Raw genomic sequence first — 57,671 nt, 5'->3', positions numbered from 1 at the left:
GAGCAGGAATATCAAGATTCGCAAAGAGAGTTTGGTTCTTGTTGTAATACTCCTTTATAATTTAATGAATAAATTTTTTTTGAGATTTAATTATGGATTCACAAACTACGAAAATGATTTCAAATGCATATCAGGCTCTTGCCCATTCATACTCACCGTACTCTAAATTTAGTGTTGCCTGCTGTATTTGTACGGATAAGGACAATTTATACACGGGAGTCAATGTGGAAAATAGTTCATATGGCTTGGCCGTATGTGCAGAGACCTCAGCGATTTCAGCAATGGTTTCTGCAGGGGAACAGCGTATTAAAAGTATGGTAGTCCTTGCTGGCACAAATTCATTGTGTTCACCATGTGGTGCTTGCAGGCAAAGAATATATGAATTTTCTACACCTGATACCCTGATTCATTTATGTAATAAAGATTCGATATTGCGTAGTTTAACAATTAATGAACTTCTGCCTCTGGCTTTTAAATTTGATTTTAACTCTTAGTATAATAGGAAGATTTGTATGACAGATACTGCACCAAAGCAGAACTATGCTCACTTAGCAGCAAACCATATTAAAAAACTTTACCCTTCATTTAAACCCACTGTTGGTATAGTTCTGGGTTCAGGGTTAGGAAAATTCGCTGAAGAATTGCAAGATTCAATATCCATTAGTTATCAAGATTTGCCCGGTTTTCCCAAAATTACCGTGCAAGGGCATGGTGGAAATCTGATTCTTGGATATTGGAACAAGGTAGGCGTTGTCTGTTTACAAGGAAGAGCTCATACATACGAAGGATTAGAAAACTATGAAACTGTCAAAACCTATATTCGTACCCTAAAACTTTTGGGTTGCAATTATTTTATCGCTACCAATGCTTCGGGCTCTTTAAGAGAAGATATTGGACCTGGAGAATTAATGCTCATTTCGGATCACATTAATTTGCAACCTAGCAATCCTTTAATGGGTCCTAACGATGATGAGTTTGGACCGCGATTTTATCCTTTAGACAATGCTTATGATAAGCAAATGCGTTCAGATTTATTATCAATTGCTGCTAATAACTCGATAAAACTGAGTGAGGGAGTCTATATTTCTGTACTAGGACCCCACTATGAAACCGCTGCAGAGATCAGAGCCTTTAAAATCTGGGGAGCAGATGCTGTTGGCATGTCAACAGTTCCTGAAGTCTTGGTTGCAAACCACTGTGGAATGCATGTGGCAGTGATTGCCATGATTACCAATTATGCAACCGGCCTTTCAAAAACGGCCCATAGTCATGAATCCGTAGTGGCAATGGCAGAAAGTGCCGCCGAAAAATTGAATCTCCTTCTGAAACACTACATCGCGAGCTTAAAGTGAGTTTGGAAATTCATTTTAATCAAGTCATGCAAGTCTTGCTTGGCAGCTATGCTCACCGAGACATTTCTGCCCAGCAACTCATTCATACCCTTGATCTCACCTTGTTGGATGAGCATGCAACAACGGAATCGTTATCCCGATTAAAAAACAAAGCAAATCAAAATGAGGTTGCCGCTCTATGCATTTACTTAAACCATTTGGATCAGTTCTCCTGCCATAATTCAATTCCTTTAGCAACTGTAGTCAATTTTCCTCAAGGTGCTGAGGACCTGGACTCCTCCCTTGGATCTATAAAAAAAGCGATGCAAATGGGTGTTGCAGAAATTGATTATGTGTTTCCTTATCAACAGTATCTTCAAGGAGAAAAACAAAAAGCATTAGGTCAATGTGGTGTGATTTCAAAGCTGTGCAGGCAAAACCATCTTACTTTAAAAATTATTCTTGAGACTGGCGCTTTTCCTGATATGAAATCCGTGTACACCGCAAGTCATGAACTGATTGAATTAGGTTGTGATTTTATAAAAACATCTACAGGTAAACTACCTACAGGTGCTTCGTTATCTGCAGCTTTTGCTATTTTAAGCGCAATTAAAGAAAGCAAAGCAGATTGTGGAATAAAAGTTTCTGGGGGTATAAAATCTGCTCATGAAGCGTATTCTTATGCCATACTTTCAGAATTATTATTGAATAAACACATTAACAAAAGCTGGTTTCGAATTGGCGCTAGCAGCTTGTTAGATGAGTTGTTAAAAATCATTTAATTCTCAGTTATACTCATGCAGCCGTAAAATTTAATTGATGATGTGGTTCGAATGATATCCCTAACCTTTAGGAAATAGCGTGGGTTGTTATTCAAGGCACATTCCTAACTGGAGTTTAAGCATTATGAATCGAAAAACGCTACTTAAGTCTTTTTTAATACTAGTCTTCGGTTTGATACTATCTGGTTGTAATAATACTTTACCTCCAGGTGAGTATGATTCAAGCGAAGTGGGAAAAATTAAAAAAGTAATTCCTGGTACAATTATTTCAAAACGTCCTGTGAACTTACACCGCAATTCGACTAATATGACTAATAGTACAACCACCAACAGTTTTGTAGATAATGGCTACAGTCAAACACGTGGTGTTGAGTACGTTATTAAATTAAGTTCCGGGGGAATTATTTCCGTAGTACAGTCTGAAGATCTCAAACTGAAAACAAAACAAAAGATTCTTGTTATCTATGGAAAACATACTCGGGTTGTAGCAGACAATGGCAGTGAGACTTTTTAAATGACAGGAGCGTTTGTAAGCTCCTGTTTAATAATCTTTGAAAAACTACTTTTTTCCAAGTCCCCTTAATTCAATGAATGGAAAAAAGTAGTTAACGGTTTATTTTATATTTTTAATAGAATCCGACAATTAATCCAATTTAAATTGTTTATTCTCATCAAGATTTATATCAACCAGTTTGAAGTTTGCGATTTCTTTTTTAAATTTAGAGACAAAGTCCTCCCCATTTAGAAACGGATTTATTGTATCTGAATTTACTGACATCTTACTTTCTCTAGTTAATAGATCTGAGGCGTCCATATTTTCTGGTGGGGTCATATAATATGAATTATCTTCAGGTTGATATTGATAAAATTTATGCAATCCTCCAAACACAAGAAATACTTCAAAATTTTCGGATTCTCTAGCTGCCGCCAAACAAGAAGCAATTGCCGATTGTTCCCTTTCAGGACGAAAATCTGATTCAATTTTTTTAAGCTCACCCAAAAGATTTCCTCTGCTGGTTGCCTCATCGATTGCCGTATACAGCTTTTTTGCCAGCTCAGGTGTAGTTGAAGGATAAACAACTGGAATTTTATTAAGGCATAGTAAGACAACCGGTGCCGTATTAACCCTTAGTAAATCTTTTTGTACATCAGAGAGTTTATTAAAGCATTCTGGAATTCCGTTTGGAAAATTTGCTCTTATATCATCCGTTGTTTCTTTACTTACTATGTCCTGTTCATCCGAAGTAATCTTATGATCCAGTCCTTCCAAGACAATGACTTTTTGGGGATTTTTCAAAATGAGCTGAGCGACTTTAAATTGAGAATAAGCAACTTCTTCTTTTAATTTAAGATTGATTATGTTTTTATCTTCAGAGGCTTCCCAAATAGAATAAAAATCTTCACTAATCGCATCATGTACCATTTGTACATGTGTAATCACAACAGGTTTCTTACCAAGAACAGAATCATTTTGAATTTTTTCACTTATCTGTAAGTGTAATCTTCGGTCAAGAATTGCATTAGAGTCCAGTTGTCCCGATTCAGCTAACTCTCGATATAGTTGAGAGTGTTTTTTAATCAACGCCCCTAACTCTTCTCCAGTAACCTGTTTCGCTAAACCAGTAGTGAATATAATCCTGGCCAGTCCTTCGTGCCGCAAAGCCATTCTGTGTAATGATAATTGTCTTTTTTCCAACCAATAATCAACTGAATTTTGCAGTATAGGATCAGCTGCGTTTGCAATTATTATTGCGGAAATTACATCCCAGCCTATTGGTCGGTGATACTGTTGCAAAACATGGATTGCTTTTTCGGCCTTCCCTTGCATGGCTTCTTCAAAATCCTTACCCCACAGTATATCTTTACCCTGAGATAACCGTGTAAACTCTAAACTATTCTCTCCTGGCATAAGGATGCAAACGGAAGAACTATATTTTTTCAGATTTACTTCCTCATGCTTACTCAAGATTTCAAGAATTTCATCACGCTCTTTTTCATCTTGACACAGTATTCGATAAATTATCTTGCGGGATTGTTGTTCTGAAAATTGGTTATTTTGCAGTAGAGATTCCAAGTTTGTGAACGATTGTCCTTTAACTTGGGAATTTATATAAGGAGAATCTGTCAGAATATATAGGGGATAAGCCATAAAAACATCCTTTTACAGAAAGCCTAATTATAAAATATATTATGTGCGTTTTATATAAGATATTAGAAGTATCGCCGGGTGGATTTAAAATGATTGGTAGTTCTGCGCGTAGTTTTATTTTAGAAGCTTTTTATTTTTCTGCAATCCTCATACAGCAACAGCCAACCACATCCATGCTCCATAGTATCCACTTACAATAAACGCTTTAAAACAATCTTTAGGTTCTCTTTTCCTAATCAGTTTTTGTTGGTAAATCAAAACTGTACCCGCGATAAACCAAAAAATGTAAAACCATAAATTTACGTGGTTTATCAAGGCCCAATATATCCATAAACTATGGAATATCCCTTGTAAAACCCCAATAATTAACCGATCATAATCAGCAAAGAAAATAGCAGTAGATTTGACACCAATTCGTAAATCATCGGCTTTATCAGCCATAGCATACATCGTGTCATAGACAAGTATCCATGAAAAATTTATTACAAATAATAAAAAACATTCACTCGATAACGCTAAACCGGAAGCCACGTAAGCCATAGGTATTCCCATAGAAAACGCCAACCCCAAAACCAATTGAGGTGCATCAAGAAAGCGTTTACAAAATGGGTAGAGGAAAGAAATGAATAAAGAAATTAATCCAAGATAAAAACAGTTCCGTGGCAATTGAAGCAATATGAATAAGGCTGCTAAAAGCAGCCCTATTAATAAAAGAAACGCTTCTGGCAAACTCACTTCCCCGGCAGTTAAAGGCCTCAGCTTCGTGCGGGCAACATGCTTGTCAATATTTCGATCAGCAATGTCATTGATTACACACCCGGCCGCCCGCATAAGTACTGTACCCAACAAAAAAAGAGTAAACAGCCTGATCGAGGGTACTCCCCTATTTGCCAGCCATAAAGCCCATGCTGTTGGAAACCAGAGTAATAAAATTCCCACAGGCTTGTCGAAGCGCATTAGTCGCCAGTAGGCATTCCATTTCATGGGGTAATAGTCTCGAGTTCAGGTAACATAATTTCAACCAAATAAAATGACTCCTTGTGCTGAAATGAAAATTCCGCTAGTCGAAGCCAAAGGACACCAGTAACATCCAGGTTTTTTTTCACCCAATAATATTCTAGACATCGTTGATCGACAGGGTAATTGATGCACTGTAAACGGCTTACTTTTTCTCTATCGAAGATTAAGTTTTTTATGGATTCGTTTTGTAAGCGCCCAAAAAAAACGGGATCCAGCTCATAACATTTTTTAGGAATAATACTTCGAGCATACCAATACGGAATCCCATGACTTTTCATAATGATTTCTCGCTGAAAAACCTTTTCATCTGGAATTTGCAGGAGATATCTATCCCACCAGTCAGTATATGTCCAAGATTGTGAAAGAAGCTGGATTCGTGCATCACCTTTTATTTGGTACAATTTATCGGTTAAAGAATTTGGGTGATTAAGCCACTCTGTAAGAGGTTCAGAACTTGATACATTAATTTTAAAAATAGATTTAATATTAATAGGCATGGATAGTAACTACTTATGAGAAAATATATTTCAACGTGATCTTACAAAATTAACGCAGCAGCGACAAGTTATTGCTGATTCTTATTCGTCCTAAACGATTTAATATAAGTTTTGTTTGCGTATGGTAAATTTTATTCACTAGAATAAAATGCCCATTACTTATTGCTTGGCCAGGAAAATTTGAAAAAGTGAGCTTGTTTCTCGAGCCGGTTCCTTCCCAGCTCAAGCTCAAACGAAGATGATGCCATTGCCATTGATAAATACGCTCCAACTGATTTGTCCGTTTATTAAGATGACACAAAACGATACCTTTTGACCAGTCTGAAGCTCCCTCTAAAGGCATGAGGGAAACAGGTTTACCCATAATGACTGCCTGGATTTTAGCATACTGAATAGCAATTCGTAGTTCATCAATTAGTGTTTGTTGCTCATTTTTATTAATAAAGTAAGTATATGAAGCAATTCCTATTGTTGATAAACCTATAAATAAGGTCATTGTTATAAGTAATTCCAGAAAAGTAAAGCCTTTTATTTTCATATATATGAACAATAATCCATGTTAAGTAACGTGCGAGTTGGGCCGGTAAATTATCATGTAATCCCATAATATTACAACTTAAAAGCACAATTCGCAGAAGATTCGGAATCGCTATATTCCAGATCTTCAAGATAAACACCGGACACTACTGTTTGCATGGGTTCATTTCTTCTACTTAAGGAGCGAAGCAAGCGAGGATTAATTTTACCGTCTTTATTCAATATACGGAGCATTCGAAAGCATTGGTGACAAGATAAATCCCAGCGGGCAAAATACTCTTCTTTATCAAGGATAGTGCCATCATTAAGTAAATCAAACACTTGATTAAATGACTCATATATCTCTTTACTATTGTGATTTTTTCGAAGCTCTTTCAATAAATTAATTACAATATGAAAAATCAGATGTGTATCATTGCGAATTTTGGCAAAATGCTCCAGGCAGGCAAAAGGATCTCTTAGTAAAAAGGAATGACGCGCATAATCAAAGATTTTTTTATCCGTGTTGTCCTTTAGTAAAGACTGAGATAACTTTAAAAAAACTGGATATACAGCTAATAAAATTTTATAGTTTTCTCTTTTGTTCGATGGGTTAGACTGAAGTACCTCATTTCCAAAAAAAGTCAGGGAGTTGTCATCTTGTGGGTAGTTTTTGGGTGAATGAGACCCCGAATTGAAATAAAGTGCCCTAAGTTCCTGAGCCTGTTGCATTAATTCCTTTCGATTAGGAGCAGTTGATTTTTCAATAAGTTGATATACTCTTTCAAACCATTGCTTATCCCCTCGATAACAACAGTATGAAAGTAATTCACCTAAAGAGCTGAACGTCTCATACATAAACTCTTCATTTTCATATTCCTCAGATTCATTTTTGTGATAGCGCATATCCAGGTAATTTTTGGTCTCTTCATAACCTGAATCAATCATTTTTTTTCTGGTTTCCTCACCTACTGTAAATGAGGAACTAGAAACGTTATCAACGTTGATTACAACAGACTGGCAGGCATATTTTCTTAATTTCAAACGATCTTTTTCCCAACCACTGGCAGGGTCACTCACTCCAGTTAACAGTCTATAAATCCAATTTAATACGAGATTTTCCCTGTAAACCCTATCCATTACACGATCTATTGCCTTACGTTCAGGTCCATCATCGAACTTTACCGCTAATACTCGTAAATTATTACCATACTCTGATTCGAGTAAGGTGCTATGATCATCAGAGAACGCCTCTGTAGGGAAATTGTTTAATACACCGCCATCATTATGTTCCTCTCCATCGATAATCGTTGATCTATAGACTATAGGGAAACTTGCTGATGTTTTAACTGCTTCACTTACCTCAAAATCCGGGGAATGTAACAAGGAAAAATATCTTGTTCTAGCCTGGCGTTTATTTGTAGCTGTAACCACTAACTCTCTTCCAATTCCACATTCAGGGCATTTTTTCCTTATCTCTTCCAGGGTCGCAAAGGTAATTTTTCCTTCCGGATAAGGGATTTTATATTGGGAAACAATTTTATTTAATTTATATGCGATCGCGTAATCCAGCGCAGTTTTTAAGGAATGAGCCTCTGAAATTCCATTAATATTAATATCAAAATGCACCAGATGTTCATGTTTAAAATGTTTGAATAACTCCTCAATTTCACTCGCAGAAAAACCTAGATAACACATTAAAGCCATGATGGCGCCTGCAGAACTCCCAGCAAACTTTTGAGGATATATTTTTGCTTCATTGAGCGCTTTCCAAACACCAATATGGGCAAAAATTTTTGCACCGCCACCACAAAAAACTATATTTTCAATATCAGGTTTTCTTTCTCGGACCAAAATTTCATGGGATTTTAAAAAACGAAATATTTCTACTTTTTTTGTTTCATATAATGAAACAACTTGTTTTTCCTTAATGGATTTACTTTTAATTCTTTGCTCATTCCACCATGGAAATAGCCAGTTCCAAATTCGCACATACCAAGGCGGCGCAGAGTTAAACCGTTGCATTGATCTATAATCATGCATTTTATCAAGGCGCTCTTGAGGGTCAGTTACTTCTATAGATTGGGGATGTGGACTTTTACAAACTGATTCAAATTTGATGTTTTTTATATTAAGAGAAGTAAGCTGCTCGACCAATTTATCTGTGATAAAAACCCGTTTAGTATTTCCCAGGGGTTCTTGTTGGGGATCATTCGTATCTTTGTACTTTGTTCCTGTTCCAGGAACAAGGAATTGATTGAAACCAATCAATACTCCATGGTTTCCATGACACATTTCAATACCAGTCAATTGATAATTGGATATTTTTTTCAGTGATAAATCCAAATCACTGATTTTCCAATACTCTAAATATTGCCCGTGAAACCAACTCAATATCCTTCCCCACCAAGTCAAGGGGACTTCAGCTGTAAAACCACGATATTCATTTACGGTAACCCCTCTTAAAAAAGCTTTAGTCTTGTTTTCTTGATGGGGTTCCAAAAACCATTGCATAAATAACGCTCTTTTTTCTTCACTGAGACGGGTAAAATCGAACATCATTTGCTCGTTATCAAATAAATAATTACCCAAAGCAATTTTATTATCTGGTGGCAGACCATTGATCTGCAGCCTCCCTAAAAAGGCGGTAATAATAATTTTTTTTAATAAATCCAGATTTTGAGTGTATTGGGCTGAGTCAGAGTCAAGCAACTGACTTATTACGTGTTGAGGTGTCATTACTTATCCTTAAGTTATGATATTCCATTAACTCATTCAGCAATTTTGTTTTACGTCTATTCCCAATATTGCCTCCTATTCTGCTGAAATCTTGTTTTATTTACCTCGATTTTTTTCCATCACCATTACAGGTTAACGACCGGATGCATATTTTTGTTTCCATTACAAATATAAGTAACATATATTGATATGAAATTAAATAGAGCTAATGAGAATCTAAAACTACTGATTGATTGAAATTGAATCTGAAGTATATGAATTTTGTCGCTTTATGGGACTTAGGAAAGCCTGGTTTTTCACTTTGGAGTACCAGGCTTTAAAGAGTTATAATCCTTGAATATCCTTTAGAATTTCTGCAACAACTAATTGCGGATTTGGTGATTGGGTGATTGGACGTCCAACTACCAAATAATCACTTCCTTCGTTGAGAGCCTGTTTTGGGGTCATCACCCGGGATTGATCATCTTTTGAATCACTTGTAAGTCTTATACCAGGGGTGACAGTAATAAATTGACTGCCGCAGGCGGCTTTAATTGTTTTCACTTCCTGGGCAGAACTGACGACTCCATCTAAACCAGATTCTTTGGCTAATACTGCCAATTTATTAACATGTTCAATAATGGGGGTATTGATGCCAATAGACATTAATTCATTTTGATTGAAACTGGTTAAAACAGTTACCGCTATGAGTATCGGACGGTCGGTTCCATAAGGCTCGATTGCTTTTTTTGCTGCCTCCATCATTTTCATTCCACCAGCAGCATGAACATTCATCATCCATACACCCAATTCAGCACCTGCTTTACAAGCTTTTGCAACCGTATTGGGGATATCATGAAACTTTAAATCCAAAAAAACTTTAAATTGCTTTTTAACCAATTGCTCTACAAAATGGGTACCAAGTCGTGTAAAAAGTTCACTCCCTACTTTTAAGGCACAACTTTCCGGATTAAGCTTATCGATTAACTTTAAAGCCTCAAGTTCGCTCTCAAAATCAAGAGCTACAATCAATTTCGTAGTCATATCTAGACAAGCGCCTCTTCTTCATGCATTTGTAAAGCCTTTTTAACCGCTCCAACAATTTTCTGTTGTTCCGCCTCTTGCAAGTAGGGGTGCATGGGTAAACTTATAACGCGACTGCTTGCAAATTCTGCATGGGGAAAATCACCCAATTTATAACCTAAATAAGCCATAGCAGTTTGTTGATGCAATGGGACTGGATAATGGACTGCGGTTGGAATTCCGGACTCGTTCATTGACTGTTGGAATGCATCTCGATTCTTTACTTCAATAGTATATTGAGCATACACGCTGGTGTTATAGCTATGGATAAAGGGTGTTTTTACAAATGGGGATAGCATTTCATCGTAATTTGCCGCAACCCTTTGTCGCATGATGATTTCATCAGGAAAAAGTTTTAATTTCTCAATTAAAACTGCTGCCTGGATGGTATCCATTCGACCATTAATCCCTATACGGTTATGGCAATAGCGTGCATTTTGGCCATGAATTCTTATCTCGATAAGTTTTTTGGCCAAATCATCATCATCAGTAAAGCATGCACCGGAATCGCCATATCCGCCTAAAGGCTTCGAGGGAAAAAAGCTGGTACAACCAATAGTTGATAAAGCACAAGAATATTTTCCTTTATAAGTTGCTCCAAAACTTTGTGCTGCATCTTCAATTACAGGAATACCAAAACGATCCGCAATGGCATTTATTTCATCATGATCAGCACATTGGCCATATAAACCAACGGGCATTATCGCTTTGGTCTTGCTGGTAATTGCAGTTTCTAGTTTGGCAGGATCCATATTGTAAGTGCGAGGATCAATATCCACAAAAACGGGTTTTGCCTGGCAAAGACTGATTACTTCCGTGGTCGCAAAAAAACTGAAAGGCGTGGTAATTACTTCATCACCTGGCTTGATATCCAAAGCCATTAAGGCCATTAACAAGGCATCAGTTCCGCTTGAGTTAACAATGACATGTTTCACACCAATAAACTCAGCTAATTGCTTCTCAAGTTGGGCAATTTCAGGCCCCATAATATATTGGCCATGATTCAAAACGTTTTTAATACTCGCTAAGATTTCGTTTTCTATTATTGAATACTGTTTTTTTAAATCGATAAATTGCATCATAAATCTCTTAAAATTAATTAATATCCTTCCAATCCATGGACAGGTTTCATTCTTCCCCAATTTTTACAACTGGGACAATGCCAATGCAGATGTTTTCCACCAAAACCACAGTGAATACATCGATAAACTGGTTTATTATCTAAAAATTTACTGGTTATATCATAAAGCATTTGTAATTTGTCACGAACTTTTCCGTGAGCAGATTCAAGATGCCAGTAGATTAACTGATTTAAACCCCTTATTGATGGATGTTTGCTTAAGTTATCGGCTACGAAGTCTATAGCGGCATCCATATTCTTTTGTTGCCTTAAATAATCAGCAATAACAAAAATTACAGAAGCTCGGGGATGATCTTCTAAAGTCTGTTCCAGATAATGGATGCACTCATCCATAGTATTTAATTCTTTGTGACAGACTACTAAAGGCTCAATAATTTCGGTCAAAAAATCGGCGTCTTGTTGCGGAACGCGTTTTAGTGAGCGGATTGCTTGTTTATACCGGCCTTCTTTCATTTCAAGGTTGGCATTCATTAAACTGGCCCGGACCGATTCATTGTCAACACTTATCGCCTGTTTTATACAATAAACTGCTTTATCAATCGCATTCGTTTTTAATGCCTGCGTAGCCATTTCACAATAATAATGAGCTGCTTGTATATGAAAACTTGTACCAGTGGAAATTTCCAATTTTTTAATTATATCCAAAGCCTTTTCCCATGCTTTTTCTTGCTGGTAAATCGCTAACAAGCCGTGTAAGCTGCTTGTCTCTTTGGATCCGCCTAATTCTACTACTTCTAAAAAAATTCGTTCTGCCCTATCAAATAAACCAGCACTCATATAGTCTTGGCCCAGAGCCATTAAAGATTCTTTTCTTTGTAAAATACTTAACTGAGGCCTAGCAATCAAATTCTGATGGATGCGGATGGCTCTATCCACCTCGCCACGGCGTCTGAATAGACTTCCTAATGCAAGATGAGTCTCTACGGTATCACTGTCCACTTCAAGCAGTTTAATAAACACATCAACCGCCTTATCAGGCTGTTCATTCAAGAGGTAGTTAAGTCCGACAACATACTCACGGGATAAACGATTGTAAAAGGTTGGATCTTCTTTGGGCTTACTACGATTTGCCATCCACCAACCTGACCAAGCAGCAGCAGGCAATAGTAATGGCCATAAATCAATCATTATTACCCTCCTCTGTGCATGTTATGTTTTTTATAATAACAAAAAAACTAATGTTGATCTTGCAATGGAATTGATCTTAAGTTTTTAATTTCTTTTTCAGTTAATTTCAATTGATTTTTAATCTTGTGACATTCTGCTTTGAGACGCCAATATTTTCCGATAAAAATTATAAAACCCACTAAAATACCAATACCTAGCATAATAGTCATAAGAACTGAGATAGGCATGGAGATTGTTTTAAAATATAAATTAACATCTACTGAACTAGCATTTAGGGCAGCAAAACTAACGCCAATAATAATGAGAAGTATATAAATAACCAGCATTAATATGCGCATAAATTGTTCCTTTTATGTTGCCAGTAAAGCGAAGCGAACTCTGGATAATCTACCAGAATATCAATAACCGGAATTACTCCGCTACGTTCAGGTTATTCAAATTTAATATACAAACAAAAAAGCGTAGAAAAATCTACGCTTTTTTTAACTATTTGACAATAAAGAAATTAATCACTTTCTTTACTTGCCATTTTTTCTTTCAACAAATCACCTAAGGTTGTTGTTGACGAACCTTCAGTTCTAGAGTACTTCTTGATAGCATCTGCTTCATCTTGAGCATCTTTCGCTTTTACTGACAGTGTAATTGAACGGTTTTTTCGATCAACATTGATGATTTTTGCTTCAATCTCGTCGCCTTCTTTTACAACGGTAGTAGCATCGTCAACACGCTCATCGGACAATTCACTTGCACGGATAGTACCAGTAATATCATCTGCTAAAGCTACAGTAACTGTTTTAGCATCAACAGCAACTACTGTTCCTTTAACAATGGCGCCTTTAGTGTACTCATCAACAAAACTAGTGAAGTTATCCCCTTCAAGTTGTTTAATGCCTAAAGAAATTCGCTCACGCTCAGGATCAATAGCCAGAATTACTGCTTCTAATTCTTGTCCTTTCTTAAACTGTTTTACTGCCTCTTCGCCAGGAACAGTCCATGAAATATCAGACAAATGAACTAAGCCATCGATATCCCCATCCAGACCAATGAAAATTCCAAAATCAGTGATTGAACGAATCTTGCCACTAACTTTTTGACCTTTGCTATGAGTGGCAGCGAATTGTTGCCATGGGTTACCAACACATTGCTTCATTCCTAAAGAAATACGGCGGCGTTCTTCATCAATTTCAAGAACCATAACATCAACAACATCACCCAAAGAAACTACTTTACTTGGATGAACGTTTTTGTTGGTCCAATCCATTTCGGACATGTGAACTAAACCTTCAACGCCTTCTTCGATTTCAACAAAACAACCGTAATCGGTAATATTGGTTACTTTACCTTGCAATTTCTTGCCTATAGGATAACGTTCTACAAGATCAACCCAAGGATCGTTACCTAATTGCTTCATACCTAAAGAAACACGGTTTCTTTCGCTGTCAAAGCTTAATACTTTTACTTTTACGTCTTGGCCAACTGATAATACTTCACTTGGATGTTTGACACGTTTCCAGGAAATATCAGTAATATGGAGCAAGCCATCTATGCCGCCCAAGTCGATAAACGCACCGTAATCGGTAAGATTTTTAACAATACCATGAAGCTCTTGGCCTTCATGCAATGACTCAAGCAACGCTTGTCTGTCAGCACTGCTTTCTTCTTCAACAACTGCACGACGTGATACAACAATATTGTTGCGCTTTAAATCCATTTTAATAACTTTGAATTCAAGCTCTTTTCCTTCCAGATAAGAAGGATCTCTTACAGGTCTGACGTCCACTAATGAACCAGGTAAGAAGGCGCGAATAGTACCAATTTCAACAGTAAATCCACCTTTGACTTTTCCGGAGATAAGACCAGTGACTGTTTCATTGTTCTCGTGTGATTTAGATAATTTTCGCCAAGCTTCCTGACGTTTTGCTTTTTCTCTTGAAAGGATTGTTTCGCCGTAGCCATCTTCGACGGAATCTAGGGCTACTTCTACAGTATCACCCAGGCTAACTTCCAGCGCACCATCTTTATCATAAAATTCTTGTTTAGGAACGATACCTTCAGATTTTAGACCGGCATTTAAAATGACATAGTCATTATCGATACCGATAACTTTGGCATTAATAATGGCACCAGGATAAAATTGAGCACCGGCAATACTTTGCTCAAACAATTCTTTGAAACTTTCAGACATGTTAATAAACTCTTTAGTAAAAAAATGAAAGAATGAGTTCCACTCATCTTTCCCCTAGTAAACCTTAAGCATTGTGCAAATGTTCATTAATTAATTCTAAACGCTCGTTAATTAATTTTAATACAATATTAAACACTTGTACAATGGATAAGCTGGTTGTATCAATTTGCACTGCATCCTCTGCAGGCTTTAATGGCGCATGCGAACGACCAGTATCCCTTACATCGCGTTTAGCCAATTCTTCTACAACGTGCGCGAGGCTAACATTAATTCCTTTTTCTTTCAACTGTAAATATCGTCTATTTGCTCTTTCTTCTTCATTTGCATATAAAAAAACTTTTAACATAGCCTTTGGAAACACTACTGTGCCCATATCTCGGCCATCTGTAACCAAACCGGGAGCCTGGGCAAAATTACGTTGACGCTCCAGCAAGGCCTGTCGTACTTCCTGAATAGCAGCAATTTGTGATGCATCTTGACCGCATTGCTCGCTTCGAATTTCTGAGCTGATGTCCTCATTATCCAGAATAACTCGTGTCCCCTCTTCACTTGAGGCTCCAAAGCGTAAATTTAAAGCGCGTGCTAAAGCAGTTAATTGTTGCACATCCTGAAAATCTATATTTTTTTTTCTTGCCGCATAAGCGAGGACGCGATAAATTGCGCCGCTATCAAGCATATTCCATTGCAGATGTTTTGCAAGTAATTGGCATATCGTTCCCTTACCAGTCCCACTTGGTCCATCTATAGTTACTACGGGTACAGCGTCATTGTACATTTTCAACAGTTTCCTCTATTTGAAGTTGAAGTTCCCTTGCTGTTTCTTTAAACAAGGGAAAAGAGGTAGCTACATTGACACAATTTTTGATAGTAACCGGTTCATTAGCTACAGCTCCAGCAATTGCAAAAGACATGGCAATGCGGTGATCTCCCTTACTTTCAACAGTACCTCCCTGGATAACCCCACCTTCAATCATTGCTCCATCCTCTAATGCTTCCGCATATATACCCAATCTATTCAGACCATCCACCATAGTAGCAATACGATCGCTTTCTTTAAAACGTAATTCACTTGCCCCATGAAGTGTGGTTCGTCCCTGGGCACAGGCAGCGGCTATAAAAATAGCAGGAAATTCATCAATTGCAAGGGGAACCATCTTCGCTCCAATATCAATTCCCTTCAATGGAGCATATTTGACGCATAAATCAGCCACCCACTCCTCTCCTAACTGTCGCTGATTGAGCAGAGTAATATTGGCTCCCATTTCCAGTAAAATATGAATTATTCCTGTACGCGTTGGATTAATTCCTACATTACGAATAATTACATCAGAACCAGGGACAATTGTGGCAGCAACAATAAAAAAAGCTGCCGATGAAATATCTCCTGGAACAAAAATCTCCGTGCCTTGACATTCGCTTGCTGAATTAATGATTAGGGTATTATCCTTTTTTTGTATAGGATAGGAGAAATATTTAAGCATCAACTCTGTATGATCGCGACTTATGCCTGTTTCGGTAATTAACGTCTCCCCTTCAGCATAAAGTCCCGCCAATAAAAGACAGGATTTTACCTGAGCACTTGCCTCGGGCATGACATAATGTATTCCCTTAAGCTTTTTTCCTCCTCTAATAGTAATAGGAGGTTTACCATCCAGAGTAGTAATATCAGCACCCATCTGTGTCAAGGGCTTGCTAACCCGTAACATGGGTCTCTTCAACAAACTTTCGTCACCTGTTAATTGACTATCAAAAGTTTGGGCAGCCAACAATCCAGCGAGTAAACGCATGCTGGTTCCAGAATTTCCACAATCAATCACTTTTTCAGGTTTCTTCAATCCATGCTTTCCAACACCATAAATTACCACTTGCTGCTCATCTGGTCCTTCTATGGTAACTCCCATGGATTGAAATGCTTTCAATGTGGCCATGCAATCTTCACCATCAAGAAATCCATTAATAATGGTTGTTCCCTTGGCTATAGAACCGAAGATAATTGAACGGTGGGAAATGGATTTATCACCAGGTACAGTGATTTCACCTTTTAGTGATTGAACTGGTTTACTTATAAAATTATGAATTCTCACCGGCTATTTTCCTTCGCAAATTCGGACATGAACTCGATGAGTGAATCCACCCCAGCCATTGGCATTGCATTATAAAGGCTGGCACGAATTCCCCCCACAAGTCGATGTCCCTTTAAAGCATATAAACCCCTTAGTTGGGCTAACCGAAGAAATTCATTCTCTAAGTTTTTATTTTTAAGCGAGAAACAAATATTAACAATTGAGCGTACTTCAGGATCTATATCTGTTGTATAAAAATCGGTACTATCCAGATATTGATATAACTTAGCTGCTTTTTGGCAATTAATACGATAAAGCTCTTCAACACCGCCCTGTTTCTTTATCCAGTCAAACATTTTATCAGCCAAATAACAATTGAAAACTGGCAGCGTTGCGTACAGCGAATGATGTTCAGCCTGAATCTTGTAGCTTAACATTGTTGGCACATGAGGGATTGGCATTCTTTCCAACAGATCATCCCTGATAATTACAATGGTTAGACCGGCATTCGCAATATTTTTCTGGGCACCTGCAAAAATTAATCCGAACTGTTTGATATCTATAGGTTCGGTAAGTAAAGCAGATGTCATGTCTGCAATTAATGGAATTCCATTCGTTTTAGGGACATAAGGGAAGCGAATGCCATTTACGGTTTCATTGGGTGTGTAATAAACATAGGAGGTATTTTCTTTTATTATCCACTTTTTAGGATTTGGAATTGTCTTATACCCATTTTGTTCATCACTGGTGATACAGTATGCTTTTTTTAAGTGTTGTGCCTCACAAAGAGCCATATGCGACCATATTCCGGTCACTAAGTATCCCGCCTGCTCGTCTGGATGCAAAAAATTCATTGGGATCATTGCAAATTGGGTTCGGGCTACGCCTCCCAGAAACAATACGTGGTAATTTTGCGGTATAAAGAGTAATTCTCTTAACGTCTGCTCTGCATGATTGATGAGAGCAAGAAATTCCGGAGTACGATGTCCCACTTCGAGTACCGATACCCCTAAATTTTGCCAATCCAGAAATTCCTCTTGGGCTTCCTTCAGGATTGCTTCAGGAAGCATGGAAGGACCAGCACCAAAATTATAAACTCGAGTTGTCATCGTCGTTTTCTTCGATTTCATTTAAGTTTTCAGACTCACTAGAATCATCACCCAAATCTTCAATTTTTTGCATGCCGACTACTTTTTCACCCGGACTGACATTGATCAAGCGCACTCCCTGGGTATTTCGGCCAATCACAGACAACTCATTGATTCTGAAGCGTACCAATGTTCCCTTGTCTGTTATAAGCATCGCTTCATCTGCATCTGTAACTTGGACGGAGCGAACCACTTTACCATTACGTTCGGTTACCTGAATGGAGATAACTCCTTGTCCTCCTCGTCCAGAAACCCGGTATTCTTCAATTGAAGTACGCTTACCGTACCCATTTTCTGTAGCGGTCAATATGGTACCCTCTGGATGAGCTACTACTAGAGAAATAACTGCCTGACCTTCTTCTATGCGAATACCGCGTACACCGCGGGCAGTACGTCCCATTGGACGCACTTTATTTTCATCAAAACGCACTACTTTGCCTGCATCGGTAAATAACATGATGTCCTTGCTGCCATCGGTGATATCTACTCCTACCAAACTGTCATCTTCATCGAGATCGACAGCAATAATTCCATTTGATCTGGGTCTGCTGAAGGCATCTAAAGGTACTTTCTTAACCGTTCCTTTCTTGGTAGCCATAAACACATAATAACCATCCAGGTATTCCCTGACTGGCAACATGGCATTAATTTCTTCCCCTTCTGCAAGCGGCAAGATATTTATAATTGGACGGCCCCGGGATATACGGCTGGCCAAAGGGAGCTGATAAGCTTTCAGCCAATAGAGTTTTCCATGGTTAGAAAAGCAAAGTAATGTATCGTGTGTACTTGCGATAACCAGGCGAGAAACAAAGTCTTCGTCTTTAACGTTAGTTGCAGATTTACCTTTCCCACCGCGACGCTGCGCCTGATATGCAGTAAGAGGTTGATATTTTACATAACCTTGATGGGATAAAGTAACTACTACATTTTCTTCAGTAATTAAATCCTCAATCGTTAAATCTTCTTGTGATGCGGTAATTTCAGTACGGCGTTCGTCACCAAATTGTGCTTTAATCTCTAGAAACTCATCTCGTATTACCTGCATAAGACGCTCAGGAGATGCTAATATTTCCAATAATTCACGAATCAACTGCAATAATTCCTCGAACTCACCTAGAATCTTGTCCTGTTCCAGTGCGGTTAAACGATGAAGTCTTAATTCCAGGATAGCTTGAGCCTGGGTTTCTGATAATTTATATCCATTAGCAGCCAAACCAAACTCTGCTGCCAAATCATCAGGGCGTGATGCATCGGATCCAGCTCGCTCCAGCATTGATTTAACCATTCCTGGTTCCCATAATTTAGCAAGTAACGCTTCTTTAGCATCTTGAGGAGTTGGTGATTGTTTTATCAATGCAATCATCTCATCGATATTGGCTAATGCAATACCCAAACCTTCTAGTATATGGGCACGACTTCGTGCTTTTTTAAGATCAAACAAGGTTCTACGAGTCACTACTTCACGACGGTGCTTGATAAAATACTCAAGAATTTGTTTCAAATTCAATGTGCGGGGCTGGCCATCTACCAAAGCCACCATATTAATTCCAAACACATTTTGCATTTGAGTGTGGGCATAAAGGTTATTTAAAATGACATCAGCTACTTCGTTTCGTTTCAACTCAATAACTACGCGCATACCTTGTTTATCTGATTCATCTCTAAGGCCCGAGATTCCCTCGATTTTTTTATCACGGACCAATTCGGCAATACGCTCCACCAATCGGGCTTTATTCACCTGATAAGGAAGTTCGGTAATAATTATTGCCTGACGACCTGAGTCTTCATCTGTTTCAATCTCGGTGCGCGCACGGATAATAGCTCGACCTTTACCTGTCCGATAGCCTTGAATAATTCCGGCCCTGCCGTTAATAATGGCTGCTGTCGGAAAATCAGGCCCAGGAATAATCTCCATAATTTCGTCGAGACTCAATTCAGGATTATCAACCAAGGCAATACATGCATTAATCACTTCTGTAAGGTTATGTGGTGGAATATTGGTCGCCATACCCACAGCAATACCTGAAGATCCATTCACTAATAAATTGGGGACGCGCGATGGTAAAACTACAGGGGCAAATTCAGTTTCGTCATAGTTAGGACTAAAATCAACGGTTTCCTTTTCAAGATCAGCCAGTAATGCATGGGCAACTTTAGACATTCGCACTTCAGTATATCGCATAGCTGCGGGCGCATCGCCATCTACGGAACCAAAGTTACCCTGGCCATCAACCAAGAGATACCGCATTGAAAAAGGCTGTGCCATCCTAACGATAGTATCATAAACTGCTGTGTCACCATGTGGATGGTATTTACCGATTACATCCCCCACCACACGTGCAGATTTTTTATAAGGTTTATTCCAGTCATTGCCTAATTCACTCATTGCATAAAGCACGCGCCGATGTACTGGCTTAAGCCCATCACGAACATCAGGTAAAGCCCTGCCCACAATAACACTCATCGCATAATCGAGATAAGATTGTTTTAATTCATCTTCAATATTAACTGGCAAGACTTCTTTAGCTAGATAAACCATAGTTTGGAGGTATCCCTTGACAATAATTTTATTAATAAAGAATATCACATAGACTGATTTAATTAAATCATCTACACTAAATTGTAGCCTTAGAGAAACACTGAATTCCCCTATTTTTCTAGGGATTAACTTTTAAATATTGATATCCTGGCCCCTTTCTTTGGACGGGCAAATTTTTATTTTTTACTGTCAATCTTGAAAATTCTAAACCATAATAAAATTGACTGTAAGTGCTCATTTTGTATATAGTGCCACGCACAAACAATAAGAATCCTTTATCAGGAGAAGCAATGACCAATAAAACAGCTAAACTTAGCCTTGAAGGCCAAGAGCCGCTCGAATTACCAGTATATACTCCTACCTTGGGGAATGATGTTATTGATATAACCCAACTGGGTGCACGTGGCGTCTTTACCTTTGATCAAGGTTTTTTATCGACTGCTTCCTGTGAATCTAAAATCACATATATAGATGGCGATAAAGGTATATTGCTCTATCGCGGTTACCCTATCGAGCAATTGGCTGAGAAAAAAGATTTTCTTGACGTAAGCTATCTTCTGCTCAACGGTGAATTACCTAATGCCGAAGAAAAGAAGAAATTTGTCAGCTTGATTAACAACCACACGATGGTACATCAACAAATGTACCAATTCCTGAACGGTTTCCGTCGTGATGCGCACCCCATGGCAATTATGGTGGGAATGGTTGGTGCATTATCTGCTTTTTATCATGATACTATGGATTTAAACAATGCCGAGGACCGCTTTATTTCTGCGATACGTATGGTTGCTAAAATGCCTACCTTTGCAGCAATGAGTTATAAATACTCTATAGGATTACCTTATATATATCCTCAAAATAAAATGTCTTATGCTGAAAACTTCCTGCATATGATGTTTAGCGTTCCTACAGAAGAATCCACACCCGATCCTGTTCTGGTCCGCGCTATGGATACTATTTTTATTTTACATGCAGACCATGAACAAAATGCTTCTACGTCAACAGTTCGCCTCGCCGGCTCAACAGGCGCGAATCCTTTTGCCTGTATTTCAGCTGGAATCGGTGCATTATGGGGACCCGCACATGGAGGGGCAAATGAAGCATGCCTTAACATGCTCAAGGAAATTGGAAGTGTTGACCGCATTCAACATTACATTAAACGAGCAAAAGATAAAGATGATCCATTCCGATTAATGGGCTTTGGCCATCGCGTTTACAAGAGCTATGATCCCAGGGCGAAGGTAATGCGTCAAACTTGCTATGATGTATTGGAAGCGGTGGGTGCGAAAGATGCTCCACTCTTCAAGCTGGCTATGGAACTCGAACGCATTGCTCTTGAAGATGATTATTTCATTAAGAAGAAGCTTTATCCTAACGTTGATTTCTATTCGGGTCTTACTTTAAGTGCTATAGGAATCCCAACTAATATGTTTACCGTAGTTTTCGCCTTAGCTCGTACTGTTGGTTGGATGAGCCATTGGATGGAAATGGTTGCTACCAAATCAAGAATTGGTAGACCACGCCAGCTGTACACTGGTGAAAAAACCAGAAATGTACCCTAATACAACAACCTGGGTGGAAGCTTTTGCGAAACCCAGGATACTTCCCGGTTAACAGAGGTTCTTAATCGGGATTTATTTTATATCACCATAAAGTTTATTTTTTTGCCTTTTGTAAAGCCTTCACCCAACCACGATAATCCAATTCTACTTGTTCGAGGGCTCTTTGTGGATTAAATGTTTGTTCTATGTCCCAGTTTTCATGCAGATCACTTAAAGAATTAAAAATACCAGATCCTAAAGCTGCCAATATCGCTGCGCCCTTGGCAGTAGTCTCAATATCTCTAGGCTTTTGAACCTGCAATTGACATTGATCTGCCAAAAACTGCAAGAACCAGCTGTTGACAGCCATTCCCCCGTCAACACGTAATAATGAAATATCCAACTGGCTGTCCTCGCGCATGCAATGACACACTTCACGCGTTTGATAACAAACTCCTTCTAATGCAGCCCGGGCAAAATGGGCTTTGTTGGTGGATAAACTTAATCCTACCATTGTTGCCCCGGGTACAGATAACCAATGAGGTGCGCCTAAACCTGTAAAAGCCGACACTAAATAAACCCCTTCATTTCCTTGCAAGGAATTGGCTAATGTCTCAGTTTCCTCCGCATGGGTAATAAGCTTCATTGAGTCGCGTAACCACCTTACAGTAGTACCAGCATGATAAATGCTACCCTCCAGTCCATAAACTGTTTGTCCCTGAATTTTATAGGCAACTGTTGTTAAAAGTTTGTGTTGTGATAAAACAGGCTTAGCTCCTGTATTAAGTAATAAAAAAGCACCTGTTCCAAAAGTTGCTTTAACCATTCCAATGTTGAAGCATCCCTGGCCAATTAATGCAGCTTGCTGATCGCCTGCGACCCCCGTAATGGGAAGTTCCTTGCCTAACCACTGTTTATCAATAATTCCAAAATTGCTATCACTTGCACACACTTTAGGTAAAACCGACTCGGGAATTTTAAAAAAATCAAGTAAATCTAAATCCCATCGTTCCTCTTTTATATTAAAAAGCATAGTCCTTGAGGCGTTGGTGATATCAGTTAAATGCAAGTGTTCACTAGTTAAGCGCCAGATAAGGAAACTATCAATAGTACCAAAAGCCAAATTTCCTTTTTCTGCCAAATCCTTTGCTTCCGGGATATTGTCCAAATACCATTTTAATTTAGTGGCAGAAAAATAAGGATCAGGAATCAGGCCTGTTTTCTCCTGGACCATTGATTCAAAAGACGAAAGCGTCTTACAGTATTCAGCGGTTCTACGATCTTGCCAGACAATAGCAGGAGCAAGACATTCCCCTGTTTTTTTATTCCAGATTACCGTAGTTTCTCTTTGATTTGTCAGGCCGCACGCGATGGTTTGGTCTACCGAAACTTGCGATACCACATCGCGCATGGCTGCTAAAGTTTTTTGCCAAATTTCCTCTGGATTATGCTCGACCCAGCCTGCTTGCGGATAATGTTGGGTAAGTGGATATTGGCTGGAGGTCACTAATTTTCCATGAACAGTGTATATCATGGCGCGTGTACTGCTCGTTCCCTGATCTATTGCAAGTAAATAATTCATTGTGGCAGAGTTCCTTGTCCCAACTATTATGTGTATATTGGTAAGTGTATACTTTTTTTGGGGAGACCAAAATATGAATTCGGTTTTTGATGTTGCAATTATTGGTGGCGGCATCAATGGCTGTGGTTGTGCGGCAGATGCGGCACTAAGAGGTCTATCTGTAGTCCTCGTGGAGCAAGATGACCTGGCTTCCAAGACCTCATCAAGCAGCACAAAATTAATCCATGGCGGCTTGAGATACTTGGAAAATTATGAATTCGGAATGGTTAAAAAAGCAATCACCGAGAGACAACGTCTTTTAGATTTGGCACCGCATTTGGTACATCCTCAAGCATTGGTTCTTCCTTACGAAAAACATATGCGGCCTGCCTGGTTTTTACGTTTGGGGCTTTTTATTTACGATCATTTAACCAAAGCAAATCGCTTACCCAAATGCAAAACAATTTATAAAAAAATTAATATGAACTACTTTGTTCCCATAATTAATAAACTGAATAAGGGTTTTTTATATTATGATGCTGTCACTGACGATGCTCGTTTAACCATTGTTAATGCTCTACAAGCAAAAAAACATGGAGCAAGCATAAGAACTCACTCGACAGTAATTCATATCGAAGCGATTAATGGTTTGTGGCAATTAACCATACAACCTAAAGCAGGTGCGAGTTATACGCTCTATGCGAAATCACTGATTAATGCAGCGGGTCCCTGGGTTAAATCCGTGGAAGAAATGACCCAAATCCCTGACCAACAAAAAATCAGTTTAATCAAGGGCAGCCATATTATTGTTCCTAAAATGTATGATGGCAATCATGCCTACTTATTGCAGCATCAGGACAAGCGTGTCATTTTTGTTATTCCCTATCATGGTTTTAGTATGATAGGTACTACAGATGTGCCACTCACGGGTAGCCCTGATAATGCCAGCATAAGTAATGAAGAGGTTAACTACCTCATCGATTTGGTTAATCATTACTTCAAAAGTACCATCACTGAAGGGGATATTATCTACTCCTGGAGTGGTGTCCGAGCATTGCTTGCTGATGAAAACAAAGAGGCTAAAGCTTTGAGTCGTGATTACAAATACGATTTCCATCTCAAGCCGGCCCCCAGTGTTACGATTTATGGTGGAAAAATTACCACCTATCGCCAATTGGCAGAAGAAGTAATAAATCAGCTCCAGCAAACGTTTCCTCACATGGGCCCTTCACTAACAGCCTCTACTCCTTTACCTGGAGCAGTTTTTCAGAATATGAATTTCGAGCAGTATGTACATTATGCAAGAGAAAAATACAAATGGATGGATACCGACTTACTTAATCGTTATTTAAATACTTATGGAAGCTGTATGGAGTTATTCCTTTCCGCCTGTACCGGCAGGGAATCCCTAGGGAAAAAATATTGTACCTACCTTTATCAAGTGGAAGTTGACTATTTGATTTTAGAGGAATGGGCAAAAAATTGCGATGATATCCTTAAACGAAGAACAAAAATCGATTTAATTATCGATGCGGCAGGTAAAAAAGAGCTGGCAAATTATCTGGCAAAAGTTACGGCTTACCCTCCTTCTGAAGCTCCGCTTTTATTGCACTGACATCTACGGCTACTGCTTGTTCCACTAATTCTTTTAGGGTTGAAGCTGGCATACTGCCAGCATTCGAATAGACAACTATCCCCTCTTTAAAAACCATCAAATGGGGAATTGAGCGTATTTCAAAAAAATCAGAAAGCTGCTGTTCTGCCTCAATGTTTACTTTTGCAAATTTTATATTTGGAAACTCCTCCGCCACCTGTTCGTAAGCCTTGGAAAATTGCTTACACGGCGCACACCAGTCTGCCCAAAAATCAATGAATACAATTTCATTTTCATCAATTAAAGATTGGAACTCTGCGGTGGTTGTATTGAGGACAGTCATATTTCTTCCTTAGCTTCAATTGAATTAATTATTTTTTGAAATACATCATCCACGTTTCCAGTACCACATATGCTATGGAATTCCGGAGCCCCATGAGCGCCACTCTCTGCCCAGGATTTATAGTAATTAATTAAAGGCGCTGTTTGATTACGATAAACTTCCAATCGTTTTCTTACCGTTTCTTCTTTATCATCTTCTCTTTGAATTAATGCTTCCCCAGTGACATCATCAACACCATGATTTTTTGGAGGATGGTTTTCGATATGATAAACACGACCGGAAGGTTGATGAATTCGTCTTCCACTGATTCGTTTAATGATTTCTTCATCATTAACATCAATTTCAATCACATGGTCTAAATAAATCCCCGCTTGTTTCAAAGCGTCTGCCTGTACAATAGTTCTGGGAAAACCATCAAATAAAAACCCATTGGCGCAATCACTCTTATTTAACCGTTCTTTGACCAAGCCAATAATAATATCATCGGGTACCAATCCACCTGTTTCCATAATTTTTTTGGCATTAAGCCCCAAAGGAGTCCCTTGTGCAATAGCGGCACGCAACATATCACCTGTGGAGATTTGCGGAATTTGATAACGTTCAATCAACCGCAAAGCCTGGGTTCCTTTTCCTGCACCCGGCCCACCCAAAAGCATTAATCGCATTAAAAAACTCCTTAAGTGATCTATATCAGTTATAATAACTGAGTATATTATTACTTTTAAACTCTATAAATTCAAATGCAGCACAAATTCTGCCGCAGCCAATACCGTTTTTAAAAATTCTCCAAGAGCATGATGTTCATTTAAAATCTTCTTTTGCATGAATTAAGTTGCATTGCATAAATTTGTGAACGCGCTTTCACTTTGCGGGCAACTTGTATCAACCATGATTTTCTCAAATATGTTTTACGCTGATAACCGCCTATTCCCTCATGATAGGCTAAATAAAGTGAATAAGCATCAGATCGTGGAATCCGTGCTCGTTTATATGCTTCGTTTGCATACCAACCAATAAAATCCACTCCATCAGCAAAATCTTTACGGGAAGCAAACCATCCCCCACAACTTTGTTTATAATGATTCCATGTCCCATGCAGTGCCTGAGTATATCCATAAGCTGAAGAAGGTCTCTTCCAGGGAATAATACAAAAGAGCTTTTGACGCGGTGGTCGGGCGCGGGCATTAAATTTGGATTCCTGATGAATAATAGCCATTTGTACCGGGATAGGTACCCTCCAACGGCGTTCAACATCCCTGGCGTCTCGATACCATTTTGGATATTGTCTGAAAATATTACAAAGATTATTGACATCAGCAGGCGGATGGCTAACACACGCAGTAAGGACCAAAGCAAATAATAAGCAAAAGACTATTCGTAACTTATTAAAAACGAGTAATAAAACGTCCATGATAAACCATAAAATAAAAAGGGGCATTTTAGCAAATTTGATAACTACAATCTACGCTTGAATTATAATCAAGATGAACGCAAGATATCCTTAGCCTCCTCAAAACATCTCTCTACTTCCTTGCGTTACCCGTGCTAAGATAAGACCTCATTTAATGATAAATAAGTCAAACCCATGAGCATTCTTGTATTCGATATAGAAACCATACCCGATGTTGAAACAGGCCGTAATCTCTATGATTTACATGGGCTGTCTGACAAGGATACCGCCGAAGCAATGTTTGCATTACGTCGCGCCAAAGTCGGAAATGATTTTTTGCCTCATTATTTACAAAAAATTTGTGCCATTTCTTTAGTTATGAGCCAGGGTACACAAATTAAAGTGTGGTCCCTGGGCGATGAAACCTCCGATGAAAAGGAATTAATAACCCGTTTTTTTGCTGGAATTGACAAGCATACCCCAACTTTAGTGAGCTGGAATGGAAGTGGTTTTGATTTACCTGTTTTACATTATCGTGCGTTGCTACATGGCATTACCGCCCCTACTTACTGGGAAAATGGTGACAATCAACAAAATTTTCGCTGGAACAATTACTTAAGTCGATTTCATTATCGGCATCTTGATCTCATGGATGTGATCGCAGCTTATCAAAACAAAGCGTTTGCTCCACTTGATGAAATATCCAGTATGCTGGGGTTTCCTGGAAAAATGGGAATGAGCGGTTCTAAAGTATGGGAGCAGTATCAAGCAGGCCAAATAAAAAACATTCGTGATTATTGTGAAACTGACGTACTCAATACATATTGTGTATTTCTACGATTTGAACTTATGCGTGGTATATTGCACCAGGAAGAATATCTCCGCTTGCTGGAGTTATTAAAAAACTATTTAAGCTCTGAGCAAGAAAAAAAACACCTGCAAGAATTTTTAAGTCATATGCTCTAAATCAATTATCCGACGGGGTTATGGGGCTGCGGCAGGATAAAAAGAGAGTTTTGAAATACATTACATTAAATATACATCCTGCAGCCCGCAGCCAAGGACTACAATTTTTAAAAAGGCCGGTGGCCGGTAAAGGAGCTTTCCAGACAATCCCTTTCGATTATATCAATGGCCTGCTGGTATTCTTCGCTTTGAAAATGTTTTAAAGTTTTTACAACACGTTCGGCTCCCAACTTTATATACTCTTCCTTACTTACAGCTTTAGCATTGTTTGCCAATTGAGTCCACGACCAAAGCGTTATCCACCACTCCACTACTGGTTTATATGCGGTATACCATGCCAACATGGATTCTGAGAGCTTTTCCTTTCCAAAATAAGAAGTTAAATAAATCAATTCTTGTTCTTTATTGAGTTTTCCTTCTATAGCAAAGTACACCAGATCCCACATAAAATCATTATTACTCGAATACTCCCAGTCAATTTGATAAAAAATTTCCTGTTTTCCTGAATGTGCCCGCATATAATTTAAAGGGGTAGAATCATTATGGCATGGGCTCATTTCAATTTGGTAAGAGGAAAATAATTTTTTTAAATGGGACATTTGTTCCATTATAAAATCGATTGAATCAGGGAAAACAAAATTTTTAACTTTTAATTGTTCCAGCAATTTTTCATTGCGCTCGAAAACAGCGGTGTCATTGTCGAAACGTTCTGAGGCATGTAACTTTCTCGCCATGCAAGCCAACGTTTGTAATATATCAATACGCTTTAAGGTTTCATTATCTAGTGCCTGAACCCCCTCAATGAATTGTGTCACTTGCAAGCCATCGGGTTCAATGTGTGCAATGGGAACGTTCAGCCCTATATCAGATGCTTTACGAGCGTTTTCTGATTCATGCTTTCGTGACACAGAAAACAAGGATACATCACCCGGGATTCGTAATACCCATCGTTGAGGTTTTGTACTTTCAATGAGTGCTGGCTTGACCTCTGGAATTTTTGCAAATATCTTGGATAGGTTTTGACCCACTTGCACCCTATATACAATGTTTGTCATTCCACCTGACATTAATTTTAATCTTAATACATCAAGTCCTATTTTTGAAAAAAATGGCACACGTTGAATTACAGGTAATAAGTCCATGTATTTTTTTGTTAATTTAACCATTTCTTGCCATTTATGGTTAACTTGTAATGCATTGAACTGTGACCTGGAATCGAGTAGACTAAGTATGTAGATCATTAAATGTTCATTAATTCTTGGATTGCCGTTATCTTCACCAAAAAAATACCATTTCATAAGTTTGTTTCTCAATTATTGAGCATCAAAAGAGTATATAAAATTTAGTCACTGAATTACAAGAAAGTACATTTAAAGAAGAAATTAATCACCAAGGGCTTTTGCTATGACCGAACCCCTTATTCCTATAACAAAAAGACAAGCTCTTATATTTACTTGCTTTTTTGTTATGTATGAGTTTTTAACTTATATAGCCAATGATATGATAATGCCGGGAATGATCCATGTGGTTAGTTCCTTTCATGCCCCTGAATCTGCAGTAGCAACCTCATTAAGTGTATACATCCTTGGGGGGGCAAGTTTGCAAGTTCTTTTAGGCCCCCTTTCCGACAGTTATGGACGCAGGCCCATGATGCTTCTGGGTGCGGTTCTATTTTTTATTTTTACCCTGTTTATTGCTTGTTCCAATTCAATGAATCAGTTTTTGGTTGCCCGCTTTTTTCAAGGCATGGGCCTATGCTTTATTGGGGTAATAGGCTATGCAACCATTCAGGAAATTTTTGAAGAAATGGATGCCATTCGTTTAATCTCCATTATGGCAAATGTTGCTATTCTTGCTCCTCTATTAGGTCCTTTGATGGGAGCGATAGTGATTCATTATACCTCATGGCGCTATATCTTCATCACCATTGCGTTATGTGCCCTCGTTACCTTATGGGGATTATGGCAATATATGCCTGAGCCTATTGGCCAAACAAAGAAAAATGGAGAACTGACCCCGAAAACCAAATTCTCCACGAGGAATATGCTGAGAAACTATAAGGATTTGTTTACCAATAAAGCCTTTTGTTTTGGAACACTAGCAGCGGGCACTGTCGGCATCCCATGTATTGCCTGGATTGCATTGGCTCCCATCATTTTAATTGTCGAGGCAAAACTCACTGTAATTCAATATGGTCTTTGGCAACTTCCTGTATTTGGCGCCACCATTTTAGGTAACTGGTTTTTACATAAATTGACGTACAAATATGAAATTAAAAAGATTGTCTATCTAGGATGTTTTATTATGATTGTGGGTGCAATCTTGACATCTCTGCTTCCCTATTTATATGGAAATGCCTATTACTATTTACTTCCGGGAACAATCATCTACTTTTTTGCACTGAGCGTAATCAACGCTCCTTTAAACAGATATTGCCTTTTTGTAACTCCTGTCAGCAAGGGTACTGCATCTGCATTGGTCAGCTTATGCGTGATGGTCGTGGGTGCCATAGGGACGGAAATCGCCAATATATTTTATCAACATCACAATAACCTCCATTTTGGACTCTATTGTAATGCAGTCGAATTACTCTTTTTGGTATTTACTGTTTTAGCGTTTTTGCCGCAAAAAAATAGCACAAAGGATCCTGTTTGAAGCAGGTAACCGATTTATATCCTTGATATGCTAAGAATAACGTAGAAAAAATTTTTGAGCTTTTCTCGAGCAAACTAATCACCATTGGGAAATCGTTGACGGTCTTTTTAATGAAGTTAATGATACCAACCTTGATCCGCATGAAGACAACCTTGGTTTTTTTCTCACTCATTTATTGCAATCAAAGGTTAGTGAAGAAACAAAATTCTAGTTTGAGACCCTAGTTGACGCAGCGCGTAGTGACGAAGAGTATACTCTCGAGGTTGATCAATCAATATATCAATTAGAAGCATTCTTTCGTGTATTTTCTTCTTGTTGACATTTTAACCTCTAATTTGAAGCTGGCGCGAAATAGCCATTAAAAAGAACAACTAACACACACATCGATTATTTTGTGATACATTATGCCTTCTTTAATAGTCACACAAGGTGAAGCGATGTATTCAAAAGAAGAACAAACAGTAAAAAATAATTCGGACATGGATTATGGAGATGATTTTATAAGTACTGAAGAACGCCGTTCAAGTGTTGATGTTACCGATGAACTTACTTTAGAACAAGTATTTAGCAAATTGCAAATCTACTCAGGATTTAAACCAAGTTTTTTTACAAACAAGGATTTAGCTAATCTTAGTTTAACCTCCAAAACATTACACTCTGTTGTATTTTCCGAGTTGAATCAACGAGCGGCGCAACAACTATTAGCCCATGTTGTTAAGGGTGAGAAAGATAAAGCCCTAGCCATGATAAAACAAAATCCAGGGTTGCTCTTGATTAAATCAAAAGCCGTAGATTATTCTGGAAGAACCATTATAGGAACAGCGTTTCAAGCTGCAATTGGTGTCGGAGATAAACCGATGTGGGAAATGATGCTTCCTTATTTTAAAAAGTTAGAAGACAAGGGCTTAATAGAACAAGGAGAAGCCTTAAGACAGTTTCATGAGCAGTTCCCCAATGGCATTGAAGATGAGGTTTCTGCAGAAAAGCTCAAAGACTATTATAATGCCATTGCATTAGCCATTATCCATGATGAAGACCATGGTCACTTCGTGATTGAAGGATTTAGAAAAGAAATAACCCGTCAAAAAGAAATTACCCAAGGCAAGCATTTTAATCTGCAGCACTTAATCGCAGCGCATCAAGCTTATATCGATAACTTTGATGCTTTGGATAATTGGGATAACCGTGACTTATTTTGGCGAAAAGTGATGGGTTATGTACAACGGCAGATGACTGCTTACGACGCACAAATTCATTGCTCGGGCATAAAGAGCGTGTTAGATAAAGAGAATTCATTTCACAGGACGTTTAAGTTTTCTAATTTCGGGGAGTTTTTTCCTTTGATGCCTGATTCTGGTCTTGGTTTTGAGTTTGCTTGTTATAGTTATTTCTCGGCCATCGTTTCGCCACGGTCTGTCGCTGGTGTTACCTATGTTGCCTATGGGCCACGCATGCTTGAAAATTATATGGAGCAAAAACAGACGCACTTGCTGGACTTAGAGAGTCACTTGAGCAAGGAATGGTTTATCAGCCCAATGAATTGCTCTTAATTGCTCATGTTACGCACATGAACTTGTAGTTTGAATAAAAAGCATTAGAATTCTGTCCTTAATTTTAGGGAGGGAATTAAATGGATATGCTTGATCTTTATAGTGATTATTTGATTTTCCAAAACAAATATGCAACAGCAACAGGTCTGTCTGATTTGGTTGATGGAGCATTTGCTCATGATAAAGTAACTCGATTTCTTCGTTTTGAGGATTTTGGCTCGAAATCACCTGTGGCACTATGTAAAAAAGCCAGTTAGGAAGAAGGAGTTGGAGGGGTATTGATAGTTGATGATTTCATAGAAGAGAAACCTTATACCGATGAGAATGAAGTGAATTGCTGGCATTATTCTCATGCCAAAGGGACTGTGCTCAAGGGGATCAATATCCTATCGTCCATGATCCGCTATGATGATTTCAGTGTACCTATAGGATATGAGGTGATTAAAAAAGAAATCACCTAATGTGATATTAAGACCAGACAAATGAGAAGAAAGTCATCCAGAACCATCAATTATTTCAAAACTTGATTGCTCAAGCGATTACCAATAAAGTGATGTTTGATTATGTACTAGCGGATAACTGGTTTGGCTCGAAGGCCAATATGGTTCACATCCATAAAGACCTTCAAAAATCGTTTATCATTGGGATTAAGTCTAGCCGCACGTTAGCTTTATCTGAAAACGATGCCAAAAACGGACGGTACCAACAAGTAAGAGCATTAGAACTTGAAGAGGATGTGGCCCACACAGTCTGGCTTAGAGGCCTAGACTTCCCCGTGAGGCTCCTGAAAAAAGTGTTCAAAAACGAAAACGGTTCAACAGGAATTCTCTATCTTGTTTCTAATGACATGCTTAGTAGCGCCGAACGTCTTTAGAAGTGTACCAGAAACGGTGGCGGATTGAAGAGTACCATAAATCAATTAAGCAAAATGCAAGCTTAACTAAGTCCCCCACTCGAACTGTAAAAACTCAGTGTAATCATATTTACGCTTCTATAATTGCCTATTGCAAGCTGGAAATGTTGAAGATAAAAACTCATTTAAATCACTTTGCCATTAAATACAAATTGATTGTTAGAGCGAACCAGATTGCCTGGCAGGAACTTAAAAAAATGGCTGCTTAAACTTGATCGTGCGTAACATGAGTTACTTATCATTATTTTGATAAAAAGATCAACTGTTTGACACAAATGAAAAAAAATAATTACTATAGAATCTAAGCTTGGAAAGAGCAGCACCTATATCCGTAATACGATCTGCATTCATTAAAAACAATGAGGATTAAGAACCGAAAATATATACAATCACAACAAGTCTCCTGTTCATCCATATTAAGCAGTATTTTCTAAGGAGTGGAAAAAATGACTGTGGAACTTATACGAATTGGCGCAGAAGATACAAACAACTATGAGCAGGACTTAGAGGATTTTGGGTATGGAGGTTTAGACAACTCCATTAAAGAAGATATTATCGCGGTATGGAAATTCCTTTGTAATGAGGAACTTGTATTAAATGGATTAAAGAAATTTTCAGCCTCCTATTTTGATTTTTGTCAAAAGGAAAAAAAGTCCTTACGCCAATTTTTCGATGACTGGGGAGGTAACAATTATTTCAATAATCCACACTCTGCTGAAATCGATAACCAGTTCCAAACGAGTCCCCAATTTCAATATCCAAAACACACACCTGTTTTGTATGGCGAACTAACGGCTGAACTTTTTTATAACTCTTTATTAAAAAATGGTTTTTTATCGGCTGATGCCGGTGCTGGTCCAGTGCATGGCAAATGGACTCATAGCATTCAATTTTTTATTCTGGAAGAGGCGCGTAAAGCAGGGATTTTGCGCCTGAACTCAAAAAATATTAGTAATTTTATACAAACTATTTCACAAATTAAGGGCTCTTTCGAGTCATTCAGTTTGTGGAATATCCTTTTTGATTCATTTGATGAGCATATTTTTACTTATCCCAATAATATAACCTATGCTTTATCCAACCCATCGGATCCTTCAGATGCAGCTAAGTATTTAGCAAACAAACTGAATTCCTATACAGAGAAGTTTAATCGAATTGGAACAGCAGAAAAATGCTATGATGCTTACGTCAAGCGCAAATATTTAACTCGCTTGCACGAAGCCAGTTATATTTTTTATAAAGATAAATGCGCTTTATTATGGTTTGCGCCCAAAGATAAGCCGAAAAATAGTCTTGAACACTTGATTTCCAAAGATGAACAGAAGTTTGAAGTTTAAATACTGCCATTCCAAAGCTCACTTATAAATTCAAGGGAGCTTTAGAATATTATTCAATTAGGGCTGACGTGCTGGATGTGATTCTTTGAGTAAAAAACCAGCAATAAGCAAACTTCCTAAAAAGCATACAGGCATTACTACTAAAGCCATTTGATAGCTTGCAATACTGTATATGTGCACTCCGTTAACCAAATGCCAGGAATTTGTATGTTGCAATATGTAACCTACTAATGGTTGGAATATTGCCCCACCTATTAAAACTGAAAGATTATTGAAACCGGAAGCGGTGCCAACAAGTTCAGGCGGATTATTTTCTTTAACCACTGCAAAGCTCACGGTTTGACCTCCAGCGCCCAAACCCAGCACAAACAGAATGAATGGTGCCCATCCATAAGATAATCCTGGCAGATACAATAAAACCAATGTGGCAAATAATCCCAATGCTGCACTTATGATAAGAGCGATGCGCCGGCTTTCAATTTTATCGCTTAACCACCCTAAAAGCGGACTGCCGATACCGATTCCTATCCAAATCATGCTGCATAATCCTGAAGCAGCAACTACACTGATTTGAAATTTTTCCTGCAGATACGGAACACCCCATAAAGCTGCAAAAACTGCAATCGGCGTCCAAATGGCGAAGGCATAACCTCCGATTATCCAGGTATAACCATGTTTGCAAACCGCCACAAGACGTTTCCATTCATCACGCAAGTAATGTTCTGGAACGGTCTGATTTTTTTGATGAGGATAGTCCCGAATATAAATCCAGAAAAAAACAGCTAAAATAAAACCGACAATTGATAGAATAAAGCTTGCATTGCGCCAGCCAACTTCTTGAATCAAATAAGCCAAGGGCATTTCACCAAACATTGCACCAACTGAACTCATCAACTGAGCAACCCCCGCCAAAATTGCGAAATAATAGGGAGGAAACCAACGTGATAAAAGAACTAATACTCCAATAAATGAAAATGCAGAACCAATTCCAATGAGAAACCTGCCGATACAAGCAGTAAACACACTATCTGTTGATGCAAAAAAAGCAGAGCCCAGGGCACATAAAATAATTGCAAATGTCATTAACTTACGCGGGCCATAACGATCGTACAAAACTCCGGCCGGAAGTTGGGTTGGCGCGTAAGCATAAAAGTAAAAAGCAGATATAAAACCAAATCCTTCTCCGGAGACCCCAAATGTTTTCATCATGGATTCCGCCATAACACTGGGTGCTACCTGGAGAATAAATTCATATAAATAAAATGATGCTGCCAGAAAAAAAATAAAATAAGCAGTTACGAGACTCGTGCTTGATTCTTTTTGTGTTGTACCTGTGTAATGTGCGCCCAAGTTAAGTTCACTCCGTTTGAAATTTTACATTTAAGCTTATACGTATTTATTTTGTCAATATGATTTTATTCTAGATAAGAAGAGGCAAATGAAATTTTCAAAAAGTCATTTCACTTCTATCTTATAGAAAACAATATGAAATTTATTAAGACTTAGTGACTGGATAAATTGCCCCCAGAATGGCCGGCCTTTGAGATCCAGTGATGGATCTTAAATCTACAGGAGTTTGATTTATAGTTTTTGCAGCCAGCCACGCGAACATCATTGCTTCCAAATAATCAGGACTAATCCCAATTTCAGCTATACTCTTGACCTGGGTTTCTGGTAATAACTCATTAAGCAGGTGCAAAAGCGCAACATTGTGGGCGCCTCCACCACACAAATACATCGTTTTAACAAGATGTTGTTCGTTTAAAACGGTATTCGCAATGGATTTGGCAGTGAATGCCAGTAACGTTTTTTGTACGTCTACAGCTTTATATTCTTCCTTTAAAGAGGTTTGAAGCCAGGATAAAGAAAAATACTCTTTACCTATGCTCTTTGGGGGTAAAGAGGCGATGAAAGAATCCGCCATTAATAGTTCAAGTAGAGGGAGAATTATTTCCCCTTGTTGGGCCCATTCGCCGCCAGCATCGTACTCTCTTCCTTGCTGCTTCCGGATCCAGGCATCCATTAGGCAATTTCCGGGTCCTGTATCCCAACCTTTAATCGGTTCACGTGCATTAATGAATGTAATATTGCTAATTCCCCCCACGTTAACTACTGCTATGTGATTTTTTTCATTCTCGAATAATTTTTGATGATAAACCGGTGCAAAAGGAGCTCCGTGGCCGCCCAAAACGACATCCCGGGTTCTAAAGTCGGCAACAACAGTGATCTGGGTCAGCGTTGAAATAGTATGCGCACAACCTAACTGTAGGGTATAGGGGACAGCAGAATCTATATTATGGCATACAGTTTGTCCATGACTGCCGATTGCACAAATATCATGGGCTGACATTTTTGTCTTTTGCAACAATTCTGTCACAGCATAGGCAAACTCCCTTCCGATTAATGTATTTAGTTGGCAAATAGCAGCCAGACTTGTGCTTGCACCGTCAAGTAAGCAATTCATACGAGTTTTCACTTCATCGCTGTAGTTGGTAGTGATTCCATGAATCAGGGTATTTTTTTCTACATCAACAAGTGCAGCATCAATACCATCCATACTGGTTCCAGACATTAACCCTATATAAAACGTCATTAATTGATCCCCGATAAAAAATAAAAAGGCTTACGCAGAGCCCCGTATTAAGCACTTATGCTATTTCCTATAATTTGAAGCAAGTATAAAAATTATTAGTAGTGATTTCAGCTACCTCAGCAAAGGAAAGCCCGCGAATCTCCGCTATTGCTTCTGCTACATATTTTACCAGGGCTGGATGATTTTGCTTGCCGCGAAAAGGCACAGGGGCTAAATACGGTGAATCCGTTTCAATAAGTATTCGATTTAAAGGAATTTTTCGGGCAACGTCCTGGAGGGCAGTTGCATTTTTAAAAGTAACGATTCCAGAGAATGATATGTAGAAATTCAGTTCCATCGCTTTATATGCAATATCCAGACTTTCAGCAAAACAATGCATGACCCCACCAATTTTATGGGCATTTTCCTCAGCCATTAATGCGATTGTATCCTCCGCAGCTTGGCGAGTATGGATTATCAATGGTTTGGCAGATTCCAAAGACGCCTTTATGTGCTCTCGAAAGCGGTTACGTTGTATTTCCCGGGCTTCATCAGTATGAGTCCGATAATAATCCAGCCCTGTTTCTCCTATTGCAACACATGCCGGATTTTTAGCTAAATCACAGAGCAAGTCGGAGGTGACGAGAGTATCCATTTCAGTATTGGGATGCACACCCACCGAAATACTGATGTCAGGATACTCTGACGCAAGTTTTTCGAGTTGCGGATAATCACTTAATTCGACGCAAACACACAAAAAATGTTGCACGCCATTTGCTTTTGCTTGTGTCAAAACATTTGCTATATCATTGTTAAAATCACCTAAATCGAGAAAATTCAAATGACAGTGAGAATCAACTAGCATAAATAACCTCTTAATTATTTTTGCTCAAGAAGGAAAGATTTCTTTCCCCTTCAGCTAAATTGTATCTGTATATTGGGAGGATTTTAACATGCCCGCTAAATAGGTTTCTATTTTATTACAAATATAACGGCTGTTTTCGCCAATTAATTGTACCCCTATCCCGGGAACCTTGTTCCCCTGAGCTCCTCTGGGTGTAATCCAGACTATTTTACCGTCAACGACATAGGGTTCATCTTCATCCATTAATTTGACTGATAGTTTCACTTCGGAGCCAAATTGATAATTTGTATGGGTGCGAATAAATAAACCGCCTCCTTTGACAAAAGGCATATATGCAGAATAAAGCGTTGATTCGCTAGGAAAAGAACAATTTATTTGTGGTACCGTATCCATTATCGATCTTCCTTGTGCAATCCCTGATTTGCATAAAACAGTTGCTCCGTCATGAGAAAGTACTGGAGTCGCTTTCTAATGCGAACAATAAATCCTCAAGAGCCAAAGTTTGATTTATATTCATATTATGGCTTAATTTTCGCTGCAAGGTATTTATTCTATCAATCAGGGAAAAAATCATTCCGGGCTTTAATGCAGTCTTTAAATAATTTAACTGCGGTAGAACGGTACTCGGATCCACGGATGTATTAATTTGAATCACTTGAATTTGAGCAAAAATCAAATACAAAAACCACAGTAATATTCCCAAATCAAACTGGCCCCATTGAGAGGCAACACTACTAGGATGTACGTTTTTTTTCATTACTGCGATTAAACCATCTAAAATAAATTCCGACTGCTTCACAATCATTGCTTGAGCTGACCCTTCCGGATAATACTCAGCCAATTGCAAAGGATGAGTCATTGATTGATTATCATGTGATGCAAAGCGGATTATCTGGCATCTGCTTAAAACCGTGGGTAACAGGGTACTGAGTTGCTGAGCTAAAAGTAAAAAAAGGGTTTGTTGCGGCGGTTCTTCCAAAATTTTTAATAATGAATTGGCGGCAGAGGTATTCATTCGATCTGCGGACTCAATGACAATCAATCGATATTTAGTGCGTTGCGGTGTCAAATAGGCATAATCTTGTAATTCCCTTATTTGATCAATTTTAATCGGCCCGCCTATCTTTTCAGGCTTAATCCACTCCACGTCTGGGTGTTCACCGTTTGCGACCATTTGACAATCAATGCATTCAAAACAGGGCTGGCTTCCTTCATTTTTACACAAATACAACTGGGTTAATATTTTTAAAAAATCCAAAAAAGGACGGTCAAAAGAGCCAACAAACAACATAGATTGAGGAATACGCTGATGGGCCCATGCAGATTGGATTTGCTTCCATTGTGATTGAAAATTTTGATCTATATTCGAGGGTAAATGCCCGGAAAAGTCATTAAAATCACTCATTATTGCTGCTCAAGGAATTTATTCATTACATGTTGAATTGCTCGTTGCACATCATCCAGAGGACATCGGGCATCAATCATCACTGCATTGGAATCCTTACTGACATGATTAATATAGCTTGCATGGACGCGATGAAAAAAATCAATCGATTGTTGCTCAATCCTGTCAAACTCCCCTCTTAATTTAACTCGCTTCATTCCTTCCTCTGGACTGATATCCAGGTATAAAGTTAAATCGGGCTGCAGTCCCTCCAAAGCAAAAGAAGACAAGCGCTGAATCATTTCTTGGTCTAATCCTCTTCCTCCGCCCTGATAGGCCATAGTTGAAAGTTCAAATCGATCGGCTATAACCCAAATGCCTTGGCGTAGAGCAGGCTTAATAACTTCCTCAACAAGCTGAATTCGAGCTGTATATAATAATAATAATTCACTGCGGTTATCCAGGATCTCGTGATATTTGGGATTTTTAATCACATCACGTAAAAGCTCACCTATTACTGTACCCCCAGGTTCCCGGGTAGTGACTGTTTGAATCTGCCTATTTTCGAGTAATTCCAGGATAATACTGATTGCAGTAGATTTTCCGGCACCTTCCAGTCCTTCAATAACAATGAACTTCCCAGTTAGAGATGGCATTACTGTTCCTTGCGCTTATATTGATTAATCGCTTGCTTTTGTTGCTGATATGTTTCCGAAAACTGATGGGTTCCGTCTCCTTTGGCAACAAAATACAAGTAGTTGGAAAGTTGTGGATGAGCTGCAGCATCTAATGCTTCCTTACCTACCATAGCAATGGGTGTTGGCGGTAAGCCTCTATAATGGTATGAGTTATAGGGAGAGTCAATCAGCAAGTCATTATGTGATAGTTTTCCATTATAGGCAGAACCCAATCCATAAATGACTGTAGGGTCCATCTGCAAGGGCATCTTTTTATTTAAGCGGTTGACCATAACACCCGAAATCAATTTACGCTCTTGGGGAATGGCTGTTTCTTTCTCAATTATTGAGGCAGCTGTAAGTAATTCATAGGGAGTTTTATACGGTAAATTGGGTTCTCTACCAGACCAAGCCCTGTTTAAATAATTCATTAAATTCTGGTGGGCATGCTCTAGTAAACTTTTACCATTACTCCCACCTCGATATTGATAAGTATCAGCAAGTAATAACCCTTCGGCATTAGGGTGATTGTCCTTAATGGAATCCCAATCCGTGGGGCGATAATTTAAATAAGGTGCTTTGGCCAAATCTTGAGAAATTTTTTGTTGGGTAGTACCCGCAATAATTGTGAAATTTTGGGTTAACACATCTCCTGCTACAACTCGACCAATTAACTGCATTGCAGTTTCACCTGGCTTAATCTGGTATACCCCTGCCTTAAGCTTGGATGATAAACCAGAAAAACGAATCATCAATAAAATTCCGCTTCCTGAATGAATTAACTTTTTATCTTTCAGTGTCTTTACAAATTGAGATGCGGAAGCAGTTCGATCAAGCGAGATAATTACCGGTGCACCGTCTTTAGGAATAATTGGGCTGATTATTTGATAGTAATTCGTCAAAAAGAAAAGAAAAAAAGACATAAAAAACAGTATTACAACATACAATATCAGTTTTTTATGTCTTGGAAATATCATTTAGATCCGCTTAAATAACAAGCTGCCATTGGTTCCACCAAAACCCAGTGAATTACTTAGGGCATAATTGATAGCTCTCTTTTGAGGAGTATGAGGCACATAATTCAAATCGCATCCTTCATCAGGATTCTCTAAATTAATCGTTGGTGGGGCAATTTGATCTTTGAGTGCTAAAATGCTGAATATGGCTTCAACAGCACCAGCAGCACCGAGTAAATGTCCAGTCATTGATTTTGTGGAGCTCACTGCCAATTCATATGCGTGTTGTTTAAATACACGCTTAATCGCTTTCGTTTCATTTAAATCATTGAGATAGGTAGAGGTGCCATGAGCATTGATGTAATCCACTTGTTCCGGGTCAATCCCTGCGTCTCTTATTGCTGCTTCCATCGCACGGGCCGCACCATCTGCATCCTCATCAGGAGCAGTGATATGATAAGCATCACCCGACATGCCAAAACCCACAAGTTCAGCATAAATTTTCGCACCACGCGCTTTGGCGTGTTCATATTCTTCTAAAATAAGAACACCTGCGCCTTCTCCCATGACAAACCCATCCCTGTCTTTATCGAAAGGCCTTGATGCCTTTTGGGGTTCGTCATTACGCTTGGATAAAGAGCGCACAGCAGAAAACCCTGCCAGGCATAGAGGAGTCAGGGTCATTTCCGCCCCGCCACATACCATAACGTCAGCATCGCCATAGGCAATTATTCGCCCGGCCAATCCAATATTATGTGTACCCGTAGTGCACGCAGTAACAACAGAAATATTGGGTCCCTTCAGCTGATGCCTTATTGAAATCTGTCCAGCAACCATGTTAATGATACCTGCTGGAATAAAAAATGGAGAAACTTTTCGAGGTCCACCTGCCACGAGTTTATCTTGATTATTGGTAATTGTCTGAATGCCGCCAATACCTGCACCGACAGCCACACCAACTCGATTTGCCAAGTTCGCATCAATCTTCAAGCCCGAATCCAGCATTGCTTCATCAGCTGCAGCAATGCCGTATTGGGTAAAAACATCCATTTTACGAGCATCTTTTAGCGGAACATAGTTCTCAATATTAAAATCCTTAACCTTGGCCCATATTCGTGTACTGTATTCCTCGGCGTCAAAATCCTCTGCCAAAACAACACCACTCACACCAGCCAATATATTTTGCCAAGTTTCTTCTACATTAAGCCCGACAGGGGTAATCATACCCATACCAGTAATTACTACACGCCGCTTATTCAATGAAGGCTCCTCGTAAAACAATTTCCCATCCATCTCCCACGCTATGCGCAGGAGAGAAGGAGATAAAAAGCAAGGTTATGCTTCTTCTTTATTTAAATTAGATTCAATATAGTCAATTGCTTCTTGAATCGTGGTAATCTTTTCAGCTTTTTCATCAGGAATTTCTGTTTCAAATTCTTCTTCAAGAGCCATAACCAATTCCACAGTATCTAAAGAATCAGCACCCAAATCATCAACAAATGATGCATCATTCTTTAACTCTTCTTCTTTAACGCCTAACTGTTCAACAACAATTTTGCGAACACGCTCTTCAACTGTACTCATAACTTGATTTTCCTCTTTCGGTTGATGGAAATTTAAAAAAATTCCGGATTATTTAGTTAATTACACTCACTTCCACTTAACTTTGATTGCTTAAATCAGGTCTTAAATTTATTTAAATAGCTCCCAGGTAAAATATCAATCCAGCTATCATTTTAAACTTAATCAATCACTTATCTCGAAGCAATTCAAAATACCAAACAACCAAAGTTAAATGGAAGTGGTATAGTTTATTCATTTATACAGATAACGCAAGTGCATTTAATCCATATACATGCCACCATTGACATGAATTGTTTCACCCGTGATATATTTAGCACTTTCTGATGCTAAAAAAGCTACTGCTTCGGCTATATCTTTAGGCTCTCCCAGCTTTCGCATAGGAATTCTTTTTAACATTTCTTCCTTTACCATATCCGGTAAAGCCGCTGTCATGTCTGTATCAATAAAACCAGGCGCCACAACATTAACAGTAATTCCCCTGCTTCCAATTTCTTGCGCTAAGGACTTGCTGAAACCAACAATCCCGGCTTTTGCTGCAGTATAATTGACTTGACCTGAGTTTCCGCTTGAACCAACTACTGACCCAATAGAAATAATTCGTCCCCATCTGGCCCTAAACATGGGTTTTATACAGATTTTAGACATTTTGTATATTGAATTCAAATTCGTTTCGATTACTTTATACCATTCATCATCATCCATGCGCAGCAGTAAATTATCTGAGGTTATCCCAGCATTATTCACCAATATCGAAGGAGTCTGATTTTCATGAGCCAATTCACCGATTACTTTTTCGATTTGCTCCGAATCCGTAACATCCAGCACAAGCCCTTTCCCAGTTAATTTTTCCTTTTCAAAATAGGCATTTATAGATTGGGCGCCCTGCTCTGTAGTTGCTGTACCGTAAACAAATGCACCTTCTTGCGCTAATTTAAGGGCTATAGCCTGACCTATTCCCCGGCTTGCCCCTGTAACTAAAGCAATTTTCCCTTCCAGACTCATCATTTATTTTTCCTCTAGAAAAATATTTTATTTTTATAAAATGAGCATTTGCATGAATCATTTCACATCCATGCTATTAAGAATATGCTCACTCTACATCTCAAACGTCCAAGGAATCCGTGGGTTCCCAGGTTATACAAATTGCTCTTCAAGCTGTTCCAAACTAATAGTATCGTAAACGCTAATAGTATTTAAGCTTCTATCTATCCTCTTAATTAAGCCGCTCAAAACTTTTCCAGGACCACACTCCAGAACAAGTTCTACTCCATTATTTTTAAAGAGCTGAATCGTTTCGACCCAACGTACAGGGCTGTACAGCTGTTCAGTTAATTTTTCACGTATATGCTCTGCAGAATGATAAATACTTAAATCCACATTACTGACAACATCTGTTTTAGGAGTAGTAAATTCAATTTTTGCGAGATATTCAGCAAAAGATGCAGCGGCATCAGACAATAATGGACAGTGGCATGGAACGCTTACCGGGATCACTTTGGCTAGACGCGCACCAACATCCTCAGCCAGAGCTATTACTCGATTAACAGCTGGGGTATGTCCTGCCACTACAACTTGACCAATTGCATTATAATTTGCGGGAGTAACCACTTCATTCCCTTGGGAAGCTTGCGTGCATAAAGTGTTTACTTGCTCATCTGTTAAACCAACAATTGCAGCCATCGCACCTAAACCTAAAGGGACTGCATTTTGCATTACTTGCCCTCTACGTGCCACCAGGCAAGCAGCATCAAACAATGATAGTGCATTAGCACAAACCAAAGCAGCATACTCGCCAAGACTATGGCCAGCCATAATCATAGGCTGAGCAACGCTATGCTCCATTAAGAGTTTGTACACTGCAACATCTGCTGTAAGCATTGCCACCTGTGTATGTTCGGTTTGGTTTAATTTTTCTTCAGGTCCGCTTTGCACTAATTTCCATAGATCATAACCTACTGCCTCCGATGCTTCTGCGAAAGTGTTGACAACAACAGGATACTGCAACTCAAAATCAGCCAACATACCTACTGATTGTGAACCTTGCCCAGGAAATACAAATGCTGTTTTTACCATTAAAAATAGCTCCGAACTAAAAATTAATTCATAAAAGTAGTATAAAAAAGTAATTAATAACGAATTACCATAGCTCCCCAAGTCATTCCGCCACCAAAGGACTCAATCAATAATAATTCATCTCTTTTAATCTGATGGGTTCGAATAGAATGATCCAGGGCTAAAGGAATGGATGCCGCCGAAGTGTTACCCTGGCTACCAATAGTAACAATTACTTGGGACATAGGAAGGTCAAGTTTTTTAGCGATTGCTTGAATAATACGCATATTTGCTTGGTGAGGAATAAGCCATTGAATATCAGATTTTTTCAAATGACTGACCTCTAAAACTTCATCGACAACATCGCCCATAATTTTCACTGCGATTTTAAAAACTTCGTTACCACGCATGCTAATTGTAGCGCGTTGATTATCGAAGGTTGCATTACTCAAATTCAAGAGTTTTTCTGCATCATAAGAAGCATGTAAAACGCTCCCCATAATGCCTTGCCTGTCGCTTGCACTTAAAACTACTGCTCCAGCACCGTCTCCAAATAGGACACATGTTGCACGATCAGTCCAATCCACAGCTCTGGACATACTTTCACTGCCAATTACAAGAATATTTTTAGCAGCACCCGATTCAATATATTGTTTTGCTATATCCATAACGTATACAAAACCGCTGCAGGCAGCGCCTACATCAAAAGCAGGTATAGGTCGTTTAATTTTCAAAGCGTGCTGCACATAACAGGCAACCCCCGGAAAAAAATTATCCGGAGTACATGTTGCTACAAGGATTAAATCAATTTCATCCGCATTCAAACCTGAAGCACTTAGTGCTTGTTCAGCAGCTTTGGAAGCCATATATGAGGTGGTTTCATGAGGTTGGGCAATGCTACGGCTGCTGATTCCAGTCCTGGTGACAATCCACTCATCACTGGTATCCAACATTGATTCAAGTTCAAGATTAGTAAGTTGTTTCTCAGGAATATAACTTCCGGTACCACGTATTACAGCATTTTTCATAACAACAATCCCTGATTTATAAAATCATTTATTTGGGCACGCACTAAATCCACTACATTATTTTGAACTTCGATAACTGCTTGTTCAATTGCATGTTGAAATCCCAATTCATTGGCACCACCATGACTTTTAACAACGATGCCATTTAATCCCAACATGCTTGCGCCATTATAACGAGAAGGATCAAAGCGTTTTTTCAGATGCTTTAACGCTGGGCGGGCAATTAAAGCAGAAAGCTTGGTATACCAATTTCTATTAAAGGACTCCATAAGCAAACTTACAAAAAACTTTGCAAGGCCTTCACTTGCTTTCAAGGCTACATTACCTACGAAACCATCACAAACTACAAGGTCAACTTCTCCGGTATAAAAATGATCACCTTCTACATATCCGACATAATTCATTACTTCACATTCAGCAAGCATATGCGCCGTACGCTTCACCTGATCATTTCCCTTCATTTCTTCCACGCCGATATTCAATAAGGCGATTTTGGGTTTGGGTTTATTTGCCACTGCCTGCACCAAAGCAGATCCCATCACCGCAAACTGAAATAAATGTTCTGCACAAGAATCGACATTAGCACCCAAATCGATGACCCATGTCCTGCCGCGCATAGTAGGTAATTCAGAAACTATCGCAGGTCTGTCAATCCCTGGTAGGGTTTTTAAGACAAAACGTGCTGTAGCCATAAGAGCCCCGGTATTTCCGGCACTAACACAAGCCTGGGCCATTCCTTCCTTCACCAAGTTAATGGCCACACGCATGGAGGAATCTTTTTTGTTTCGTAATGCATGGGACGGCAATTCATCCATAGCCACGACTTCGGAAGCATGGACTATGGAGAACTGATTTGAAGAAGCCATACCGTGTTTTTTCAACAAAGCATGAATTTTGTCATGAACTCCAACAAGTATAAGCTTCAAATCCGGATTGTTATTTGCTGCGCGAATACAGGCAGGAACCACAACATTTAAACCATGATCCCCACCCATCGCATCAATTGCAATGGTGATATTTTTCAAGAAATTACTCTTTTTCTTCGTAAACGTTATCAGTGTCAATAACTTTTCTACCACGATAATAACCATCTTCAGTCATATGATGACGACGATGAGTTTCACCGGTAGTTGAATCTACAGAAAGTGTTGGCTTAGTTAAAGCATCGTGTGAGCGACGCATATCACGACGTGAGCGTGATTTCTTATTTTGTTGTACGGCCATTGTATTACTCCTAAACAAATTGCATTCATAAAGCGGGAATATTAGTGTTAATTAGATAAAATTTCAATAAAATTCATTTTTTCCCGTTAAAATTTGATTTATTTCACTGCTGCAATCATTAATTTCAGGATGAAACTGTGGCGCGTAGAGATGTAATTCATCAATAAGTATATCTTCCAAACTAACTTGCAGATTTTGAGAAACAATACATTCATAATGTTCGAGTATCTGCTCTGCCCTTTCATCATTACGACATACAGCAACTACCGTAATATTATCATATGGAAATTTAAATTCGTCCAGACAACGCTGGCACTGAATCGGCAGCTCCCCTTTAACATGAAGATGAATAAGGTAAAAATCCTCTTTCGCTTCAACATGGTAGCTTACTTCAAGCGGACATGAGGCAGTAATAAAATTTGGCAAACGGTCAGTGAGTATCACAGTCTTCGTTTGTTGACCTTGTTTAACCATTTCTTGTAAGTGCAGCATTATTGTCGTATCCTAAAGAGTTATATTTAAATAGTTCACTATTTTAGAACAATAGCCTAGGAAGCTGTATTTTTCCCATGATTGAAGCTGTTGATTCGAAAAAAATAGAATATTAAGCGGTATCTCAATTTTATGAAAGCTAAAGTTATAGTTGGAATGTCTGGCGGTGTTGATTCCTCGGTTGCTGCATGGTTACTGCAAGAAGCAGGCTATCAGGTTGAAGGCTTGTTTATGAAGAATTGGGAGCAGGATGATAAAGATGGGTTTTGTCCTGCAGCCCAGGATCTCGCAGATGCCCAAGCCGTATGTAATCAATTGCGCATCCCCCTTCATACGGTTAATTTTTCAGAAGAATATTGGCAACGGGTTTTCACTCACTTTTTAAATGAATATGAACAAGGAAGAACACCCAACCCTGATGTGTTGTGTAATAAGGAAATCAAATTTAATGCTTTTTTAAATCATGCTTTAACTCTTGGGGCAGATTACATAGCGACAGGGCATTACGCCAAAAATAAAATTAAGGGCGATGTCGGACTATTGTATAAAGCAAAAGACCGTGATAAAGATCAAACCTATTTTTTGCATGCCGTAGAACCTAAAGCTTTGGCCAAGACCTTGTTTCCGATTGGTGATTATACTAAACCCGAGGTAAGGGAATTTGCCAGCAAACTTGGCTTGGTTACCCAGGCTAAAAAGGACTCAACAGGCATTTGTTTTATTGGTGAAAAACGTTTTAAATCCTTTTTGCAAGAATTTATTCTAGCTCGACCAGGAGCGATAAAAAGTACTGACGGGAAAGTTCTGGGTCAACACGATGGATTAATGTTTTATACTTTGGGGCAAAGACAGGGTTTAGGAATTGGGGGCCTGCAACACTCTACTGATGATCCCTGGTATGTGGTGGATAAAGAAGTTGCTACGAATACCTTGTATGTAGCTCAAGGCAGCCAGCATCCCATGCTTTATGCACAAGGACTCATTTGTGGTCCCATTCATTGGCTCGCTGATTGCCAGGATAGTTTGCCACTAACGTGTTATGCCAAAACGCGATACCGTCAGGCAGAACAAGGCTGTATCATTTCCCCTCAAAATGAGCAACAGCATTACGTCATGTTTTCAAATCCGCAAAGAGCGGTTACGCCGGGACAGTATGTGGTTTTTTATGATAAAAACCAATGTCTGGGTGGTGCTACAATTGAACACATTATTCGATAATTAAGTTATACTTACAGGATACAACCGGAGTTAAAATGGCTGCTATTAATATATCCCCTACCACCAGCGACATCCACTTTTCTGTCAGCGCAGCAGACAAAGTGGCTGAACTTATCAGGGAAGAGGACAATTTGAACTTAAATCTACGCGTCTCAATTACAGGCGGAGGCTGCTCTGGATTTCAGTATGGATTTAGTTTTGATGAAGAAATCCATGAAGATGACACTGTAGTTGTCCAACACTGTTCAGATGGCGTTTCTACTGTAAAACTACTCGTTGATTCAATGAGTTATCCATACCTCCATGATGCTGAAATTGATTACATACAAGGCATACAAGGCGAGCAATTTGTGATTCGTAATCCCAATGCGAAAACGACTTGTGGATGTGGCTCATCATTCAGCATTGATGAGGATGATTATTAAAAACACTGCGGGTGTAACGAAGCTGAAATTTTATTCTAGCTTCGCTGCACCTCTTCCAGGTAATTAGTAAGGCTTCACAATAACCTTGGTTCCTATCTTTATAAAATTCTTACTTAGCCATTTAGCATCGCTGGGATGTAATCGAATACAACCATGACTTGCATTATAATTTGGTACTTCATAAGAACCATGTATCGCATAATATTTTGTAAAGAACATACAATAAGGCATAGGTGAACCACCACGACCTATTGGATATCGGCTGGAAACACACCCTGGCCCCCCCTTACTCCATACCGTAAAAACCCCAATGGGTGTTTTACATCCTCTATGAATGTCGGGACAGTATTTCCTGCCTCCCGATCCCTTGCCGATACGAACTATTTTTCCATTTGAATCAATAGCTTTCCATGTAAGAGTTTTGGGATTGAACACAAAGGTGTTGGCAAATGCGGAGGAAGAACAAAAAAGAAAAATGAAAAATAAAATAAAGAGAAAACAAGCTGATTGTGATACGGTAGAACATTGTTTTTCCATAATAAATTCCTAATAGTTTATTCCTTCTTCATCTTTATTTTAGATTATTTTTTAACCAAAACAAATTTCCTTTAGGCAGAATGAACTTATTTGTTCTACTATTTAATGGAATGATGCTAAAAGGTATTCAATCATGACTAAATATTTGCATACAGCTGTCTACATTTTTTTGGGGTGTGTACTGATTTCTTTTGAAGCGAATGCTGAGGAAAAATCCACGAGTACTGGTGCATCCACCGATAATGCCTTAGTTGTATCTAAAGAGCAGTGGTTAAAAGCAGTTACACCTTTATTGCCCGATCTTATTTGCAAGGGATTTGAAAATGATCCCCAGTTAAAAAAACGTCTTGATGACATTAAAATGAACTATGAACAATGTGTGGCTAAAATTCCGGACAGTATCAGTAAATGCCAACAACAGCTGTATGGCAGTATTCCCGATAAAATCGATAATGACAGTGCTGCAGTTTGGGGAAAATCCCTAGGGGAATGTATTGGTAAGGATTTTGCCATCAAATATCTCATTCCTCAAAGCTGATTGAAATCAGTAAAGCGAGGAGGTATTGATATCACACAAGCAAGACACCATCACTAAAAGCTGTCTTTGGTGATGGTAACCTGTGTGGTTAAAAAATCAGGTGGAATTAACTACCCTCCCAATGATTCACCCCTGATTTCTTACTTAAAAATTCAATAAAAGCATGATGTGATTCAAGTTCACCATTATCAGCTTGTAAAACAACAGGATTCGCCAAACATAGGGCTGTAACTTCCTGATTTTTAACTTTGGCATGAATGGATGTTTCTTCAACTTCGGAGAAGAGACTGGATTGACCGCCTGTCATCGCCAGATAAACATAGGCAAGAATCTCGGCATCGAGTAAAGCGCCATGCAGTTCTCGATTAAAGTGATCTATTCCAAATCGTTTACATAAAGCATCCAGGCTGTTCCGTTGACCAGGATATTTATCGCGTGCCAATACCAAGGTATCAATAATAGAACAATACTCCTCCAGTTTCTTATTCCATTGAATCAGTTTGAGTTCGGAGTTTAGAAAACCTACGTCAAAGGGAGCGTTGTGAATTATTAGTTCAGCGCCTACAATAAATTGCCAAAACTCCTCGGCTTTTTCTGCAAATAACGGCTTGTCTTGTAGGAATTCATTACTAATCCCATGGACGCGAAAAGCCCCCTCATCAACTTGACGCTGGGGATTAAGGTATACATGAAAATGTTTCCCTGTTAATTTTCTATCAAATAATTCCACACAACCAATTTCAATAACACGATGCCCTTGCTCGTGCCCTATTCCCGTGGTTTCAGTATCCAAAACAATCTGACGCATTATTTACTCACTTAGTTCTTCTATAGCCTGATTCGCCAAAGCATCAACCCGATCATTTTCTATATGACCTGAATGCCCTTTTACCCAGTGCCATTTTATTTGGTGACGTGAAGCCAGTTCATCCAGCAATTTCCAAAGATCGGCATTTTTGACAGGTTCCTTTTTGGAATTACGCCAACCATTTGATTTCCAATTCGCTAACCATTCCGTCATACCTTGTCTCAGGTACTGAGAATCAGTATACAAATCAACAGTACATGGCCGCTTTAAGGCCTCCAGACCTTTAATAGCAGCCATAAGTTCCATCCGATTATTCGTAGTATGTGTTTCTCCACCGTATAAAGTTTTTTCCTGTCCCTTGTAACGAAGCAATACTCCCCACCCTCCCGGTCCTGGGTTTCCTTTACAGGCACCATCGGTATAAATTTCAATAGTCACATTAAATCCTATTTTTTATCCCACAAATGGAAAAATGGAGTAGCAAACTCCTCAGCTAATATTTTATTTTTGACTGCGGCTATATCCGGGGCAAAAAAACGATCTGCATCATAAGGTGCGACATAAGATCGTAATCGATTATGAACCTCTTCCAATCGTAACGATGATTTTAAAGGTTTATGAAATTCTATTCCCTGGCCCGCAGCCAACAGTTCAATAGCCAATATAGTTGCTGTATTATCATTCATATCATGCAATCTTCGTGCAGCACTTGTGGCCATAGACACATGATCCTCCTGGTTAGCAGAGGTTGGGAGACTGTCTACAGAGTGAGGATGAGCCAGGGCTTTATTTTCACTGGCACAAGCAGCAGCAGTGACGTGCGCAATCATAAATCCAGAGTTTAATCCACTTTCCTTGATTAAAAAAGCGGGTAAGCTGCTAAAATTTTTATCAATTAACAAAGCAATGCGCCGTTCGGAGCTTGAGCCGATTTCAGCGATTGCCAAAGCAAGGTTATCCGCTGCCATGGCAACAATTTCCCCGTGGAAATTGCCCCCGGAAAGGATTTGTTCCTGTTCACTAAACACAAGGGGATTATCAGAAATAGCATTAACTTCTACTTGTAATGTCTCCCTTACAAAACGAATTTGATGCAAGATGGCACCCATAATTTGAGGTTGACATCTTAAAGAATAAGGATCTTGTACCCTTGAGCAGTGAAGATGTGAAGCTCGAATCTCACTTCCGGCTAATAATTCACGATAGCATGCCGCAACAATTTCCTGAGCTTCATAACCCCGTGCCTGTTGAATCCTTTTATCAAATGGAACATCACTCCCATTTGCTGCATCAACCGATAAGGCACCAGTGATAAGAGCTGTTTCAAATAAACATTCAGCAGTAAATAGAGCATTTAAAGCAATCGCAGTAGATACTTGTAACCCGTTTAGAAGTGCCAAACCTTCTTTTGCTTCCAATTCAATGGGTTTTAGGCCTGCAATTTCAAGGCCCTCCACAGCCGAGATCATTTTACCTTGAAAGCGTACTTCGCCTACACCCAGTAAAGGTAAAGACATATGAGCTAGAGGTGCCAAATCCCCAGAGGCGCCCACGGACCCCTTCGATGGAATACAAGGAAAAACTTTATGGTTATATAAAGATATCAACGCCTCAATGAGTTCCGTACGAACACCTGAATACCCTTGCGCCAGATTATTTATCTTCAATAACAAAATTAAGCCGACAATTTCATCAGAAAGCAATTCCCCTGTGCCGCAAGCATGAGAGAGAACGATATTACGCTGCAAATGTTTCAAATGCTCTTCAGAAATCGTCTGATTTGCTAATGAACCAAACCCCGTATTAATTCCATATACCGTTTTTTTATCATGAAGTATTTTCTGCACCGTCTGATGTGATGCATTAATTTGTTCATATGCATCTTTAGCAAGCACACATGTGAGCTGGTTTGCTAAAATTTGCTTAATCGAATGCAAGTCCAACTCACCTGGTTGAAGAATAAACGATTCTTGCATTACTTACCTCCTTAAAATAATGTGGGCAATATACCCAATACGGGATTACAACACCCCCCAACTTTTTGGCTTTAATTACTTATAAATTTAATCTTCCATAGGCAACCAAAGACCATTTTCCTTGGCGCATTGTTTTGCAAGTTCATACCCGGCATCCGCATGACGCATCACCCCTGTAGCAGGATCATTATGAAGTACCCGTGATAACCGTTGTGCTGCTTTTTCTGTTCCATCGGCAACAATCACCACACCTGCATGTTGGGAAAATCCCATTCCTACACCACCACCATGATGGATACTGACCCAGGTAGCACCACTGGCACAGTTTAATAAGGCATTGAGCAAAGGCCAATCAGATACGGCATCACTGCCATCCACCATCCCTTCAGTTTCACGATTAGGGCTTGCAACGGAACCTGAATCCAGATGATCCCGGCCTATAACTATAGGAGCCTTAACCGCACCCGTACGCACCATTTCATTAAAAGCTAATGCCAAACGAGCCCGATCTTTGAGCCCCACCCAACAGATCCGTGCAGGCAATCCCTGAAATGCGATTTTTTTCTTAGCCATATCAAGCCAATTATGCAAATGCTTGTTATCCGGAATGAGTTTTTTTACCATCTCATCCGTAGCATAGATATCTTCCGGATCACCCGATAAGGCGACCCACCGGAAAGGACCTATTCCCTCGCAAAACAAAGGGCGTATGTATGCAGGTACAAACCCTTCGAATTTAAACGCATCCTTCTCCCCTGCTTCAAAGGCCATTTGTCGGATGTTATTTCCATAATCAAAAACAGGAATACCTCTTTTTTGGAATTCAAGCATTGCATGTACTTGGGTTGCCATAGATTCTTTTGCTGCAGCAACAACCTTATCTGGTGCAGTTTCCCGCAACTTTGCTGCTTGCTCCAAAGTCCATCCCGCAGGCAGATAACCGTTTAATGGATCATGGGCGCTTGTTTGATCCGTTACGAGTGCCGGAGTCACTCCTCTTGCAACCAACTGAGGAAAAATTTCAGCAGCATTTCCCAAAACAGCAACTGATATTGGATTTTTTTCCTTACACGACTCATCAATCCAGCTTAGTGCTTCTTCCAGATTTGATGTATAGCGATCCAGGTATCTGGTCTTCAGACGTTTTTCTATCCGGGATAAATCACATTCAACCGCCAGAACGCTAGCCCCCGCCATAGTTCCAGCTAAAGTTTGTGCACCGCCCATACCGCCTAATCCACCGGTTAAAATCCAGCGCTCTTCAAGATTTCCTGCATAGTGTTTACGGGCCGCAGCAACAAATGTTTCGTAAGTTCCCTGGACAATACCTTGTGAACCGATGTAAATCCAGCTCCCGGCAGTCATTTGCCCGTACATCATTAACCCTTTTTTGTCTAATTCATTAAAATGCTCCCAGGTAGCCCAACGCGGAACTAAATTCGAATTGGCAATCAGGACACGAGGAGCATCTTCATGAGTAGTAAAAACGCCAACGGGCTTTCCAGATTGAATCAATAAGGTTTGCTGATCACTTAAGGTTTTAAGGACTTCCACAATTTTATTGAAGCAGTCCCAATTTCGTGCCGCCTTTCCTAAACCGCCATATACAATTAAAGAATCCGGGTCTTCAGCTACCTCAGGATCCAGATTGTTGCACAACATCCGGAGGGCTGCCTCAGTAAGCCAACTTCTGGCTTGTTTCTGCGGGCCTTGATTGGCTTTAATTACTCGATTTGAGTTGAATTCTTCCATTAAAAATGCTCCATAAGAACTAAAATAAAAGCATCATACACCAGACCCATTTCAGCGCATAGATACAAATTTCAACTTGAGAATTTGGAAGCTACCCTGTGAAGGTATCAGACTTTTTCTATTATCTATTTTCCTACTTACACTCTATAAAACAGGAACTTACCGTGAGCATTATGAAAGCATATTGTCTACTATTATTCATGTACTTATGATATAATGGGATTAGGTTAATTAACTGTATAGATGTCGCGTGCACACCAACTCTGAAAAACACCCCAAGTCCCTTCGTATTTTTTTCGCAACCGAGATGTGGGAACGATATGGTTTTTATGTAGTTCAGTCCCTTTTAGCACTTTATTTGGCATTACATTTTAAATGGCCTGACAAACAAGTTTATGCTTTAGTAGGGTCATTCACGGCATTAACCTACCTTTCTCCTGTAGTAGGTGGATGGATAGCTGACAAATTAATAGGGCAAAAAAGAGCCGTCTTACTTGGAGCCGTTGTTCTTTTTTTAAGCTATTGTACTCTCTCCCTTGTAGATAACACAAATGCACTTACTGCCTCCCTTGCCGCAATAGCCGTAGGTACTGGCTTACTAAAACCTAATATTTCATCGCTTTTGGGTAATGAATATCTGATGAGCTCGGCTCGTCGGGAAAGTGGTTTTACCATTTTTTACATGGGGATTACCACCGGTATTATTTTAGGAACTACACTTCCCAGCATTCTAAATGATTATTTTGGCTGGGCAGCTTCATTCATCAGCGCTGCAATGGGTATGGTGGTCGCTTTTGTGGTATTTTTTTACGGGATAAGAAAATACAACATTAGGGATTATAACCCTTTTGTTTTTCAATATAAAAAAATCATTACTGCGGCAGTCTTGATGCTATTCCTGTGGTCCTTGTCTTTTTATATCCTCAATTCTCCGCAATTGGCCAATATTGTTTTTGGTCTGGTGGTAGTATTTTCAGCCGGATACATTTTGTATTCTGTCAGCGGAGAAAATGCAAATCAGTCAAGACAGACTTTGGTAATTGGCTTATTGTGCATCATATCAGTGGTATTCTGGTCGTTTTATTTTCAAATGTTTATGTCATTGACTCTATTTATATCACGGGTTGTTGAACCTACATTTTGCGGCATTCAATTTCCTCCGCCTTATTATGTGACCATTCAAAGTATTGGTATGTTAATCATTGGTTATTTTCTCGCAAAGAAAAATCCCCAACTCAATCTGGTAGAACGCGGCTTAAGTATTGGGAAAAAATTTCTGTTTGCAATTTTTATTACGACCGTGGCTTATGCGGTAATCGCTCTAGTAAGTAATTTTACTGATAAGAACGCATTACTTTCCCCGCTTTTGATTGTCCCGGCTTATTTAATGTTTTCATTAGCCGAGCTCCTGTTATCCCCTGTTGGCTTATCCGCCATTACTCTTTTGGCGGATAAAAATAAAGTGAGTACCTTGATGGGTATTTTCTTCGTGTCTCTGGGAATTGGCGGGTTTTTGTCAGGGAAGCTTGCCTCTTTAACAGCCATCCCTTCGGGAGAAACCAATACAGCAGTATTAAAAACTCTCTATGCCGCTGCATTTACGCAACAACTGGGAATACTGTTTATTGCTACATTATGCTGTCTGGTTTTATATGCAGTGATTAAATTTTTATTGACTCATGTACATTTAACTGAATAACAAGGCGTTTGGATGGATTAAAAATATAAAAACGAGGGAAGTATCTACTCCAACTCTTTTTATATAGCTAAAATACTGCTATCATTCAGCGCTTTTTATAAATGATTCGCTAACTTATGTCAGAACAAAATCCAGTATTAAACAAACTATTACAGCTTCTTGATGATAATCAAGCCATTGACATTAAAGTAATTGATGTTCGAAAACAAACAACTATTACTGATTATATGATTATTGCTTCGGGGCGTTCATCCCGCCACGTTAAAGCAATCTCTCAAAAAATAATGGAAGATATGAAAAATTCCGGCTCTCCTGCAATAAATTGCACGGGATTGGAAACAGGAGATTGGGTTCTTATTGATTTTAGTGATTTTATAATTCACGTCATGCAACCGGAATACAGGCAATATTATAATCTGGAAGGTTTGTGGGAAGAACACCCGGAAAAATAGACATATCGATTGATTAATTATGTTAAAAATCACCATTATTACTTTAGGTAATAAAATGCCTGATTGGGTTACTCAAGGTTCAAATGAGTACGCCAAACGATTTAATGATGGAATTCAACTAAAAATAATTGAGATCCCGTTGATTCGTCGCAGTAAATCGTCGGACTTATCAAGAATTATGGAAAAAGAAGCGGTTTTGATGAAAGATGCTTTACCTAATGGAGCGCGGCTAATCGCTTTGGAGATCGAAGGTAAGGCCTTTAGCAGTGAAGAATTAGCTCTTAAAATTTCACATTTGAACCAAACAACAAGCCATCTCTGCTTTTTAATCGGCGGCCCCGAAGGCCTCTCGCAAGACATTCTCAAATTGTGTGATGAACGCTGGTCTTTATCAAAGCTCACTCTTCCCCATCCCCTGGTGCGTATTATTTTACTGGAAACCTTGTATAGGGCATGGTCTATCATTAACAATCATCCCTACCACAAGTAAAACATGTTGCCTTGTTGTAATTGCAGTGCGAATTCGCTGGGTTAATCCCTGGCTTCAGAGCTAGAAAACAACTCCATTTTAAGTTACTATGCATCTTTTTTGGTTCCAGCTTAAATGACTGTGCGTCAATGAGTCTAAATCCATCTTTTAAAAATTATCGAATAGAATCCCAGCATCAGCTTTTTCGAATAAACTTGTTGGTTGCTTTTCTCATTATCTTATCCTTGATTCTTGTTTTAAGACTCGCCTTTTTGCAAATTTCCGAATTCAAAAAATATCAAACACTCTCCTTAAAAAATCAAATGAGTATTATTCCCATAGCTCCGCCCAGGGGAGTAATCCTTGATAGAAACGGAGTGTTATTGGCAGAAAATATACCCGTTTATGTTCTGGAAATTATCCCCGAACATGTTAAAGATATGGAACACACATTAGTGGAACTCCAGAAATTGATTCCTTCCATCTCTGAGGAAGACATAAAGAATTTCAAGCGAATTCGAAAACAAAATCGCTCTTTCGTACCCATACCTATTAAATTGAAATTAACGCAAGAAGAAGTAGCGCTTTTTGCTATTAATCAATACCATTTTCCAGGAGTCAGCATTAAAGCACGTCTGATGCGTCATTATCCCCTGGGGGAAATTACAGCACATGTTTTGGGTTATGTCGGAAGAATCAATGTGGAAGAATTAAAATCAGTTGATCCTACCAATTATCGTGCTACTAATTTTATTGGTAAGGCCGGCATTGAAAAATATTATGAGGACGTACTTCATGGAAAAGTTGGGTACC

57 protein-coding genes and 1 pseudogene (2 of these 58 only partly in view) are annotated in these 57,671 nt (G+C 39.0%); 19 read left to right on the top strand and 39 right to left on the bottom strand.

Annotated features, from left to right (window positions below; translation table 11 throughout):
* The 5 genes from KYQ_RS04120 to KYQ_RS04100 form a co-directional block, all read left to right on the top strand.
* Positions 1 to 60: the final stretch of a hypothetical protein gene (locus tag KYQ_RS04120; RefSeq protein ID WP_010653834.1), read on the top strand. Its footprint begins 768 nt before the window's first position; 60 of the gene's 828 nt are visible here — the last part of the coding sequence; the start codon falls outside the window, past its left edge; its stop codon occupies positions 58 to 60.
* 32 nt (positions 61 to 92) lie between these two features.
* Entirely contained in the window at positions 93 to 494 is a 402-nt protein-coding gene (gene cdd, locus KYQ_RS04115; protein ID WP_010653835.1) for a cytidine deaminase, read from the top strand.
* A gap of 18 nt (positions 495 to 512) precedes the next feature.
* Entirely contained in the window at positions 513 to 1,352 is an 840-nt protein-coding gene (locus KYQ_RS04110; protein WP_010653836.1) for a purine-nucleoside phosphorylase, read from the top strand.
* Positions 1,349 to 2,113 (top strand): deoxyribose-phosphate aldolase, encoded by a 765-nt coding sequence (locus KYQ_RS04105; RefSeq protein WP_010653837.1) that lies wholly within the window; start codon positions 1,349 to 1,351, stop codon positions 2,111 to 2,113. The genes KYQ_RS04110 and KYQ_RS04105 overlap by 4 nt, the downstream gene beginning before the upstream one ends.
* A gap of 124 nt (positions 2,114 to 2,237) precedes the next feature.
* Positions 2,238 to 2,627, top strand: a complete 390-nt coding sequence (locus tag KYQ_RS04100; protein ID WP_010653838.1) for a hypothetical protein — start codon at positions 2,238 to 2,240, stop codon at positions 2,625 to 2,627.
* Positions 2,628 to 2,756: 129 nt separating this feature from the next.
* On the opposite strand, the gene KYQ_RS04095 is transcribed toward KYQ_RS04100, so the two are convergent.
* From KYQ_RS04095 to gyrA, 14 genes are all read right to left on the bottom strand, one after another.
* Positions 2,757 to 4,262, bottom strand: a complete 1,506-nt coding sequence (locus KYQ_RS04095; RefSeq protein WP_010653839.1) for a hypothetical protein — start codon at positions 4,260 to 4,262, stop codon at positions 2,757 to 2,759.
* Positions 4,263 to 4,409: 147 nt separating this feature from the next.
* Positions 4,410 to 5,246: a 4-hydroxybenzoate octaprenyltransferase gene (gene ubiA / locus KYQ_RS04090; RefSeq protein WP_029488981.1), complete on the bottom strand. Its 837-nt coding sequence runs from the start codon at positions 5,244 to 5,246 to the stop codon at positions 4,410 to 4,412.
* Complete coding sequence (locus tag KYQ_RS04085; RefSeq protein ID WP_010653841.1) at positions 5,243 to 5,779, bottom strand: chorismate--pyruvate lyase family protein; 537 nt, start codon at positions 5,777 to 5,779, stop codon at positions 5,243 to 5,245. Before KYQ_RS04085 ends, ubiA begins: the two co-directional genes overlap by 4 nt.
* 49 nt (positions 5,780 to 5,828) lie before the next feature.
* Positions 5,829 to 6,317, bottom strand: coding sequence for a GspH/FimT family pseudopilin (locus KYQ_RS04080; RefSeq protein ID WP_010653842.1), 489 nt, complete (start codon positions 6,315 to 6,317; stop codon positions 5,829 to 5,831).
* Between the two features lie 71 nt (positions 6,318 to 6,388).
* Entirely contained in the window at positions 6,389 to 9,034 is a 2,646-nt protein-coding gene (gene vpdC / locus KYQ_RS04075) for a Dot/Icm T4SS effector VpdC (protein WP_010653843.1), read from the bottom strand.
* Between the two features lie 324 nt (positions 9,035 to 9,358).
* The gene (gene pyrF, locus KYQ_RS04070) at positions 9,359 to 10,057 is read right to left on the bottom strand and encodes an orotidine-5'-phosphate decarboxylase (RefSeq protein ID WP_010653844.1); all 699 of its coding nucleotides are present in this window, start codon (positions 10,055 to 10,057) and stop codon (positions 9,359 to 9,361) included.
* Between the two features lie 2 nt (positions 10,058 to 10,059).
* Positions 10,060 to 11,175, bottom strand: a complete 1,116-nt coding sequence (locus tag KYQ_RS04065; RefSeq protein ID WP_010653845.1) for a DegT/DnrJ/EryC1/StrS family aminotransferase — start codon at positions 11,173 to 11,175, stop codon at positions 10,060 to 10,062.
* A gap of 20 nt (positions 11,176 to 11,195) precedes the next feature.
* Entirely contained in the window at positions 11,196 to 12,365 is a 1,170-nt protein-coding gene (gene lapB, locus KYQ_RS04060) for a lipopolysaccharide assembly protein LapB (RefSeq protein WP_010653846.1), read from the bottom strand.
* A 47-nt stretch (positions 12,366 to 12,412) separates the two neighbouring features.
* Positions 12,413 to 12,703, bottom strand: coding sequence for a LapA family protein (locus KYQ_RS04055; protein WP_010653847.1), 291 nt, complete (start codon positions 12,701 to 12,703; stop codon positions 12,413 to 12,415).
* A gap of 167 nt (positions 12,704 to 12,870) precedes the next feature.
* The gene (rpsA, locus tag KYQ_RS04050; protein ID WP_010653848.1) at positions 12,871 to 14,550 is read right to left on the bottom strand and encodes a 30S ribosomal protein S1; all 1,680 of its coding nucleotides are present in this window, start codon (positions 14,548 to 14,550) and stop codon (positions 12,871 to 12,873) included.
* A gap of 64 nt (positions 14,551 to 14,614) precedes the next feature.
* Positions 14,615 to 15,325 (bottom strand): (d)CMP kinase, encoded by a 711-nt coding sequence (gene cmk, locus KYQ_RS04045; RefSeq protein WP_010653849.1) that lies wholly within the window; start codon positions 15,323 to 15,325, stop codon positions 14,615 to 14,617.
* On the bottom strand, positions 15,315 to 16,634 hold the full coding sequence (gene aroA / locus KYQ_RS04040; protein WP_010653850.1) for a 3-phosphoshikimate 1-carboxyvinyltransferase: 1,320 nt from the start codon (positions 16,632 to 16,634) through the stop codon (positions 15,315 to 15,317). The genes cmk and aroA overlap by 11 nt, the downstream gene beginning before the upstream one ends.
* Entirely contained in the window at positions 16,631 to 17,722 is a 1,092-nt protein-coding gene (gene serC / locus KYQ_RS04035) for a 3-phosphoserine/phosphohydroxythreonine transaminase (protein WP_010653851.1), read from the bottom strand. The genes aroA and serC overlap by 4 nt, the downstream gene beginning before the upstream one ends.
* Positions 17,703 to 20,300 carry a DNA gyrase subunit A gene (gene gyrA / locus KYQ_RS04030; protein WP_010653852.1) on the bottom strand — a complete coding sequence of 866 codons (2,598 nt, stop codon included), beginning with the start codon at positions 20,298 to 20,300 and terminating at the stop codon, positions 17,703 to 17,705. The genes serC and gyrA overlap by 20 nt, the downstream gene beginning before the upstream one ends.
* Before the next feature lie 290 nt (positions 20,301 to 20,590).
* Between gyrA and gltA the strand changes: the two genes are divergently transcribed.
* Positions 20,591 to 21,862 (top strand): citrate synthase, encoded by a 1,272-nt coding sequence (gltA, locus tag KYQ_RS04020; RefSeq protein ID WP_010653853.1) that lies wholly within the window; start codon positions 20,591 to 20,593, stop codon positions 21,860 to 21,862.
* 94 nt (positions 21,863 to 21,956) lie between these two features.
* Here gltA and glpK read toward each other — a convergent pair whose 3' ends face one another.
* A complete protein-coding gene (glpK, locus tag KYQ_RS04015; RefSeq protein ID WP_010653854.1) occupies positions 21,957 to 23,423 on the bottom strand; it encodes a glycerol kinase GlpK in 1,467 nt (488 codons plus the stop codon).
* A gap of 73 nt (positions 23,424 to 23,496) precedes the next feature.
* Between glpK and glpD the strand changes: the two genes are divergently transcribed.
* Positions 23,497 to 25,017, top strand: a complete 1,521-nt coding sequence (glpD, locus tag KYQ_RS04010) for a glycerol-3-phosphate dehydrogenase (RefSeq protein WP_010653855.1) — start codon at positions 23,497 to 23,499, stop codon at positions 25,015 to 25,017.
* Here the strand turns inward: glpD and KYQ_RS04005 are convergent.
* The 3 genes from KYQ_RS04005 to KYQ_RS03990 all read right to left on the bottom strand — a co-directional run bounded on the left by KYQ_RS04005 (position 24,974) and on the right by KYQ_RS03990 (position 26,750).
* On the bottom strand, positions 24,974 to 25,339 hold the full coding sequence (locus KYQ_RS04005; protein WP_010653856.1) for a thioredoxin family protein: 366 nt from the start codon (positions 25,337 to 25,339) through the stop codon (positions 24,974 to 24,976). The two genes, glpD and KYQ_RS04005, sit on opposite strands and share 44 nt — an antisense overlap.
* On the bottom strand, positions 25,336 to 26,004 hold the full coding sequence (gene adk, locus KYQ_RS04000) for an adenylate kinase (RefSeq protein ID WP_010653857.1): 669 nt from the start codon (positions 26,002 to 26,004) through the stop codon (positions 25,336 to 25,338). The genes KYQ_RS04005 and adk overlap by 4 nt, the downstream gene beginning before the upstream one ends.
* A 140-nt stretch (positions 26,005 to 26,144) precedes the next feature.
* Complete coding sequence (locus tag KYQ_RS03990; protein ID WP_029488979.1) at positions 26,145 to 26,750, bottom strand: transglycosylase SLT domain-containing protein; 606 nt, start codon at positions 26,748 to 26,750, stop codon at positions 26,145 to 26,147.
* Positions 26,751 to 26,924: 174 nt separating this feature from the next.
* Here KYQ_RS03990 and KYQ_RS03985 point away from each other — a divergent pair, with 174 nt between their 5' ends.
* Entirely contained in the window at positions 26,925 to 27,695 is a 771-nt protein-coding gene (locus KYQ_RS03985; protein ID WP_010653859.1) for a 3'-5' exonuclease, read from the top strand.
* A 107-nt stretch (positions 27,696 to 27,802) separates the two neighbouring features.
* Here the strand turns inward: KYQ_RS03985 and KYQ_RS03980 are convergent, their stop codons facing one another.
* Positions 27,803 to 28,993, bottom strand: coding sequence for a phosphotransferase family protein (locus tag KYQ_RS03980; RefSeq protein WP_019349665.1), 1,191 nt, complete (start codon positions 28,991 to 28,993; stop codon positions 27,803 to 27,805).
* A 106-nt stretch (positions 28,994 to 29,099) separates the two neighbouring features.
* On the opposite strand from KYQ_RS03980, the gene KYQ_RS03975 reads away from it, so the two are divergent.
* From KYQ_RS03975 to KYQ_RS03950, 4 genes and pseudogenes are all read left to right on the top strand, one after another.
* Complete coding sequence (locus KYQ_RS03975) at positions 29,100 to 30,350, top strand: MFS transporter (protein WP_010653861.1); 1,251 nt, start codon at positions 29,100 to 29,102, stop codon at positions 30,348 to 30,350.
* Between the two features lie 404 nt (positions 30,351 to 30,754).
* A complete protein-coding gene (locus KYQ_RS03970; protein ID WP_231294601.1) occupies positions 30,755 to 31,900 on the top strand; it encodes a hypothetical protein in 1,146 nt (381 codons plus the stop codon).
* 80 nt (positions 31,901 to 31,980) lie between these two features.
* A pseudogene (locus KYQ_RS19695) lies at positions 31,981 to 33,022 on the top strand (IS701 family transposase).
* Between the two features lie 237 nt (positions 33,023 to 33,259).
* Positions 33,260 to 34,150, top strand: coding sequence for a LirA/MavJ family T4SS effector (locus KYQ_RS03950; RefSeq protein ID WP_010653863.1), 891 nt, complete (start codon positions 33,260 to 33,262; stop codon positions 34,148 to 34,150).
* A gap of 57 nt (positions 34,151 to 34,207) precedes the next feature.
* On the opposite strand, the gene KYQ_RS03945 is transcribed toward KYQ_RS03950, so the two are convergent.
* From KYQ_RS03945 to KYQ_RS03875, 15 genes are all read right to left on the bottom strand, one after another.
* Positions 34,208 to 35,500 (bottom strand): MFS transporter, encoded by a 1,293-nt coding sequence (locus KYQ_RS03945; RefSeq protein WP_010653864.1) that lies wholly within the window; start codon positions 35,498 to 35,500, stop codon positions 34,208 to 34,210.
* Between the two features lie 145 nt (positions 35,501 to 35,645).
* Positions 35,646 to 36,743 carry an anhydro-N-acetylmuramic acid kinase gene (locus KYQ_RS03940; RefSeq protein ID WP_010653865.1) on the bottom strand — a complete coding sequence of 366 codons (1,098 nt, stop codon included), beginning with the start codon at positions 36,741 to 36,743 and terminating at the stop codon, positions 35,646 to 35,648.
* Between the two features lie 67 nt (positions 36,744 to 36,810).
* Positions 36,811 to 37,587, bottom strand: coding sequence for a TatD family hydrolase (locus KYQ_RS03935; protein WP_010653866.1), 777 nt, complete (start codon positions 37,585 to 37,587; stop codon positions 36,811 to 36,813).
* A gap of 54 nt (positions 37,588 to 37,641) precedes the next feature.
* On the bottom strand, positions 37,642 to 37,980 hold the full coding sequence (locus tag KYQ_RS03930; RefSeq protein ID WP_010653867.1) for a PilZ domain-containing protein: 339 nt from the start codon (positions 37,978 to 37,980) through the stop codon (positions 37,642 to 37,644).
* 49 nt (positions 37,981 to 38,029) lie between these two features.
* On the bottom strand, positions 38,030 to 38,992 hold the full coding sequence (locus KYQ_RS03925; protein WP_010653868.1) for a DNA polymerase III subunit delta' C-terminal domain-containing protein: 963 nt from the start codon (positions 38,990 to 38,992) through the stop codon (positions 38,030 to 38,032).
* Positions 38,992 to 39,627, bottom strand: a complete 636-nt coding sequence (tmk, locus tag KYQ_RS03920) for a dTMP kinase (RefSeq protein WP_010653869.1) — start codon at positions 39,625 to 39,627, stop codon at positions 38,992 to 38,994. Before tmk ends, KYQ_RS03925 begins: the two co-directional genes overlap by 1 nt.
* Positions 39,627 to 40,625: an endolytic transglycosylase MltG gene (gene mltG, locus KYQ_RS03915; RefSeq protein ID WP_010653870.1), complete on the bottom strand. Its 999-nt coding sequence runs from the start codon at positions 40,623 to 40,625 to the stop codon at positions 39,627 to 39,629. Before mltG ends, tmk begins: the two co-directional genes overlap by 1 nt.
* Positions 40,626 to 41,864, bottom strand: a complete 1,239-nt coding sequence (fabF, locus tag KYQ_RS03910; RefSeq protein WP_010653871.1) for a beta-ketoacyl-ACP synthase II — start codon at positions 41,862 to 41,864, stop codon at positions 40,626 to 40,628. It lies immediately after the preceding gene.
* Positions 41,865 to 41,939: 75 nt separating this feature from the next.
* The gene (gene acpP, locus KYQ_RS03905) at positions 41,940 to 42,188 is read right to left on the bottom strand and encodes an acyl carrier protein (protein ID WP_003631752.1); all 249 of its coding nucleotides are present in this window, start codon (positions 42,186 to 42,188) and stop codon (positions 41,940 to 41,942) included.
* 258 nt (positions 42,189 to 42,446) lie between these two features.
* The gene (gene fabG / locus KYQ_RS03900; RefSeq protein WP_019349662.1) at positions 42,447 to 43,193 is read right to left on the bottom strand and encodes a 3-oxoacyl-ACP reductase FabG; all 747 of its coding nucleotides are present in this window, start codon (positions 43,191 to 43,193) and stop codon (positions 42,447 to 42,449) included.
* A gap of 129 nt (positions 43,194 to 43,322) precedes the next feature.
* On the bottom strand, positions 43,323 to 44,261 hold the full coding sequence (fabD, locus tag KYQ_RS03895; RefSeq protein WP_010653873.1) for an ACP S-malonyltransferase: 939 nt from the start codon (positions 44,259 to 44,261) through the stop codon (positions 43,323 to 43,325).
* A 53-nt stretch (positions 44,262 to 44,314) separates the two neighbouring features.
* Complete coding sequence (locus tag KYQ_RS03890; protein ID WP_010653874.1) at positions 44,315 to 45,268, bottom strand: beta-ketoacyl-ACP synthase III; 954 nt, start codon at positions 45,266 to 45,268, stop codon at positions 44,315 to 44,317.
* Complete coding sequence (plsX, locus tag KYQ_RS03885) at positions 45,265 to 46,293, bottom strand: phosphate acyltransferase PlsX (protein ID WP_010653875.1); 1,029 nt, start codon at positions 46,291 to 46,293, stop codon at positions 45,265 to 45,267. Before plsX ends, KYQ_RS03890 begins: the two co-directional genes overlap by 4 nt.
* Before the next feature lie 4 nt (positions 46,294 to 46,297).
* Entirely contained in the window at positions 46,298 to 46,492 is a 195-nt protein-coding gene (gene rpmF, locus KYQ_RS03880) for a 50S ribosomal protein L32 (RefSeq protein ID WP_010653876.1), read from the bottom strand.
* A gap of 63 nt (positions 46,493 to 46,555) precedes the next feature.
* The gene (locus KYQ_RS03875) at positions 46,556 to 46,984 is read right to left on the bottom strand and encodes a YceD family protein (protein ID WP_010653877.1); all 429 of its coding nucleotides are present in this window, start codon (positions 46,982 to 46,984) and stop codon (positions 46,556 to 46,558) included.
* Positions 46,985 to 47,116: 132 nt separating this feature from the next.
* Between KYQ_RS03875 and mnmA the strand changes: the two genes are divergently transcribed.
* Together mnmA and erpA are read left to right on the top strand one after the other, a co-directional pair.
* A complete protein-coding gene (gene mnmA, locus KYQ_RS03870; RefSeq protein WP_019349661.1) occupies positions 47,117 to 48,202 on the top strand; it encodes a tRNA 2-thiouridine(34) synthase MnmA in 1,086 nt (361 codons plus the stop codon).
* A gap of 35 nt (positions 48,203 to 48,237) precedes the next feature.
* Complete coding sequence (gene erpA / locus KYQ_RS03865) at positions 48,238 to 48,627, top strand: iron-sulfur cluster insertion protein ErpA (protein WP_010653879.1); 390 nt, start codon at positions 48,238 to 48,240, stop codon at positions 48,625 to 48,627.
* Positions 48,628 to 48,690: 63 nt separating this feature from the next.
* Here the strand turns inward: erpA and KYQ_RS03860 are convergent, their stop codons facing one another.
* Positions 48,691 to 49,164, bottom strand: a complete 474-nt coding sequence (locus tag KYQ_RS03860; protein WP_010653880.1) for a L,D-transpeptidase — start codon at positions 49,162 to 49,164, stop codon at positions 48,691 to 48,693.
* A 133-nt stretch (positions 49,165 to 49,297) separates the two neighbouring features.
* Between KYQ_RS03860 and KYQ_RS03855 the strand changes: the two genes are divergently transcribed.
* A complete protein-coding gene (locus tag KYQ_RS03855) occupies positions 49,298 to 49,702 on the top strand; it encodes a hypothetical protein (RefSeq protein WP_010653881.1) in 405 nt (134 codons plus the stop codon).
* Positions 49,703 to 49,808: 106 nt separating this feature from the next.
* Here the strand turns inward: KYQ_RS03855 and dnaQ are convergent, their stop codons facing one another.
* The 4 genes from dnaQ to hutU all read right to left on the bottom strand — a co-directional run bounded on the left by dnaQ (position 49,809) and on the right by hutU (position 54,238).
* Positions 49,809 to 50,510, bottom strand: coding sequence for a DNA polymerase III subunit epsilon (dnaQ, locus tag KYQ_RS03850; protein ID WP_010653882.1), 702 nt, complete (start codon positions 50,508 to 50,510; stop codon positions 49,809 to 49,811).
* A gap of 3 nt (positions 50,511 to 50,513) precedes the next feature.
* Positions 50,514 to 50,948 carry a ribonuclease HI gene (gene rnhA, locus KYQ_RS03845; protein ID WP_010653883.1) on the bottom strand — a complete coding sequence of 145 codons (435 nt, stop codon included), beginning with the start codon at positions 50,946 to 50,948 and terminating at the stop codon, positions 50,514 to 50,516.
* A gap of 8 nt (positions 50,949 to 50,956) precedes the next feature.
* Positions 50,957 to 52,486 (bottom strand): histidine ammonia-lyase, encoded by a 1,530-nt coding sequence (hutH, locus tag KYQ_RS03840; protein WP_010653884.1) that lies wholly within the window; start codon positions 52,484 to 52,486, stop codon positions 50,957 to 50,959.
* 87 nt (positions 52,487 to 52,573) lie between these two features.
* Positions 52,574 to 54,238, bottom strand: coding sequence for a urocanate hydratase (gene hutU / locus KYQ_RS03835; protein WP_010653885.1), 1,665 nt, complete (start codon positions 54,236 to 54,238; stop codon positions 52,574 to 52,576).
* Positions 54,239 to 54,488: 250 nt separating this feature from the next.
* Between hutU and KYQ_RS03830 the strand changes: the two genes are divergently transcribed.
* From KYQ_RS03830 to mrdA, 4 genes are all read left to right on the top strand, one after another.
* The gene (locus KYQ_RS03830) at positions 54,489 to 55,937 is read left to right on the top strand and encodes a peptide MFS transporter (RefSeq protein WP_010653886.1); all 1,449 of its coding nucleotides are present in this window, start codon (positions 54,489 to 54,491) and stop codon (positions 55,935 to 55,937) included.
* A 116-nt stretch (positions 55,938 to 56,053) separates the two neighbouring features.
* Complete coding sequence (rsfS, locus tag KYQ_RS03825) at positions 56,054 to 56,389, top strand: ribosome silencing factor (RefSeq protein WP_010653887.1); 336 nt, start codon at positions 56,054 to 56,056, stop codon at positions 56,387 to 56,389.
* Positions 56,390 to 56,408: 19 nt separating this feature from the next.
* The gene (gene rlmH, locus KYQ_RS03820) at positions 56,409 to 56,879 is read left to right on the top strand and encodes a 23S rRNA (pseudouridine(1915)-N(3))-methyltransferase RlmH (protein WP_010653888.1); all 471 of its coding nucleotides are present in this window, start codon (positions 56,409 to 56,411) and stop codon (positions 56,877 to 56,879) included.
* Between the two features lie 128 nt (positions 56,880 to 57,007).
* A protein-coding gene (gene mrdA / locus KYQ_RS03815) for a penicillin-binding protein 2 (protein WP_010653889.1) crosses the window boundary here: on the top strand, positions 57,008 to 57,671 show its beginning. The gene runs 1,202 nt beyond the window's last position; the window shows 664 of its 1,866 coding nt (coding positions 1-664); its start codon is at positions 57,008 to 57,010; its stop codon lies beyond the right edge, outside the window.

It is taken from the genome of Fluoribacter dumoffii NY 23, assembly GCF_000236165.1.
Classification (GTDB): domain Bacteria; phylum Pseudomonadota; class Gammaproteobacteria; order Legionellales; family Legionellaceae; genus Legionella; species Legionella dumoffii.
The sequence above is the reverse complement of the archived record's forward strand: the minus strand, read 5'-3'. Positions and strand labels throughout refer to the sequence as shown.

Excerpts from the sequence above, each read along its gene's own strand:
- KYQ_RS03860 (WP_010653880.1), bottom strand. The coding sequence starts at position 49,164 with ATGGAAAAACAATGTTCTACCGTATCACAATCAGCTTGTTTTCTCTTT.
- KYQ_RS03875 (WP_010653877.1), bottom strand. The coding sequence starts at position 46,984 with ATGCTGCACTTACAAGAAATGGTTAAACAAGGTCAACAAACGAAGACT.
- rpsA (WP_010653848.1), bottom strand. The coding sequence starts at position 14,550 with ATGTCTGAAAGTTTCAAAGAATTGTTTGAGCAAAGTATTGCCGGTGCT.
- KYQ_RS04095 (WP_010653839.1), bottom strand. The coding sequence starts at position 4,262 with ATGGCTTATCCCCTATATATTCTGACAGATTCTCCTTATATAAATTCC.
- KYQ_RS03930 (WP_010653867.1), bottom strand. The coding sequence starts at position 37,980 with ATGGATACGGTACCACAAATAAATTGTTCTTTTCCTAGCGAATCAACG.
- cmk (WP_010653849.1), bottom strand. The coding sequence starts at position 15,325 with ATGTACAATGACGCTGTACCCGTAGTAACTATAGATGGACCAAGTGGG.
- dnaQ (WP_010653882.1), bottom strand. The coding sequence starts at position 50,510 with ATGCGTCAGATTGTTTTGGATACTGAAACCACGGGAATAGGGCACGAG.
- glpK (WP_010653854.1), bottom strand. The coding sequence starts at position 23,423 with ATGAATTATTTACTTGCAATAGATCAGGGAACGAGCAGTACACGCGCC.
- cdd (WP_010653835.1), top strand. The coding sequence starts at position 93 with ATGGATTCACAAACTACGAAAATGATTTCAAATGCATATCAGGCTCTT.
- tmk (WP_010653869.1), bottom strand. The coding sequence starts at position 39,627 with ATGCCATCTCTAACTGGGAAGTTCATTGTTATTGAAGGACTGGAAGGT.
- KYQ_RS03855 (WP_010653881.1), top strand. The coding sequence starts at position 49,298 with ATGACTAAATATTTGCATACAGCTGTCTACATTTTTTTGGGGTGTGTA.
- fabG (WP_019349662.1), bottom strand. The coding sequence starts at position 43,193 with ATGATGAGTCTGGAAGGGAAAATTGCTTTAGTTACAGGGGCAAGCCGG.
- KYQ_RS03925 (WP_010653868.1), bottom strand. The coding sequence starts at position 38,992 with ATGAGTGATTTTAATGACTTTTCCGGGCATTTACCCTCGAATATAGAT.
- KYQ_RS03940 (WP_010653865.1), bottom strand. The coding sequence starts at position 36,743 with ATGACGTTTTATATAGGGTTAATGTCTGGAACCAGTATGGATGGTATT.
- KYQ_RS04055 (WP_010653847.1), bottom strand. The coding sequence starts at position 12,703 with ATGCGCATATTAATGCTGGTTATTTATATACTTCTCATTATTATTGGC.
- gyrA (WP_010653852.1), bottom strand. The coding sequence starts at position 20,300 with ATGGTTTATCTAGCTAAAGAAGTCTTGCCAGTTAATATTGAAGATGAA.
- KYQ_RS03890 (WP_010653874.1), bottom strand. The coding sequence starts at position 45,268 with ATGAAAAATGCTGTAATACGTGGTACCGGAAGTTATATTCCTGAGAAA.
- rpmF (WP_010653876.1), bottom strand. The coding sequence starts at position 46,492 with ATGGCCGTACAACAAAATAAGAAATCACGCTCACGTCGTGATATGCGT.
- KYQ_RS03970 (WP_231294601.1), top strand. The coding sequence starts at position 30,755 with ATGCCTTCTTTAATAGTCACACAAGGTGAAGCGATGTATTCAAAAGAA.
- KYQ_RS03990 (WP_029488979.1), bottom strand. The coding sequence starts at position 26,750 with ATGGACGTTTTATTACTCGTTTTTAATAAGTTACGAATAGTCTTTTGC.
- pyrF (WP_010653844.1), bottom strand. The coding sequence starts at position 10,057 with ATGACTACGAAATTGATTGTAGCTCTTGATTTTGAGAGCGAACTTGAG.
- hutH (WP_010653884.1), bottom strand. The coding sequence starts at position 52,486 with ATGCAAGAATCGTTTATTCTTCAACCAGGTGAGTTGGACTTGCATTCG.
- KYQ_RS03980 (WP_019349665.1), bottom strand. The coding sequence starts at position 28,993 with ATGAAATGGTATTTTTTTGGTGAAGATAACGGCAATCCAAGAATTAAT.
- KYQ_RS04005 (WP_010653856.1), bottom strand. The coding sequence starts at position 25,339 with ATGACTGTCCTCAATACAACCACCGCAGAGTTCCAATCTTTAATTGAT.
- acpP (WP_003631752.1), bottom strand. The coding sequence starts at position 42,188 with ATGAGTACAGTTGAAGAGCGTGTTCGCAAAATTGTTGTTGAACAGTTA.
- lapB (WP_010653846.1), bottom strand. The coding sequence starts at position 12,365 with ATGATTGATTTATGGCCATTACTATTGCCTGCTGCTGCTTGGTCAGGT.
- KYQ_RS04080 (WP_010653842.1), bottom strand. The coding sequence starts at position 6,317 with ATGAAAATAAAAGGCTTTACTTTTCTGGAATTACTTATAACAATGACC.
- vpdC (WP_010653843.1), bottom strand. The coding sequence starts at position 9,034 with ATGACACCTCAACACGTAATAAGTCAGTTGCTTGACTCTGACTCAGCC.
- glpD (WP_010653855.1), top strand. The coding sequence starts at position 23,497 with ATGAATTCGGTTTTTGATGTTGCAATTATTGGTGGCGGCATCAATGGC.
- fabD (WP_010653873.1), bottom strand. The coding sequence starts at position 44,261 with ATGGTAAAAACAGCATTTGTATTTCCTGGGCAAGGTTCACAATCAGTA.
- rlmH (WP_010653888.1), top strand. The coding sequence starts at position 56,409 with ATGTTAAAAATCACCATTATTACTTTAGGTAATAAAATGCCTGATTGG.
- KYQ_RS03935 (WP_010653866.1), bottom strand. The coding sequence starts at position 37,587 with ATGCTAGTTGATTCTCACTGTCATTTGAATTTTCTCGATTTAGGTGAT.
- mltG (WP_010653870.1), bottom strand. The coding sequence starts at position 40,625 with ATGATATTTCCAAGACATAAAAAACTGATATTGTATGTTGTAATACTG.
- KYQ_RS03975 (WP_010653861.1), top strand. The coding sequence starts at position 29,100 with ATGACCGAACCCCTTATTCCTATAACAAAAAGACAAGCTCTTATATTT.
- erpA (WP_010653879.1), top strand. The coding sequence starts at position 48,238 with ATGGCTGCTATTAATATATCCCCTACCACCAGCGACATCCACTTTTCT.
- KYQ_RS04085 (WP_010653841.1), bottom strand. The coding sequence starts at position 5,779 with ATGCCTATTAATATTAAATCTATTTTTAAAATTAATGTATCAAGTTCT.
- KYQ_RS04065 (WP_010653845.1), bottom strand. The coding sequence starts at position 11,175 with ATGCAATTTATCGATTTAAAAAAACAGTATTCAATAATAGAAAACGAA.
- ubiA (WP_029488981.1), bottom strand. The coding sequence starts at position 5,246 with ATGAAATGGAATGCCTACTGGCGACTAATGCGCTTCGACAAGCCTGTG.
- KYQ_RS04100 (WP_010653838.1), top strand. The coding sequence starts at position 2,238 with ATGAATCGAAAAACGCTACTTAAGTCTTTTTTAATACTAGTCTTCGGT.
- rsfS (WP_010653887.1), top strand. The coding sequence starts at position 56,054 with ATGTCAGAACAAAATCCAGTATTAAACAAACTATTACAGCTTCTTGAT.
- mnmA (WP_019349661.1), top strand. The coding sequence starts at position 47,117 with ATGAAAGCTAAAGTTATAGTTGGAATGTCTGGCGGTGTTGATTCCTCG.
- hutU (WP_010653885.1), bottom strand. The coding sequence starts at position 54,238 with ATGGAAGAATTCAACTCAAATCGAGTAATTAAAGCCAATCAAGGCCCG.
- adk (WP_010653857.1), bottom strand. The coding sequence starts at position 26,004 with ATGCGATTAATGCTTTTGGGTGGGCCGGGTGCAGGAAAAGGAACCCAG.
- KYQ_RS03985 (WP_010653859.1), top strand. The coding sequence starts at position 26,925 with ATGAGCATTCTTGTATTCGATATAGAAACCATACCCGATGTTGAAACA.
- KYQ_RS03950 (WP_010653863.1), top strand. The coding sequence starts at position 33,260 with ATGACTGTGGAACTTATACGAATTGGCGCAGAAGATACAAACAACTAT.
- KYQ_RS04110 (WP_010653836.1), top strand. The coding sequence starts at position 513 with ATGACAGATACTGCACCAAAGCAGAACTATGCTCACTTAGCAGCAAAC.
- gltA (WP_010653853.1), top strand. The coding sequence starts at position 20,591 with ATGACCAATAAAACAGCTAAACTTAGCCTTGAAGGCCAAGAGCCGCTC.
- serC (WP_010653851.1), bottom strand. The coding sequence starts at position 17,722 with ATGACAACTCGAGTTTATAATTTTGGTGCTGGTCCTTCCATGCTTCCT.